49 protein-coding genes, 7 pseudogenes and 1 riboswitch (1 of these 57 running past the window's edge) are annotated in these 57,671 nt (G+C 33.1%); of the genes and pseudogenes, 46 read left to right on the plus strand and 10 right to left on the minus strand.

Annotated elements, in window-relative coordinates; all coding sequences use genetic code 11:
- The 19 genes from AC0OM3_RS21900 to AC0OM3_RS21990 all read left to right on the plus strand — a co-directional run.
- Window positions 1-1,671, plus strand: a 1,671-nt coding sequence (locus AC0OM3_RS21900) for a terminase TerL endonuclease subunit (RefSeq protein ID WP_474213050.1), incomplete at its 5' end; no start/stop codon positions are given.
- 14 nt (window positions 1,672-1,685) lie between these two features.
- Window positions 1,686-2,882: a phage portal protein gene (locus AC0OM3_RS21905; RefSeq protein WP_474213052.1), complete on the plus strand. Its 1,197-nt coding sequence runs from the start codon at window positions 1,686-1,688 to the stop codon at window positions 2,880-2,882.
- Window positions 2,863-3,579, plus strand: coding sequence for a head maturation protease, ClpP-related (locus AC0OM3_RS21910; RefSeq protein WP_046946242.1), 717 nt, complete (start codon window positions 2,863-2,865; stop codon window positions 3,577-3,579). Before AC0OM3_RS21905 ends, AC0OM3_RS21910 begins: the two co-directional genes overlap by 20 nt.
- Window positions 3,580-3,621: 42 nt before the next feature.
- Window positions 3,622-4,785 (plus strand): phage major capsid protein, encoded by a 1,164-nt coding sequence (locus tag AC0OM3_RS21915; RefSeq protein ID WP_046946241.1) that lies wholly within the window; start codon window positions 3,622-3,624, stop codon window positions 4,783-4,785.
- Between the two features lie 140 nt (window positions 4,786-4,925).
- Window positions 4,926-5,213 (plus strand): hypothetical protein, encoded by a 288-nt coding sequence (locus AC0OM3_RS21920; RefSeq protein ID WP_033693053.1) that lies wholly within the window; start codon window positions 4,926-4,928, stop codon window positions 5,211-5,213.
- Complete coding sequence (locus AC0OM3_RS21925) at window positions 5,203-5,559, plus strand: phage head closure protein (protein ID WP_033693052.1); 357 nt, start codon at window positions 5,203-5,205, stop codon at window positions 5,557-5,559. The genes AC0OM3_RS21920 and AC0OM3_RS21925 overlap by 11 nt, the downstream gene beginning before the upstream one ends.
- Window positions 5,552-5,953, plus strand: coding sequence for a hypothetical protein (locus tag AC0OM3_RS21930; protein WP_229172752.1), 402 nt, complete (start codon window positions 5,552-5,554; stop codon window positions 5,951-5,953). Before AC0OM3_RS21925 ends, AC0OM3_RS21930 begins: the two co-directional genes overlap by 8 nt.
- On the plus strand, window positions 5,940-6,368 hold the full coding sequence (locus tag AC0OM3_RS21935) for a hypothetical protein (RefSeq protein ID WP_080345789.1): 429 nt from the start codon (window positions 5,940-5,942) through the stop codon (window positions 6,366-6,368). The genes AC0OM3_RS21930 and AC0OM3_RS21935 overlap by 14 nt, the downstream gene beginning before the upstream one ends.
- Window positions 6,369-6,953 carry a hypothetical protein gene (locus AC0OM3_RS21940; protein ID WP_033693050.1) on the plus strand — a complete coding sequence of 195 codons (585 nt, stop codon included), beginning with the start codon at window positions 6,369-6,371 and terminating at the stop codon, window positions 6,951-6,953.
- A 71-nt stretch (window positions 6,954-7,024) separates the two neighbouring features.
- Window positions 7,025-7,486 (plus strand): hypothetical protein, encoded by a 462-nt coding sequence (locus tag AC0OM3_RS21945; RefSeq protein WP_000867962.1) that lies wholly within the window; start codon window positions 7,025-7,027, stop codon window positions 7,484-7,486.
- Between the two features lie 26 nt (window positions 7,487-7,512).
- Window positions 7,513-7,650: a hypothetical protein gene (locus tag AC0OM3_RS21950; RefSeq protein WP_204312318.1), complete on the plus strand. Its 138-nt coding sequence runs from the start codon at window positions 7,513-7,515 to the stop codon at window positions 7,648-7,650.
- A gap of 14 nt (window positions 7,651-7,664) precedes the next feature.
- Entirely contained in the window at window positions 7,665-9,245 is a 1,581-nt protein-coding gene (locus AC0OM3_RS21955) for a coiled-coil domain-containing protein (RefSeq protein WP_163051890.1), read from the plus strand.
- A gap of 507 nt (window positions 9,246-9,752) precedes the next feature.
- A complete protein-coding gene (locus tag AC0OM3_RS21960; protein ID WP_239460906.1) occupies window positions 9,753-12,593 on the plus strand; it encodes a phage tail family protein in 2,841 nt (946 codons plus the stop codon).
- A gap of 1 nt (window position 12,594) precedes the next feature.
- On the plus strand, window positions 12,595-13,278 hold the full coding sequence (locus tag AC0OM3_RS21965; protein ID WP_046946239.1) for a phage tail domain-containing protein: 684 nt from the start codon (window positions 12,595-12,597) through the stop codon (window positions 13,276-13,278).
- Entirely contained in the window at window positions 13,278-15,683 is a 2,406-nt protein-coding gene (locus AC0OM3_RS21970) for a phage tail spike protein (RefSeq protein WP_046946238.1), read from the plus strand. The genes AC0OM3_RS21965 and AC0OM3_RS21970 overlap by 1 nt, the downstream gene beginning before the upstream one ends.
- A gap of 14 nt (window positions 15,684-15,697) precedes the next feature.
- Window positions 15,698-16,879 (plus strand): BppU family phage baseplate upper protein, encoded by a 1,182-nt coding sequence (locus AC0OM3_RS21975; RefSeq protein WP_046946237.1) that lies wholly within the window; start codon window positions 15,698-15,700, stop codon window positions 16,877-16,879.
- Between the two features lie 80 nt (window positions 16,880-16,959).
- The gene (locus AC0OM3_RS21980; RefSeq protein ID WP_001115042.1) at window positions 16,960-17,199 is read left to right on the plus strand and encodes a hemolysin XhlA family protein; all 240 of its coding nucleotides are present in this window, start codon (window positions 16,960-16,962) and stop codon (window positions 17,197-17,199) included.
- 40 nt (window positions 17,200-17,239) lie between these two features.
- On the plus strand, window positions 17,240-17,470 hold the full coding sequence (locus tag AC0OM3_RS21985; protein ID WP_046946236.1) for a phage holin: 231 nt from the start codon (window positions 17,240-17,242) through the stop codon (window positions 17,468-17,470).
- A 16-nt stretch (window positions 17,471-17,486) separates the two neighbouring features.
- Window positions 17,487-18,305, plus strand: a complete 819-nt coding sequence (locus AC0OM3_RS21990; protein ID WP_046946235.1) for a GH25 family lysozyme — start codon at window positions 17,487-17,489, stop codon at window positions 18,303-18,305.
- Between the two features lie 122 nt (window positions 18,306-18,427).
- Here AC0OM3_RS21990 and AC0OM3_RS21995 read toward each other — a convergent pair whose 3' ends face one another.
- Complete coding sequence (locus tag AC0OM3_RS21995) at window positions 18,428-18,685, minus strand: hypothetical protein (protein WP_000560126.1); 258 nt, start codon at window positions 18,683-18,685, stop codon at window positions 18,428-18,430.
- 378 nt (window positions 18,686-19,063) lie between these two features.
- Between AC0OM3_RS21995 and AC0OM3_RS22000 the strand changes: the two genes are divergently transcribed.
- The 4 genes and pseudogenes from AC0OM3_RS22000 to AC0OM3_RS22015 all read left to right on the plus strand — a co-directional run bounded on the left by AC0OM3_RS22000 (window position 19,064) and on the right by AC0OM3_RS22015 (window position 22,600).
- Window positions 19,064-20,725 (plus strand): RNaseH domain-containing protein, encoded by a 1,662-nt coding sequence (locus tag AC0OM3_RS22000; protein ID WP_474213060.1) that lies wholly within the window; start codon window positions 19,064-19,066, stop codon window positions 20,723-20,725.
- Window positions 20,726-20,953: 228 nt separating this feature from the next.
- Entirely contained in the window at window positions 20,954-21,721 is a 768-nt protein-coding gene (locus tag AC0OM3_RS22005; RefSeq protein WP_000732212.1) for a DUF3959 family protein, read from the plus strand.
- Between the two features lie 139 nt (window positions 21,722-21,860).
- Window positions 21,861-22,277 (plus strand): annotated as a pseudogene (locus AC0OM3_RS22010) (DUF3995 domain-containing protein).
- A gap of 119 nt (window positions 22,278-22,396) precedes the next feature.
- Window positions 22,397-22,600 (plus strand): hypothetical protein, encoded by a 204-nt coding sequence (locus tag AC0OM3_RS22015; protein WP_000878369.1) that lies wholly within the window; start codon window positions 22,397-22,399, stop codon window positions 22,598-22,600.
- A 328-nt stretch (window positions 22,601-22,928) separates the two neighbouring features.
- Here AC0OM3_RS22015 and AC0OM3_RS22020 read toward each other — a convergent pair whose 3' ends face one another.
- Window positions 22,929-23,141, minus strand: coding sequence for a hypothetical protein (locus tag AC0OM3_RS22020; RefSeq protein ID WP_000362072.1), 213 nt, complete (start codon window positions 23,139-23,141; stop codon window positions 22,929-22,931).
- A 209-nt stretch (window positions 23,142-23,350) separates the two neighbouring features.
- Here AC0OM3_RS22020 and AC0OM3_RS22025 point away from each other — a divergent pair, with 209 nt between their 5' ends.
- The 6 genes and pseudogenes from AC0OM3_RS22025 to AC0OM3_RS22050 all read left to right on the plus strand — a co-directional run bounded on the left by AC0OM3_RS22025 (window position 23,351) and on the right by AC0OM3_RS22050 (window position 28,693).
- A complete protein-coding gene (locus tag AC0OM3_RS22025) occupies window positions 23,351-24,355 on the plus strand; it encodes a DUF1835 domain-containing protein (protein WP_000565702.1) in 1,005 nt (334 codons plus the stop codon).
- Window positions 24,356-24,500: 145 nt separating this feature from the next.
- Window positions 24,501-24,905, plus strand: a complete 405-nt coding sequence (locus AC0OM3_RS22030) for a hypothetical protein (RefSeq protein ID WP_000282694.1) — start codon at window positions 24,501-24,503, stop codon at window positions 24,903-24,905.
- A gap of 160 nt (window positions 24,906-25,065) precedes the next feature.
- The gene (gene cypA, locus AC0OM3_RS22035) at window positions 25,066-26,301 is read left to right on the plus strand and encodes a cytochrome P450 (RefSeq protein ID WP_000062091.1); all 1,236 of its coding nucleotides are present in this window, start codon (window positions 25,066-25,068) and stop codon (window positions 26,299-26,301) included.
- 267 nt (window positions 26,302-26,568) lie between these two features.
- Window positions 26,569-27,852, plus strand: coding sequence for an MFS transporter (locus tag AC0OM3_RS22040; RefSeq protein WP_000106397.1), 1,284 nt, complete (start codon window positions 26,569-26,571; stop codon window positions 27,850-27,852).
- Window positions 27,842-28,467 (plus strand): annotated as a pseudogene (locus AC0OM3_RS22045) (Vat family streptogramin A O-acetyltransferase). Before AC0OM3_RS22040 ends, AC0OM3_RS22045 begins: the two are co-directional and overlap by 11 nt.
- A gap of 70 nt (window positions 28,468-28,537) precedes the next feature.
- Window positions 28,538-28,693, plus strand: coding sequence for a DUF1540 domain-containing protein (locus AC0OM3_RS22050; RefSeq protein ID WP_000046095.1), 156 nt, complete (start codon window positions 28,538-28,540; stop codon window positions 28,691-28,693).
- Window positions 28,694-28,795: 102 nt separating this feature from the next.
- Here AC0OM3_RS22050 and AC0OM3_RS22055 read toward each other — a convergent pair whose 3' ends face one another.
- Entirely contained in the window at window positions 28,796-29,293 is a 498-nt protein-coding gene (locus tag AC0OM3_RS22055; protein WP_474213064.1) for a PadR family transcriptional regulator, read from the minus strand.
- 140 nt (window positions 29,294-29,433) lie between these two features.
- Between AC0OM3_RS22055 and AC0OM3_RS22060 the strand changes: the two are divergent.
- The 6 genes and pseudogenes from AC0OM3_RS22060 (at window position 29,434) to AC0OM3_RS22085 (ending at window position 38,589) form a co-directional block, all read left to right on the plus strand.
- A pseudogene (locus AC0OM3_RS22060) lies at window positions 29,434-30,651 on the plus strand (cytochrome P450).
- 109 nt (window positions 30,652-30,760) lie between these two features.
- Window positions 30,761-31,345 (plus strand): annotated as a pseudogene (locus AC0OM3_RS22065) (cysteine dioxygenase family protein).
- A 175-nt stretch (window positions 31,346-31,520) separates the two neighbouring features.
- Window positions 31,521-32,374 (plus strand): annotated as a pseudogene (locus AC0OM3_RS22070) (HAD family hydrolase).
- A gap of 433 nt (window positions 32,375-32,807) precedes the next feature.
- Window positions 32,808-34,595: an ATP-binding protein gene (locus tag AC0OM3_RS22075; RefSeq protein ID WP_474213066.1), complete on the plus strand. Its 1,788-nt coding sequence runs from the start codon at window positions 32,808-32,810 to the stop codon at window positions 34,593-34,595.
- Between the two features lie 234 nt (window positions 34,596-34,829).
- Window positions 34,830-36,956, plus strand: coding sequence for a peptidoglycan D,D-transpeptidase FtsI family protein (locus tag AC0OM3_RS22080; protein WP_000743782.1), 2,127 nt, complete (start codon window positions 34,830-34,832; stop codon window positions 36,954-36,956).
- 445 nt (window positions 36,957-37,401) lie between these two features.
- Window positions 37,402-38,589: a macrolide family glycosyltransferase gene (locus tag AC0OM3_RS22085; RefSeq protein ID WP_000932162.1), complete on the plus strand. Its 1,188-nt coding sequence runs from the start codon at window positions 37,402-37,404 to the stop codon at window positions 38,587-38,589.
- A 91-nt stretch (window positions 38,590-38,680) separates the two neighbouring features.
- Here AC0OM3_RS22085 and AC0OM3_RS22090 read toward each other — a convergent pair whose 3' ends face one another.
- Complete coding sequence (locus AC0OM3_RS22090; RefSeq protein ID WP_000864394.1) at window positions 38,681-39,361, minus strand: aspartate/glutamate racemase family protein; 681 nt, start codon at window positions 39,359-39,361, stop codon at window positions 38,681-38,683.
- A 153-nt stretch (window positions 39,362-39,514) separates the two neighbouring features.
- A riboswitch (SAM riboswitch) is annotated at window positions 39,515-39,630 on the plus strand.
- A gap of 140 nt (window positions 39,631-39,770) precedes the next feature.
- Between AC0OM3_RS22090 and AC0OM3_RS22095 the strand changes: the two genes are divergently transcribed.
- The 4 genes from AC0OM3_RS22095 (at window position 39,771) to AC0OM3_RS22110 (ending at window position 43,067) form a co-directional block, all read left to right on the plus strand.
- The gene (locus AC0OM3_RS22095; RefSeq protein ID WP_001038213.1) at window positions 39,771-40,319 is read left to right on the plus strand and encodes an ECF-type riboflavin transporter substrate-binding protein; all 549 of its coding nucleotides are present in this window, start codon (window positions 39,771-39,773) and stop codon (window positions 40,317-40,319) included.
- A gap of 10 nt (window positions 40,320-40,329) precedes the next feature.
- Complete coding sequence (locus tag AC0OM3_RS22100) at window positions 40,330-42,030, plus strand: ABC transporter ATP-binding protein (protein WP_001182529.1); 1,701 nt, start codon at window positions 40,330-40,332, stop codon at window positions 42,028-42,030.
- Window positions 42,023-42,823, plus strand: a complete 801-nt coding sequence (locus AC0OM3_RS22105) for an energy-coupling factor transporter transmembrane component T family protein (RefSeq protein WP_000556378.1) — start codon at window positions 42,023-42,025, stop codon at window positions 42,821-42,823. The genes AC0OM3_RS22100 and AC0OM3_RS22105 overlap by 8 nt, the downstream gene beginning before the upstream one ends.
- Window positions 42,824-42,959: 136 nt before the next feature.
- Window positions 42,960-43,067, plus strand: a complete 108-nt coding sequence (locus AC0OM3_RS22110; RefSeq protein ID WP_000120182.1) for a YjcZ family sporulation protein — start codon at window positions 42,960-42,962, stop codon at window positions 43,065-43,067.
- A 101-nt stretch (window positions 43,068-43,168) separates the two neighbouring features.
- Here the strand turns inward: AC0OM3_RS22110 and AC0OM3_RS22115 are convergent, their stop codons facing one another.
- The 5 genes and pseudogenes from AC0OM3_RS22115 to AC0OM3_RS22135 all read right to left on the minus strand — a co-directional run bounded on the left by AC0OM3_RS22115 (window position 43,169) and on the right by AC0OM3_RS22135 (window position 48,661).
- The gene (locus tag AC0OM3_RS22115) at window positions 43,169-44,428 is read right to left on the minus strand and encodes a LytS/YhcK type 5TM receptor domain-containing protein (RefSeq protein WP_474213068.1); all 1,260 of its coding nucleotides are present in this window, start codon (window positions 44,426-44,428) and stop codon (window positions 43,169-43,171) included.
- A 147-nt stretch (window positions 44,429-44,575) separates the two neighbouring features.
- Window positions 44,576-45,027 (minus strand): annotated as a pseudogene (locus AC0OM3_RS22120) (site-specific integrase); the annotation flags it as partial.
- 312 nt (window positions 45,028-45,339) lie between these two features.
- A pseudogene (locus AC0OM3_RS22125) lies at window positions 45,340-45,420 on the minus strand (septum formation initiator family protein); the annotation flags it as partial.
- A gap of 417 nt (window positions 45,421-45,837) precedes the next feature.
- On the minus strand, window positions 45,838-46,302 hold the full coding sequence (locus AC0OM3_RS22130) for a hypothetical protein (RefSeq protein ID WP_001109250.1): 465 nt from the start codon (window positions 46,300-46,302) through the stop codon (window positions 45,838-45,840).
- Between the two features lie 1,630 nt (window positions 46,303-47,932).
- Complete coding sequence (locus AC0OM3_RS22135; protein ID WP_000546535.1) at window positions 47,933-48,661, minus strand: hypothetical protein; 729 nt, start codon at window positions 48,659-48,661, stop codon at window positions 47,933-47,935.
- 737 nt (window positions 48,662-49,398) lie between these two features.
- Between AC0OM3_RS22135 and AC0OM3_RS22140 the strand changes: the two genes are divergently transcribed.
- The 3 genes from AC0OM3_RS22140 (at window position 49,399) to AC0OM3_RS22150 (ending at window position 52,382) form a co-directional block, all read left to right on the plus strand.
- On the plus strand, window positions 49,399-50,568 hold the full coding sequence (locus AC0OM3_RS22140) for a pectinesterase (RefSeq protein WP_000058013.1): 1,170 nt from the start codon (window positions 49,399-49,401) through the stop codon (window positions 50,566-50,568).
- A gap of 326 nt (window positions 50,569-50,894) precedes the next feature.
- On the plus strand, window positions 50,895-51,275 hold the full coding sequence (locus AC0OM3_RS22145) for a hypothetical protein (RefSeq protein ID WP_000450246.1): 381 nt from the start codon (window positions 50,895-50,897) through the stop codon (window positions 51,273-51,275).
- A gap of 810 nt (window positions 51,276-52,085) precedes the next feature.
- Window positions 52,086-52,382, plus strand: coding sequence for a hypothetical protein (locus tag AC0OM3_RS22150; RefSeq protein WP_000253419.1), 297 nt, complete (start codon window positions 52,086-52,088; stop codon window positions 52,380-52,382).
- A 33-nt stretch (window positions 52,383-52,415) separates the two neighbouring features.
- On the opposite strand, the gene AC0OM3_RS22155 is transcribed toward AC0OM3_RS22150, so the two are convergent.
- Window positions 52,416-53,300, minus strand: a complete 885-nt coding sequence (locus AC0OM3_RS22155) for a protein kinase domain-containing protein (RefSeq protein ID WP_474213069.1) — start codon at window positions 53,298-53,300, stop codon at window positions 52,416-52,418.
- 127 nt (window positions 53,301-53,427) lie between these two features.
- On the opposite strand from AC0OM3_RS22155, the gene AC0OM3_RS22160 reads away from it, so the two are divergent.
- The 4 genes from AC0OM3_RS22160 to AC0OM3_RS22175 all read left to right on the plus strand — a co-directional run.
- Window positions 53,428-53,934 (plus strand): GrpB family protein, encoded by a 507-nt coding sequence (locus AC0OM3_RS22160; protein ID WP_000372676.1) that lies wholly within the window; start codon window positions 53,428-53,430, stop codon window positions 53,932-53,934.
- 165 nt (window positions 53,935-54,099) lie between these two features.
- A complete protein-coding gene (locus AC0OM3_RS22165; RefSeq protein ID WP_046945054.1) occupies window positions 54,100-55,089 on the plus strand; it encodes a zinc-binding dehydrogenase in 990 nt (329 codons plus the stop codon).
- A 247-nt stretch (window positions 55,090-55,336) separates the two neighbouring features.
- Window positions 55,337-55,936, plus strand: coding sequence for an undecaprenyl-diphosphatase (locus AC0OM3_RS22170; RefSeq protein WP_001110134.1), 600 nt, complete (start codon window positions 55,337-55,339; stop codon window positions 55,934-55,936).
- A gap of 287 nt (window positions 55,937-56,223) precedes the next feature.
- On the plus strand, window positions 56,224-57,671 hold the 5' portion of the coding sequence (locus tag AC0OM3_RS22175) for a penicillin-binding protein (RefSeq protein WP_001170954.1). Its footprint extends 691 nt past the window's final position; only the first 1,448 of its 2,139 coding nucleotides appear in the window; the start codon lies at window positions 56,224-56,226; its stop codon lies off the right edge, out of view.

The raw sequence follows: 57,671 nt of genomic DNA on the forward strand, positions 1-57,671 counted from the left end.
ATGTCTAAGAAATCGGCAACATACCATCCATATATCGATGAATATATGAGTATGGTAGAAAGTGGTCAAATCAAATCATGTAAAGAACAAAAATTATTAATGAAATATGTTCGGAAAATGTTAAGTCGAGACGACATCTACTTCAATGCTAAAGCAGCAGAAGATTCTATTAATGTTCCTGCTAAATATTTTCCGTTTGAATTATTCCCATGGCAAAAGTTTTTAAATGCATTGATGTATGGTGTGCGCTTCAAAAAAGATGATCGTATTGTATTTGATGAAGTTTTAATATTAATGGGTCGTGGTGGCGGTAAAACAGGTTATATGGCATATGATTCTTTTTATATGATGACCGGACATCATGGTATTAATAATTACGATATTGATGTAGTTGCAACCAGTGAAGATCAAGCGAAGAGAACATTTACTGATGTATATAATGTTATAAGTACGCCATCTTTTAAAGAGAAGTTTAAAAAAATCTTTAAATGGACATTAGAAGAAATTCAACATAAAAAAACAAATTCAGTGATGAATTATAACACTTCCAACTCTCGGACAAAAGACGGTAAACGTACTGGATGTGTAATTTTTGATGAGGCACATGAATACGAAAATTACGATAATATCAATGTCTATACAAGTGGTCAAGGTAAAGTAAGAGGTTCCCGAATCATTTACACCACCACAGATGGACACGTAAGAGGTGGGCCACTTGATGATTTAAAAGAAACAGCAAAATTAATTTTATCTGGCGAGATTGAGGACATTCATTTCTTACCATTCATTTGTAAGTTAGATAGTGAAGGCGAGGTTGATGATCCAGCAAATTGGGAGAAAGCTAATCCTTCTTTACCATACAATGATGAGCTAAAGATAAAAATGAAACGGGAATACCAAAAGATGCAACGTAATTCAAAATTGCGAGTCGAATTTATGACAAAGCGTATGAATATTCCAATTTCAAATATCTTAGAAACAGTTTGTACCTGGGATGAATTAGAGCGAACAAATCAACCAATACCAGATTTGTCTGGATTTGAATGTATTGGTGCTGTGGATTTTGCACAAGTACGAGATTTTTGTGGAATGGGTCTATTGTTTAAAAAAGATAATAAACGATATTGGTTACATCATTCTTTTATTAATCAAGTTGCACTAGATATTCAAGATATAAATATGGATGTTATCCGAGAAGCGGAAGCGAAAGAATTATGTACGATTATTCGAACTGAAAAATCTATTGATCCACATCGGGTTAAAAATTGGTTCTTAGAAATGGCTAAGAAATACAGAATTAAAAAGATTTGTATGGACTCGCATCGTGCAAGTGTATTAGGTCCTGTACTTGAAGAAGCAGGTTTTGAAGTCGAGATTGTAAGAAGGGGACATATTACGCATTCGAAATTATCGCCACTTGTTGATGATTTATTTATCAATGGGAAGTTAGTATTTGGTGATGACTTATTAATGCGTTGGTATGTATGGAATACTTTCAAGGATAATAAGAACAATGGGAATATTGAATATGCAAAGATTGATCCAGAGAAGCGGAAAACAGATGGTTTTCACGCTTTTTTACATGCTCTTAATTTAGATAGTGAATTGAAAGAATCTAATGCTTTAACAAAAGAGAATGTTAGAAAGATATTTAGATCATTTAATGTGTAAAAGGTGGTGAGAATATGGGATTAAGAGAATGGATAAGCGGATTTCTAGGAAGTAATAACACGATTACTTTAAAGGAATGTCTTTATGAATTGAGTGTTGATTATTATTATAAAAAATTAGCTGTAGAAAGTTGTATTGATTTAATAGCTAATGCTCTAACTAGGAGTGAATTTCAAACGTTTGAAAAAGGGAAAGAAAAACGTGGTGAGAATCATTATTTGCTTAATGTACAACCTAATCAAAATCAAAATGCATCAGAATTTATGCATAGCTTAGTTAATCACTTAATTATGGAAAATGAATGTGTAGTAATTATGCAAAATGAATGTGTAGTAATTATGCAAAATAAGCAATTATATATTGCAGATTCGTTTGATATTACTAAGTTTGCGTTAAAAGAAAACATTTATAACGATATAACAATTGGTGACTTCACCTTTGATAAATCATTTAATGAATCTGAAGTATTTCATTTTAAATTAAATGACCGCAATATTATGCAAGTCATAGATGGAATGTATAACAGTTTTGGGAAATTGCTTGCATCGTCCATTGACTATTATAAAAGAAAAAATAATAAGCGCTTGTTAATTAAAGGTGATTTTCTAAGAGCGCAAGATCCAGAAACGCAAGCCGCGATTGATGAAATGTTTGAAGGTCAGTTAAAAAATTGGTTTAACGCAGATAAAGTAGGTTCCGCTTTTCAATTACAAAATGGATATGAAATTGAAGATATGAGTGATAGTAAAAACGGCGTAGCAAACAATAGCACAAGCCGTGATATTAGCGATTTAGTCAGTGATATATTTGGTTATGTAGCAACGGCTTTTCATGTGCCTATCGGCATTTTAAAAGGTGATGTGGCTGATATTGAAAAGCAAATGGATTCATTTTTAGCATTTTGTATTAATCCGATTGCTGAATTGATACAAGATGAATTTAATCGAAAGATGTACAAAAAAGAAGAGTATTTAAAAAGAACATATTTAAAAATTGATACAACAAAAATTAAGATGGTTGATATTACGAAATTATCAACCGCAATGGATAAATTATTTGCTATTGGTGGTCTAACAATTAATGATGTGATAATGATGCTTGGAAAAGAGCCTATTGATGAAGAATGGGCAAACAGAAGACATGTAACAAAAAACTATCAAGAAACGGATTCACTGGAAGGAGGTGAAAAGGATGAAACGTTACAAGAATGAAAAATATAACCATCTAGCTAATGTTCAACATGCCTTTAAGGCAGAAGCGAAAGCTGATTCGCTGGACATAACGATTTATGGTGATATTGGTGAATCATGGTGGAGTGATTCTACATCCGCAGTTGATGTTGAGAGAACATTAAAAGCTACTTCAGCAAATATTATTAATATCAATTTGAATAGTCCTGGTGGGGATGTATTCGATGGAATTGCAATTTATAACCAACTAAAAAATCACCCGGCAAAAATTATCATTAACGTAGATGGACTGGCCGCAAGTGCCGCATCTATTATTGCAATGGCAGCAGACGAACTAATTATGAATACAGGTTCTATGTTAATGATTCATGAAGCCTCTACATGGACTTGGGGAACAAAATTAGATATTCGCAAGACATTGAATGCTCTTGAGGGAATTGATAAATCGCTTGCGGATATTTATATGACCCGTTATCAAGGGGAACGTTCAGAAATTGAGACAATGATTGCGAATGAAACATGGTTTACTGCCAATGAGGCAGTAGAGATTGGATTGGCTCATAAAGTAAATGAACATGTAGAAGATGACGATGTGGTAGATCCAGAGGAATTTAAAAATAATGTACTTCAGAAATTCCGAAATAAAAATAACCAACAGAATGAACCAGTAGCAGCAGGTTCAACTGAAAATATACTTAACAAATTTAAGCGCGCGTAAAGCAGTGCTTTTTTTATTGTCTTAAAAACAGGAGGGAATAAGATGACTATTAAAAATTTAGATCGTCCGATAATCGAAAATAAAGATCAACAAATTAATAATGTAAAAGAGGCGCTTGAAACAGGTGATGCACAAGCGGTAGCGGCACGAATTGTCGCAAATATGGAAAACAATATGCAACATTTTCAAGATATGATGAACGATGTAATTAATGAAGCACAACAAGCAAAAAATGAAAATTGGGATGCTCAAGTGTTGGCCTCTCGCGGTGTGCGTGTTTTAACAAATGAAGAAAAGAAATTTTATAATGCATCAATTGAAGTTAAATCATTTAGCGAAACACATCAATTGATGCCGCCCACTGTTTTCGAACGAGTTTTTGAAGATTTAGAAAAGGAACATCCGTTACTTTCTCTTGTTAATTTCCAAACCGTAGGAGCAAAGACACAATGGGTTGTTAGAAAAGAGGGCACTACGACAGCGTTTTGGGGTGATGTATGTGACTCAATTAGAGAGATGATTGACGAAGGTTTTGAAACAATTGAAGAAGGAATGTACAAACTTAGCGGATTTTTAGTTGTATGTAAAGCTATGTTTGAACTAGGTCCTGAGTGGTTAGATAAGTATGTGCGTGCATTTATGAAAGAAGTTGTAGCAGAAGAATTAGAAAAAGTTATTGTTATAGGGACAGGGAAAAAACAACCAATTGGTATGATCAAAGATTTAAAAGGATCAGTAACAGATGGTATTTATCCAGATAAAAAGAAAGTCGTTTTAGAAGACTTTACTCCTGTAACAATCGGTAAAAAAATCTTAGCTCCTACTACTAAAGGAGGAACGAAACGCTATACAGGGGTAACGCTTATTGTGAATCCTTTAGATTATGCAACAAAATTTTTCCCGATTGGTGCAAAACGTAAAGATGATGGTACTTGGACATATGATAATTTTGGAGTGCCAGGTTTAACGATGGTCCAGTCGCCAGCCGTCCCATTAAATACAATGATCTCTGGTAAACCGAAAGATTACTTTATGGGAGTTGCTTCAGAACAACGTTTAGAGTCAGACGATACAATCCGTTTAATTGAAGATCAACGTTTATATCTCGTTCGTCAACTCGCAAATGGTCGTCCGTTAGATCCTGATTCGTTCACTGTATTTGACATTACAGCGCTAGAAGCGAAAGAAGGCACTACAACGCCCTAATCCATCCTCTCCTGTTGAAGAGAGGAATTATTCAGCATTAACGAAGGTAGAGATTCAGTCTTTATTAGATCAAAGTGCTATTGAATACAAGTCCAATGCAACAAAGGCTGAACTTATCACTTTATTAGAAGGGGATGCGAATGGATGAGCTTTTGAATGAACTAAAAGATGTTCTTAAAATCACCTGGAATGAAGAGGATGCTAGTTTAATAAAACTTTTGGAAAAAGGAGAGGCGTATTTGTTGGGTTTAACAAATGCGTCTTTTGATTTTTCAAAGGAGCTAACCCCGAAAGATTTGTTGTTAGAACGTTGTCGTTATGTTTATAACAATGCAGGTGATGAGTTTGAAAAAAATTATAAAAATGAATTATCCAGGCTTATTTTAGATGTGGCTTTAGGAAAAGTTGGTGTAATCAATGGTTCTTAAATCGTATAGAGAAACCTTAAATGACGGATTTCTACAATACGGATATAAAAAAACAGAGCGTTCAGAAGAGGGTAAAAGAATAGGTGAGAAGTTTCATGAAGAAGGGAAGCTTGCCTATAAAGTGATGTCTTTACGGGACAGTGATTACAAAATGGTGGGCGTTTTAACAACGGGATTAGATGTAAAAGTTAAAACACTGTATCCACCTTCCTTTAGAAAAATAAATAAAAATAAACTTAAGGTATTAATGGATGGAATCGAATATGACGTGATTAAAGCGGATTATGATTCTAACAAACAATACCTTTTCTTTTATTTGCAGCAGGCGGTGAAATCTCGTGAATGAAAAATCTAAAAAGCTTATGAAGGAGCAGAGAAGTGGCATTAAAAAAGCCCTTGAAGACGGATTTAAGCTTTTAGTTGTTGAGGATGAACTAGCAGAAGATGAAGAATCGCAGTTAACAGAAGAGGGATACCACTGTTTTATTTTAGAATATGGTGAGTTTCAACCGTCTTCTAATGAGCGTACAATTTCTCAAAGTATATATGTCAGTTATTTATCGGAAAATCAATCGAATTTAGATGAGCAGGTCATTGATATTATTTCGTGGGTTGGCAAGGTGAAAATGGTATCCTTTGTAGTTTCTAAAAGCGATCGCCTTCAAGTGAAAGATACAGATCGTTTTATTGATCGTGTTGTTTTTACGTTTAAGAGGGTGATTCCAATTGAGTGCATTTGAGCTTGATTATGAAGCGATAGAAAAGCTTGAAGAAAAAATGCGGTTATTACCAAATAAGATGGAACCTACAATCAATACCATCCTCCACACGGACGGTATACGAATTGCAATAGAAGAGATTACAAAGCTTATTCCGGTATCTCGTTCTAAATGGAGTGTTCGAAATAAAACCCATGCCAAAGATAGCAACTGGTCAAAAAGCGAAAAGATGAATTTAGGTTTTAGGATATTAGCCCGTGGTGGGTCAGCTAATAAAAAAGGATCGTTTGGTTATCTAGTATTCCCGAACGAAGGAAGGGGTTCACATAATCCCTTAGAACAACGATTTGCGGAGCGTGGGATTGTAAACGCTAGGCCAAGAATTTTAGGAGAGCTACACCAAGGTGTAGATAAAGTATTGGAGGAGGAATTTTAAATGGTTAAAGTAATTGAAGAATTTGATTCCGTGTCGATTGCGAATGCAAGTATTCAATTTAAGAAGAAAGGAACGCAAGAGCCAGGAACAAAATTTGGATGTGTAGGATCAATTGAAGGTGAACCAGAAAACAAGGAAATGAAAAAAACATGTGGTGGCGTGACTTTGAAAAAGAAATCGAAAACCACGGAACTTAAAGTTACTGTTTCAGCGCATATTCCTGTTAAAGTAGCAAGAGATTATTTTGGTTTTAATACAACTGGATTAAAGCCGGGTGTATGGGCGTTCGGTAGTGATTCAAAGGGATATGATTTTGTGTTTACGGCTGATGTAGTAGATGAGTTTCAAGATGTTGTAAAACTTATTGCGTTTCCAAATTGCTCAAACTCTACTGGCTTTAAATTTGCTATTGCGAATGGTGAGGAAGAATTGGCAATGATGGAATTAGAATTCTCGGCCTTACCAGATGATTTAAATAAATTCTATTATGAAGCGTTCGTGGATGAATTAGCAGATGCAACAGTCGCTCAAAAATGGCATACACAATTTAATTCAGCTCTAGTGAAAGGAACAACTTCAGCTTAAAGCCCTAGTTTCATATAGGGCTTTTTCTTTTGGATTTAAATGAGAAGAAAATGAAAGTGAGGAAATCGCAGATGAAAGTTCAAAAAATAACATTAAAAGAAGTGGAATTTAAAAAAGTAGATGGTGAGTATGAAAAGAGTTTTGTTAACGAACAGGACTATCCAGCATTTTTAACAAATTATGCTTTGAAAAAAGGCCAAGAAGAAGGGCTTATTACTAGTTCGATTATTGCTGATATTGTGAAATTCCAAGCATTAGATGGATTAAGAAATGAGGATAATAAAGATTTATCAGCTTTAGAACAAATCGATCAAACAAGTATCCATAAGGTAATTTATATGGCGTTTAAAGGCGCAAACCCAAAAGAGAAGTTAACATTTGATGATTTCTTACAGAAGTATCATGATTCATTAGCAGAATCTATTGAACTATATACGAAACTTGTTGTGGATGTAATCAGTCAAGATCCAAATCAATTTGCGATAGCGTTCCAAAAAAGTACAAATAGCGGCGGTAATGGTGAAAAAAAGTAAAAAATCCAGACATAAAAATCGAATGTGTGGAGGATAAATACGTCTTGTATTGTCTAGTCTCTGGAATAGATCCAGAGACTTTTTGGCATGAGCCAATTTCGTCTGTTGAGCGTATTTACGCAGGGATTACAGCGTTTGAAGCATGGCGTAACAATCCCAAGTAAAGGTAGGTGAGAAAATGGCAAGAAATAATTCGGAAGTTGAAGTTATATTTAAAGCGCAAAATAAAGATTTTAATGATGCTATGAAGGGCATGAATCAGGAAACTAAAAAACTTCGTCAAGAAATGAAATTGCAAGAAGAGCAGATGAAGTTAAATGCTACTGATTCAGAAAAACTACAAGCAAAGCTTCAAAACCTTTCCCAACAGTATGCAGTTGCACAAAGGGCTACGCAAGCAACGGCTGAACATTTACAACGTGCTAAAGAATTGTACGGAGAAAATTCTACTGTTGTAGCAAAGTTGGAATCAAAGTTACGAAGCCAACAAATAACAGAACAACAGTTAGCGAATAGTATTAAACAAACTTCTGAAAGTTTAAAACAGGCGAGAGATGCTGAACAGGAAAGAACGAGCGAAACAGCTAAGGCAGCTCAAAAACTGAAAGAGATAAAAGGACAGGAAGAGCAGTTGCAATCTTCTCTTTCTAAGTTGAATGCTCAATACGAGTTACAAAAAGCAACGCTTGGTGAAAATGCTTCAGAAATAGAAAAGTTACGTTTGAAAATAGATAATCTTGGAGAGCAACATACTGTTGCAGCTAGTAAAGTACAAAATTATCAAAAACAGTTAGATCAAGCCAAACAGCAGTATGGCGAAAATGCTAGTGAAATCCAAAGGTATGAAACGCAGCTTATACAAGCTCGGACAGCAGAACAACAGTTGCAGAATCAATTAAGTGTGACGAATAGAAGTTTGCAGGAACAAGAAAATGCAACGAAACAATTAAAGACATTCTTTGATGCGACTGAAACGAGTGTAGACCATTTTGCAAATGCATTAGGGAATAACCTTACAAACGCAATACGAAACGGTACGGCGACAGCCAGGCAGTTAGAGCAAGCGATTCAAATCATCGGTCGTGAAGCATTAGGTTCAGAAGCAGATATTGAAAAATTACAGCGATCTCTTCGTTCTATAGATGATGGGAACTCATTACAACAAGTTCGAAATGATTTGAGGGACCTTTCACGAGAAGCGGAGAGAGCATCGCACAGTTTCAAAGAATTAGATATTGGTTTAGAAAATATTCTAGGTGGATTAATGGCTGGTGGTGGTATTTCAGGAGCCATTGAGCAAGCACTTGATACCTCTAAATTAAAAACAAAAATTGATGTTTCTTTTGAAGTTCCAGCATCCTCTAAAAAATCAGTAGAAGAAGCGGTTCGCGGTTTAGAAGCTTATGGTGTTGATGTGGAAGAAGCACTTGAGGGTACACGTAGACAATGGGCATTAAATCAAACTGTCAGTGATAAAGCTAATGCTTCCATTGTAAAAGGAGCAGGAGCCATTGCAAGTGCCTATGCAGGTATAGATTTTACTGAGTTAATTCAAGAAGCGAATGAAATCGGTAATGAATTAGGAATAACTAGTGATACGGCTTTAGGTCTAACAAATCGTCTGTTAAAAATCGGTTTCCCTCCTGAGCAATTGGACATTATCGCTGAATATGGTGGGCAGCTAACACGAGCAGGTTACAATGCTGAAGAAGTACAAGCGATTATGGAGGCTGGTGTTGATACAGGTACCTGGAATTAGAGTATAGTTCCCTTGTATGGCGACATACAATGAAAAACTCCTTTAATTCAGTGGAACTCTCAAATGAGACAATACTGAGCGAAGCCTTTTAATTAAGGAACGTGCAACGACTAGTCGAGAGACGTAGGGTGTAAGCAAATGACACTCGAAACGGGGAGCAACTCAAGTAGTTGAAGATATAGTCTAATCTATACGGTGACGTATAGCAGTTCATAAGAACGGGCGTGACGTTGCGAATCACGTTGAATATAAATGATTGATAATCTCTTAGATGGACTGAAAGAAGGCCGTATTAAAGCGGCTGAATTTGGTCAAGGTGTCGACAAGTCTATGAAAGAAGCTCTTGAAGGCACTAAAATTTCGGCTGATCAGTTAGAAAAGTGGGGGCAATCTGTGGCTAAAGGCGGTAAAGAAGGTTCGGCAGCTATGACAGAGATTGCTAAAGCATTGGCTAGTATTGAAGATGAAACAAAGCGAAATGAGATTGGTGTTAAGCTTTTCGGAACGATGTATGAAGATCAAGGCCAGAATATCACCAATACACTTATTAGCGCTCAAGATAAAGTTATAGATTTAAACAAGAATCAAGAACAACTAAATGAAATGATTAAGAAAATGGATGCCAGCCCAGCTGTAAAGTTTCAAAAAGCTATGAACGACTTGAAAATGGCACTTGAACCTGTTTTGGGAGTCATTGCTGATGTAATAAGTGCTTTTGCGGGCTTCGTTTCGGAACACCCAGCGTTATCAGCAGCTATAACAACAATTGTAACAGCGCTCGGGATTCTTGTTGGAGCATGTATGGCGTTAGCCCCAGTATTTGTCACCTTATCCAGTATAGCTGGTATATTGGGTGTGAGTATTGGGGCTGTTGCTGGTCCAGTTGCATTAGTAGCAGGTGGAGTGATAGCTGCATCGGCGGTTATTGCTGGATTGATTATTTGGATGCGAAATTTATGGCAAACCAATGAAGGGTTCAAAAATAGCATTACGAATGTAATTGAAAGCGTTCAAAACTTTGGACACGCATTATCTTCACTAGGTAAATATCTATTTTATACGGCTGTTGATGGAGATTATTTAAATGATTGGATTACTCATTTACCAAAAGGTTTTCAAAATGCGGCTGAAATAATAGGGTTGGCAGTCAGCAAGATACGTGAAGCTTGTCTTCATCTTTTTGATGCAGTAAAAGCTGTTTTTTCGGGTGATTTTAGTCAGTTAGGTGAAATTTTTAAAACCATTGGTCCTACTATAGCGGGAGCAATTATTGGTGGGCTTCCCGGTGTTCTTGTATCTGTATCTCGTTATTTGCCAGCTATTGCAGAATATTTGAATGCAAACTCAGGAATTATTATTGAAACTATTACGAATATCTTTACTAATATAGCCAATTTCGTAACAACAGCATTACCGCAATTTCTTGAAGCCGGATCACAAATGATTTCAAGCCTTGTGAATGGTTTGGTTGTAGCGGCTCCAATTATGCTTGAAGCCATTGTTGGTATTATAAATACAATTTCGCAGATGATTGCTACCTATCTCCCTATGATTGTTCAAACGGGAATACAAATCATTCAAACTTTAATTTCTGGGATTGTACAAGTCTTACCTACTCTGATAGAAACAGGACTTCAATTGATTCTAACTTTAATAAACGGAATTATGCAGATGCTTCCACAGTTAATCCAAATAGCTGTAACGATTATTCAAACTATTATTAATGGAATTATGTCATTTTTACCCCAGCTAATTGAAATGGGAATAAATTTATTAGTTTCATTAATCACAGGAATCACACAAGCTTTACCTATGATTGCTTTAGCGATTATTACAGTCATTACAACTTTAATTGAAGCCATTACAGCGAATTTACCTATGATAATTGAAGCTGGTGTTAAGGTTTTAACTAGCTTGATAGACGGAATTATTAAAATGCTACCGCAACTTATTGATTTAGCGATAAATCTTATAACCAAAATAGCAGATACTTTATTAACAAACTTACCTAAAATAATTGAATCCGGTGTAAAGATTTTAATGGCCATTATTGATGGAATTGTACAGGTGTTACCACAACTTATTAATGCAGCGTTAGATTTAATTGTCAAAATAGCATCCACATTAATTGTAAACTTGCCGAAGATACTGGAAGCTGGTGTGAAAATTTTACTTATGTTGATTGCTGGGATTGTAAAGGTGATACCGGAATTAATTGCCGCAGCATTAAAGCTAATTGTTACTTTGGCAGGAGAGTTAATTAAGAATCTACCTAAAATCCTTGAAGCTGGTGTTCAACTGATCTGGGCTTTAATAAAAGGTATTGTGAGTATGGTAGGAAAATTAGGTTCTACAATCGTGACAGATATTGTACCGAAGATTGTTGATACATTAAAGAAGATTGATTTATTCAAGATAGGTAAAGATATTATAAGTGGATTGATAGACGGTCTAGGTAGTATGGCTGGTAAAGTGTTAAGTAAGGTGAAATCTATTGGTAACGATATTCTTGACGGTTTTACTTCCTTCTTCGACATCCATAGCCCTTCTCGAAAAATGCGAGATCAGGTTGGTAAACAAGTTGGTGCTGGGCTTGCTGTTGGTATGGAACAATCAATGTCAACAGTTCTTGCGGCAGCTAAAAACTTAGCAAATTCAGTGTATACGGTATTAGAAACTACGTTAAATACTTTCAATAGCTCCACTTTAAACGACATGAATAATAACAATCCTCTTCGGAGCTATTTTGAGGCAATATTGGAAGATGGTGACTATCTTAATGATTGGATTACCCATTTACCCGTAGACATGAGGGATGCACTTAAACAAGTTGGTAAAGAGCTTGAAGGTTATGATGTTAATAGTGGTATGAGCGAAAATAATCCTGTTGCTCGTTATATTCGTAGTGTATTAGAGAGTGGAGATCCTTTTCAAAAAATATTAGAAGAGGAATTTGTAGAGTCTGGAAAGTGGTTGGAGATAGGTAAGAAAGTAGCTGGTTTTAGAGAGCAAATTTTTAGAGACTTTTATAATGCTCCAAACCAAAAGACAAACAAAAGTAATGGGTTACAATCCGCACTTAATAATATTTCAAACATGGTTGATGATACTTTTAAAAAGTTGAATTTATATGGGATAAACAAACAAGATAACATCGCTTCTAATCTGTCAGCATTAGCGACAGGAGCGGTTCAACCGATTGTTCAACAAATTGATAGTGGTCCTGTAGAAATTAATTTTTATAACACAATTAATAATGAACGTGATGTTGATCGTATGTTTGAAAAAGCAAATGATTGGTTTGCTGAGCGTGGTCGTAATGTAAAAATAGGAATAGGGAGGACTTAAATTGCTAGACATAGGTATCGATAATCAGTTAGCAAGTGACTATGGAATATGTATGGTAGAACGCCCTGTTATTCCTACAGCAGAACAGGAAGTAGAACATATTGAAGTGTCGGGTAGACATGGTTCACTTACAAAAAAAGGGGCGTTTAAAGACGTCCCTTTAAAAATAAAGTTCAATATGCTTGAAGATGAGAATATTAAGCCACTAGTTCGGCGCATGAAGGCTTGGTTGATGAATGGCAAGACACTATATTTTACAGATGATGATGTGTATCGAAAAATTAAACATGTTGTAGTAGGTGATATTGCAAATGAAATTGAAGAACACGGTGAGTTTGAAGTCGACTTTACGCTTGATCCGTTTGAGTATACGGAAGATGTAAACATAATGTTGAGTACTCCTGGATCTATTTATAATCCGGGTACAATGGAATCAACTCCAATGTTGTTCGTTGCAGGGAATGGTACATTTCGGATTTTTATTAATGATGTTTCTTTTCAGATTAAAGATGTAAATGGTTCTGTTGTAATAGATTCAGAATTATTAGAGGCATACAGTGGTACGGTATCAATGAATGATAAGATGATTGGTGGTTTTCCAGAACTCCAAATAGGAGAAAATAAAATAGAGTGGTCAGGTGCTATCCAATATATTTCAATTCAACCAAGATGGAGATATAAATAATGATTACTTTATATAAACCAAATGAAACAGATTTTACGCATAACGGAATTGGTGTTTTAGATAAACATATTTATAGTGCAACTGTTGAGGAAGAACTCAACGGTTTATTTGTTTTTAATTTTAATTATCCTTTATTTGCTCCATATGGAACGAAGATTGACGGAATGAGCATCATAAAAGTTCCTACTCCTGATGGGGATCAGTTATTTCGTTTGGTGACTCCTAAAGTGAGCATGGGGGAAATCAAAGCGGTTTGTTATCACATTTTTTATGATTTAACGGAAAACTTGATTGAAGATATATTTATACAGCCCACAAATGGTAGTGGGGCTATGGCTAGGTTATCATCAGGTTGTCAATATAAGCATCCTTTTACTTTTTATTCTGACGTAATGAATATATCCACCGCACGTATTGTTCGAAAGAATCCAGTGGAAGCAATGTTGGATACGAGTCAAGATAATTCATTCGTGAATCGATGGGGCGGGGAATTAAAAAGAGACAACTTCGATGTTAAGATGCTGAAAAGCCGAGGAGCTAATCGTGGAGTAGTAATAAGACATAAAAAAGATTTGTTAGGTTATGAAGGAAGTGTGGACTGGAAAAGCCCTACTACCAGAATTATGCCGCAAGGGTTTGACGGATTGTTATTACCAGAAAAATATGTAGATAGTCCACTGATTAATAAGTATCCACATCCGAGAATACGAGTGATTGAATTTAATCATATAAAAGCAGCTATTGGTAAAAATGCAAATGATGAAGACGCAGTACCTGTAGAAGAAGCATATAAAAGGTTACGTCAAGCCGCTAAAGCTATGTTTGATATCCAGATGGTAGATCAACCGAAAGCGACATATAAGGTTGAATTTCAAGAGTTGTCTCAAACAGAGGAGTATAAAGAATATAAAATTTTGCAGCGTGTCTGGATGGGCGATATTGTTACAGTTAAACATGAGGAAGACGGTATTGATATTCAAGCAAAAGTCATTGCGTATAAATATGATCCGATTAAAAAGGAATATATCAATGTAACCATTGGTAACTTTAAAGAATCTTTTACAGACATGGCGGGTAAAGTAGATCAAATTCAACAAGATTTATCAAATATGCCAGGGTCTTTACTTGATGCAGCGAAAGAAAATGCAACAAAGCTAATCAATTCAGGATTTGGTGGAAATGTTCGTGTATATCCAGACCGAATTCTAATCATGGATACAAAAAATGAAATGACAGCTTCAAAAGTGTGGCAGTGGAACATAAACGGGTTAGGTTATTCATCAAACGGGGTAAATGGTCCGTATGAAATAGCAATGACAAAAGATGGGCGTATTGTTGCGGATTTCATTACTACTGGAGTATTGAATGGAAATTTGATTCGAGGCGGAGAAATAACAGGAACCACTCTTAGAACTTCTGACGATTCCAATTATGTTTCTATTTCCAAGCAATTCATTAGATTAATGGAATCGTATATCACTCGGATTTTCATGGGCTATTATATAAATCAAAGTAATGTCATGCAACCCACTATTGTATTAGGTGGCAACAATGATATAACAGCAACGCAGGGTGCAGTGTTAGTTTATCAACTCGAAAGTTCTCCCAAGTCAGGAGGAATCGGAATATCGAATGGATACCTAAATGGTGATCCAACAAGAGTCTATTTTTCAGCGGCTCTTGCGTTTAATCAAAATGGACATGCGGAACTAAAAGCGGATCAAAGCCTAGAACTAGAGTCAAAAGCATCCTATGCTTCTTTGAGAAGTCAAAATAATCTTTTTCTGGAAAGTAGAACAGGTGGTGCTTATTTCACTGCAAAAGAAGGGTTTAATTTCCGCCAAAATGGAGATCGAGTTGTTGATTTGAAGTTGACACCTGGTGGAGATAGTGACATCGTATTTCAGAACATCTTATTACGGAACAACAGAAATTATGAAAGTACCTATGTGCAAGTGAAAAGTGCTGGGGGAACTTATTTCAACGGTGTTTTAGCAGCAGATTTTAAAGTATCTTCTAAAAAGAAATATAAAACAAATATACGTGATATTAAATTTGATGCGTTAGAGAAGGTAATGGGCTGGGAAATTAAACAGTACAACCTTAAGACAGAAGTAGCCGAGTTGTATGATATGCGTATGAAACGTAAAGAAGGAGATCCAATCCTTACAACAAATGATATTACAACTCATTATGGAGTTGTGCTTCCAGATGAATCAAAAGAAAATGGTGTTGGCTTATATGGGATGATTGCGCAGACTGTTAGAGCATTTCAGGAGTATGTAGCCAAAACAGATGCTAGAATCGAAGAATTAGAGCCAATAAAGCCTAAAGGAAATATAAAACACAGGAACAAAGTAAAACGTCAAAGAAGACCGCCTAGACGCGTGAAAAGGAATAGTTAGAGAGAGGTGTAGTCATGCGAAATGAGGAAATTATTATAGATTTAGCAGATCCTGTGTTTACCAAAACAATTCGTTCGAGACAAAATGATAAAAACGGCTTGAAGATTACTGTATATGTAAGAGAAAAGGGGCAAATTGTTGATTTAACAGGGTATGCAGTGAAGTACGAAGCGATTAATCAAATTGGACTATTCGTTCGAGATGATGCCCAAATAGTTGATGCAAAGAATGGTGTGTTTTCATATACGTTGTCCTCGCATGCTGTTTCCACATCGGATGATTGGACAGCCTATTTTGTGATGGAAAAAAGTACAGAACGAATGAGTACACCAGACATTCGGATTACATTAAGACGGGATGTAAAAGAAGGTAATATTAAAATCGAAAACTATATTTCTGAGTTTGAGATTATTAAGAAAACGTTAGACGAGTTACAACAGAAATTAAATGCTATGGATGTTGTTAGGAAAAGCGGAGACACCATGCCTGGCAACCTCTTGTTTGACAGGGCAGGTACAACCAATACTAACAAAATAGCATTCTCTACAGCGGGAGTTGAAGAGCTCAACTTCTACCAAACAGGGGATGGTTATTATGGGATTAGGGATGTTAAAGGAAATCAAGGCGTTTGGGATTATAATCGTAACAATAAAACGTTTAATGTTTCTGCTAATACAAACCTTGTTAAGAAAGCCGGCGACATCATAAATGGATTACTTGAATTTAAGATTGATAACGCAATTGTGCTAGGAAGTCGTTCTTTTAAATCAGTTATTCATAAGGGTTCACAGGGAGAGTTGATATTTGCACCTTCCACAAAAGAACAAGGTGACTCTTGGGATTGGTCCAAACGAGTAGAATTTCGAACTGATGGGACAATCAGACAAGGGTATGATACAGGATGGATTAAGCTTCCTACAACTGGGGTAGAGAATGTTGCTAACAGAGATATGAAATATAAGAGAAGTGGTGAAAACATTAGTGTAATTGGTTCAGTTCGAAATCCTCAAAATGAGGCAGTATTCGCTACACTACCAGTTGGATTTAGACCTGTACAGCACATTGCTTTTCCAGCACTGGCATATGGATATACACCCGCAGTTTGTGAAGTTACAATAAAACCTGATGGGGGGATTTTCGTGAATGGTGTTCCGAGCGGGAGTACTGTTCATATTGCAATGAACTTTTTAATTTAGATATTACAGATTAAGCGTGCATAAGCAGGCTTTTTTATTTTGTATAAAATAGGGCTTTTATTTGGAAAGGAGTTGAACCAATGCCAGAGCAAAAACATGATGATTTTAAAGAGCTATTAGTAGGATTAACAAGGGTAGAAACAAAGTTAGACACACTTGGTAACGTTAAAGATGTTGCGATTGAAGCGCAGCAGTCAGCGAAAAGTGCTCATTTACGAATTGATCGATTAGATAAGTTAGTATTTTGGATTGGTACTACAGTAGTTGGAGCTATTATCACTGGTGGGATAATGGCTCTTTTTAAATTCGCAGGAAAGTGATCGTATATACGGTCACTTTTTTTTGAAAGGAGGTGAGAATATGAAAAATCTTGATGTAGCATCAATTAGTCGCTATGTCGTATTGGTGATTGCTGTGATTAATAGTGTCTTAAATCTTGTCGGATACCAAACGATTGATGACAAAATCACAAACGATTTAGTAGCTGTAATTACAGGTGTATTCACTTTGTATATGGCGTGGAAGAACAATTATTTGAGCAATAAGGGACTACAACAAAAAGATGTATTAGAAAAAAATAACTTACACTAAAAGGAGATGTTCAATAATGGGACACGTTGTAGATATTTCAAAATGGAATGGTAATATTAACTGGCCTGTGGCAAAACAATACATTGATTTCATCATCGCTCGTGTACAAGATGGTTCGAATTATGTAGATCCATTATATAAGGGATATGTACAAGCTATGAAGCAACATGGTATTCCTTTTGGTAACTATGCATTCTGTCGTTTCGTTTCTGAGAATGACGCACGTGTAGAAGCTCGAGACTTCTGGAATCGTGGAGATAAGAGCGCAACAGTCTGGGTGGCTGATGTAGAAGTGAAAACAATGGATGATATGCGAGCAGGTACACAGGCTTTTATCGATGAATTACGTCGATTAGGTGCTAAGAAAGTTGGTTTATATGTTGGTCATCATATGTATGCTCCATTCGGAATGGTAAATGTAAAATCTGACTTTGTATGGATTCCTCGTTATGGTGGGAATAGACCAGCTTATCCATGTGATATCTGGCAATACACTGAAACAGGAAATGTACCTGGTATTGGAAAGTGTGATTTGAATGAATTAATAGGAAGCAAGTCGTTAGATTGGTTTACAAATAAATCGTATAAAGAAGAAGGAGTGGAGATTATCGTGAACAAACATAATAAGGTGGTTTCTTATGAATTTGGTGTAAATTTAATTCCCGAAATGATTCAAATGATGGATAAGCTTGGATACACTTCAAAAATTGTTTCCCGAGGAGATCGTCAGGGGCTTGTTTATTTCGAGTCGGATTATGGTCAAGGTAGCGAGCTAGATAAAGCAACAGCATGGTTAGATGCTAAAGGATTAAATTATTACTATACAAAAGAATAATTTGGTGAGAAATAAAGTGCATAATAATAGCAAAGGTAAAGCATACTATGTAACAGCAAATGAAGCCTGTGTGTATGTAAAGTAATTAAAAAGCTGACAATAATTAGTCAGCTTTTTAATTACTATAATCTAGTATTTATCAGTCCGAAAGGCATGTTCTTTGCCTTTAAGTTGGTACTGAAAATCTTACCAATGTTTCTTTTTACAATGGCAACAAATAAAGAAACAGTTACAACGACACTTATTTCGATTGAACTTCCAATCATCATCACAATGGTGCTTGTCTTTAGATTTCCACCAATCGTCATCACAATGGCGCTTATCTTTAGATTTCCACCAATCATCACAACAATGATTTTTCTTAGAACTCCAGCAATCATTATTCCAGGACATTCTTTTATACCTCCCTTCAATTAGGGTTAGTATTATTCTATGTTTTAGTAAAAAAACTGCTTGTTTATTAACCTATTATTATACTTTTATATGATAGAGAGCTTGCTACTAGATATAGAATTCATAAAAACTATGCTAATTTTCATGGGAGAATAGAAGAAATAAAAAAGTGCTAACAAGTTTGCAAACGAACTTGCTAACACTTATACGAAATAGACATAAATTATCGCTGATATATCATCTTCAATAATAGCCATAATCAATTAATACACACTAACAAGAAATAATCATAAAAACAGTCTTAATATCAAGAATATAATCATCCAGATATTCCTTTACTTTTAAGACGGAAACGAGGCATGATATTGATTTCTATCTCAGAGTTTGCGTCAAATAATAAAAAAATCCGGTTTGTAAAGCTAAAAATACAACAAGCTACAACCGGTATGAAATGGATTAAGATATTTAGAAATTTAAAAGATGATTTTCAAATAGGGGGAGAGGTGGATTTAGACCATATTCTCCAATATCCGAAAGATTATATTGTAGGAGAAAATAAAAGGGTGTTATTTCCATACAATGAGAGAATTTATAAAGTTCAAGGTACTAAAATAGAACCGGGTATAAAGGTAAAGGAAAGAGAGTATTTATTTAAAGAATTTCAGCGTAAATTCTCTTATTTCACAATACTTCCAGAATGTAAAAAGATAGCAACAAATAACAAAAATGAATTATTTCCTTTATTTGCACCAAAAGGATTAGAGACATTAACATTAGAAGTTTGGTCTGAAAATATAGCGCTGGAAATAGAACAAGCATTACTTGAGAGTGAAATTGTTTTGACTAAAGTTGGTGAAAATTCTTATGTATTGAATACAGATTTTCCAGTGTTATTAAAGATTGTGAGATATAATATTGAAAAGGTGTTACAAAATCCATATAAAATGCAATATTGCCAAAAATATAAAACAAATCTTGTAGATGATGTTAAGAAAGCTGTCTATGCTACCGCGGGTAAGCGCAGTGATGCGACATTAGCATTAATCGCAATGAAAAATTGTGATGGACGCGAAAAAATTGATCCAAAACAAATCATTAGAGAGGGATTTGCACGAACAAACCGTATTTCAACATTTATTAATTTATTTATAGGCCAAAGTGTATCTCGTAAAACAATTGTAAATAGTATTTTTAGTCTATTAGAACAAAAAGGATTTTTGAAGCGTAGTTGGAATAAGATAAATTTACCTTGTACATATGTTAGTTTATCAATTGAACGAATATCGAAATTTGATTTCTTACCTATTTTTTCAAAAATAAAAGGAAAAGAAATTTTATATAAATTATATGGGAATACAGAGTGGCAAACGATTGATTACGTAATATTAAATATAAATAAACATAATGCATTTTTACCACAACCATCAAAGAGAAATGATATGGGGGCTCTTTTTAAACAATATGTTTTCGAAACATTAATGGAAATTGTACAATATGCAAAAGAACAAAATGAACAAGTTTACTTCATTGTAGATGCAAATTTGAGAAAATATTGGATAAAAGAGTTACAAAATAAAGAAATTAATACAGATATTTTACCTGATATTGTTCCAGAGGTGTTAAAGGTTCCAAATTTAAATATTATTAGAATAAATACAGGTTTTGATGTACCAAGTTACGGTGTAATAGTACGCGATGATGCTCTAGATAGCATTGGCTTATATGCAGATCAAAAAGGGATGTATTATAGCACTGGTGAATATTCACTTAATTGTAGTGGGACTTTTCATCGATATATACTTGAAATTCTACCATTAGGTGTAAAACCTGTAGAAAGGGATTATATCGCTAAAATGATACATTACATGTGCTGTAATTCTAGTATGATTTCGAAAAAGAATGTACACTTGACATATTCCATGCATATGGAAAAGGTAATAAAGAGTTATATTACTGACATAGACGCAAGAGAGTTCAAAGAATTTGATGATGAATTGGATGTAGATGTAGTAAAAGTAGAAAAGTAAGATTCAATTACACTACTTTAAATACTAGTAAACAAATCCTGCTCGTTATATCGATTAGGATTTGTCATTTTTTTATGTAAATAAGGATATCCTTTGTCAAGTATCTTTTCGTTTACATATTTACTTTATGTGCAGACAGGATTAATATGTTTTTTAGAAATACAAAAACTATATCATATGGAAAAACGATTTTTATTAATTGAAAAAATTTGAAAGGAATGGGGAATTGTGAAGAAATTAGATGTGCTCTTAATGCTATTGAGCGTCCTCTTTCCAATTGCAGGACTTATAAAGCAAATCCCTCTAGAACAATCTATATATATTGGAGGACTTTTATTTTTTACTAGTTTCGGTAGTTATTTTGCTAAAAAGATGTATTCACGTATATGTAGCTGGATAGCGTATGCGCCATTTATAACATTACTGTTAGTTATTTGGCATCAGGATATTTCAACAAGCTCAATCATAGCAAATGCGAAAATTGCAGCATGTGTCGCGTTAATACCATGTTTATTCCGTTTTCGTACATATGGACTTACTTTGGGCTTATTCTCATTATGGGCCGCTTTACTATGGGATATAAAAGAAGTACAGTCGTTAGTCATACTTGAACGCATAACGAGTTTAATGACAAGCCATTATGTATATATATTACTATTAATTGGAGGACTTGTAATAGGAGGATTACTTGCGATGTTCATTCACCGCAAAGAGAAAGATAATAATAAAGAAAATATAAATCTACTTGGACCAAAAAAGAAACGCAAAAGATTATCATTTAAGATTCGTCTTCCAAGATTACCGAAATTAAAGATGAAACTATTTAAGTTTGGTGGGAAAGAATCCAAAAGTAAAATGCCAGAAAAGATAAATGAGCATAAGTACGAAGGACCAGTTGCAACATATGAAATGACAGAGCAAATAGATCCATACAAAGAAAATGCAGTTCAAGGTCAAACAAGGATGGAACGCCGAAGAAATAGGTATAATGCATAATGAAGTTTAATAACCCCGTAATGACTTATCTTAATATTGATAAATCATTACGGTTTTTTTATGTAATGAAATGAAAGTTGCTATTGCGGAGAGGAATAGCATATTTTATAGATAGGAACTAAAATAAGGGGAGGATAAAATGCTTATCATTACATATATATCTGCTTGTATATTATTCTTAGTTAGCTTTTTACATGTATATTGGGCTTTCGGAGGTAATTGGGGGACAAATAGTGTTATTCCAACTAAATCAGGGGAAAAGGCGTTTACACCTCGCGCCGGAATGACAATGTTCATTGCATTATTATTAAGTATGATAGCAATAATTTTGTTGCAACAAGCAAAAATTGTTCATTTTGCAGTTCCTAATTTTATTATTCAAGTCGGTTCCTAGATTTGTATGATCATCTTTTCTATTAGAGTAATTGGTGAGTTTAATTATTTTGGTATCTTTAAACGACAAAAAAATACGCACTTTGCTAGAATGGATACCTGTTTATATATTCCACTTTGTGCATTGTTATCTTTATCTTTCTTATTAGCAATAACTTTGTGAGTAAATAATAGTAGTTTCTTTTCTCAAAATACATGTAAACGTGAGAAATCTAAGAGTAAATAAAAGGATGTAAGCGCCTTCTTGTCGAAATGTAAATTATTATGAAAGGCGGTGACACTATGAAGTATGTAAAAGTTAGTATGAATGGTGGAAGTGAACACAAATTCTCAATGACTTTAGATCGGTTTGAAGAACTTATTACTACAGAGAATGGGATATTAGAAAATAAATTAGTATGTATTGAAAATGTAATGATTAATCCTACTAATATATCTTCTGTAGTTGAAAAAATTGGTGTACCGGCTAAGTTTATGGAAGCTTAAAATCGTTAGATAAAAAACATCCATTGAGGATGTTTTTTAATTTATAAATATGAAATTGTACAGTGAATATTTGAGTAGATTTTTTAGTAATGACTATGCATATATTAAGTACCTGAACATGGTGCTTAATACATGCACGAAATAATAAGTATAAGCATATATTATGTAGTAGGACAAGATCTTTGTGTCCTACTTAATACTCAGAAAAAACCTCTAATCACATAAGAGCATCCAATTGCAGGGTGCTCTTATTTTTTATAAAAATCTACTACGAGCCTTATTTTATAGTAGGATGCAATAATAAAAGGCTATTTTGAAATATTGTTCTTTAGCCTTTAATTTTAAATTTATCTTTAACGTTAATAAATATTAAAAATAATATGATAGCAGAAATTAAGTTAGATAAGTAGAAATTTTGATGAAACAATAGTTCAAAGATGACATCGAAAGTAACGAATAAAGCAATAGTAGGTAGTATGCAAATAAATATAAATCTCCAATTTTTTAAGTAATGTTTATAATTTGTAAGTACTTTATCCATAAATATAGCTCCTATATTTTTGTTTTTATATAATTATACATTTAGATACAAGGATTTTCAAAGTAAAAATATTTAGCAATTCAAAAATATAAGGAGAGCTTTTGTTGAAAATCCAGATTGCTGTAGCAATGTGAATTTGACTTTAAAGAACTATACTAAAATGATACACTATAATCTACGTTATTTTTGAAATGAATAGAGGGATTTGTGTGATAGATAAAATTAAAAATGCTGTAGGGGATATGTACGAAGATGAGGCTAAAGATTTACTTCAAAGTATTCTCATACAGTTAAACTTATTAGAAGAAAACTATAGTGAAGATACAATTAAAAATTTGATGGATATTCCGAAACAATTAACGAGTAATCCTACTTATAAAAGGAATGTAATAGAAAGTACGCACGTACATATTGCTTTTGATGATTCAACGGCTGGTTGCTTAAAATATATGTTAAGCCAAGAAGAGTTATATGAAGAGAGTGTTGTTGCTTTTTCTGAATTCTTTTCAATTGGACCGATATATAAGTTGCATACGAATGAGGGGCAACTAGCAAGACAGAAGTGGTTAATAAATAATTTAACTGCTTATGATAGTTATTTTGAAGAAGAATATTTATCAAGATTTATAGCAACTATAGAAGAACTACATACTATTCCTGTTGAAACGCCTATTACAATTTGGAAGGCTGATAATGCACATGAACATGTAGGCCTAAGTTTTGTAATAGCACAATTAAAGAATAAGAAAAACATTCGAGTTGTTAATACGTCTGAAGCAAGTAGAGAAATATTAAAACAAGAGTATGATATTCGTGGAACGGGAGAATTACCACCTGAAAGTTTAGCTTTATTCCAAAAAAGTTTTATAAAGTTACCTTATTTAACTGAAGAGAAGCGAATGAAGTTTGAACATGAGTGGGATAGATTATCGGAAAGCATAGAATGTTTAAGAGTGTGGAAAGAAAATGAAGTGCATTCTGTACAAGAAGATTATTTTGATCAATTTATAATTGAATGCGCGAAAAGTGTGGGTGCTGATCGAGAGTTCCTCAAAGCTCCTAGAGTAATTGGTGAAGCACTTGGTCTTGTTGAACAATTGGTTGGAGATACTTTCTTAGAATATCGCTTGAAACAATTAATTAAACAAGAAGTATTTGAATTTGAAGGTACGTTAGATGAAATGCGTTTTTATAGTGTGAAGTTAAGGAAATAATAAACACATTCTATTTTTGAAAGGCTCGTATTTTTAATAATACGAGCTTTTTAAGTTGAATTTGGGCTATACATAAGCTTCCCAGCGAGGGCATATCACATATGAATGGTAAAGGTAATGAATGAAAAGAAGGTGATTTGTTAATATGTATAATCAACAAAATTATCCATATGATCAAGCGATGTATTACAATACACAAAACTACGGGTATGAACCTACAAATGAAGTGAGAGATATTGAACAAGAAGATTACAGACCAGATGATGCGGAAGATGCTCCAACGTCACCACCACCGTCACAAGCGCCGTCGTTACCGTCTACATTTGCTTCTCCAGCACAACCAGGTAATATGAAATCATGGATGTGTAACTGTCTAGGAAGATGGGGCTATTTACGCTTACATCGTCCTGGTCCTTTCGGAAGGGATTTATGGTTCTTCCCGACTGAAGTGAGAAGAAATGGAGTGTCAGGTTACACGTGGCAAGGTGGTCGTCGTCGTAAAGTAAGTTATCGCTATCAACAAATTAGTAATTTTATGTGCTTCGCATAAAGAGAAGTGAGAGAGTGAAACGATTTTACTCTCTCACTTTTTTATTTTTCAATATACGAAGTAAGATTTTGATTAAAAATTTACAATTTTCACGTTTTTATTAGAGTATAATGCATATGTTGGGTTGGTTTTCAAAAACAAATGAGAGTGAGGGAATACAATGTCAATGAAAAACAAAGTTGGACTAAAAATAGAGGATGGCATTAATTTAGCTTCAGCTCAATTTAAAGAAGATGCGTATGAAATTTATAAAGAATCTAGAAAAATGCAACCTATCTTATTTGTGAATAAAACTGAACTAGGAGCGGAATGGCTTGTCACAAGATATGAAGATGCCTTGCCGCTTTTAAAAGACAGTCGCTTAAAAAAAGATCCAGCCAATATATTTCCTCAAGATGCATTGAATGTGTTTCTTACGGTTGACAATAGTGATTATTTAACTACTCATATGTTAAATTCAGATCCACCTAACCATAATCGTCTACGATCACTCGTACAAAAAGCTTTTACACCGAAGATGATCACGCAATTGGAAGGAAGAATACAGGATATTGCAGATGGTTTGTTAAATGAAGTCGAGCGAAAGGGTTCATTAAATCTTGTTGATGATTATTCGTTCCCTTTACCTATCATTGTAATAAGTGAAATGCTCGGTATTCCAAAAGAAGATCAAGCGAAATTTAGAATTTGGTCTCATGCTGTCATTGCTTACCCAGAAACACCAGAAGAAATAAGAGAAACTGAAAAGCAACTATCTGAGTTTATTACATATCTTCATTATTTAGTTGATATTAAAAGAAAAGAGCCAAAAGAAGACTTGGTGAGTGCTTTAATACTTGCAGAGAGTGAAGGGCATAAACTTAGCGCTCGGGAACTATATTCAATGATAATGCTATTAATTGTAGCAGGACACGAGACGACAGTGAATTTAATTACAAATACGGTATTAGCACTTCTTGAAAATCCAAATCAATTACAGTTATTAAAAGAAAACCCAAAATTAATTGATGCTGCTATTGAGGAAGGATTACGATATTATTCTCCAGTTGAGGTTACAACTTCAAGATGGGCAGCGGAGCCATTTCAAATTCACGACCGAACAATCGAAAAAGGAGATATGGTTGTCATTGCCTTAGCTTCTGCAAACCGTGATGAAACTGTATTTGAAAACCCAGAAGTATTCGAGATTACTCGGGAAAATAATCGTCATATTGCCTTTGGTCATGGTAGTCATTTCTGCTTAGGCGCCCCACTTGCTAGGTTGGAAGCAAAGATTGCTATTACTACTTTGTTTAATCGAATGCCTGAACTACAAATAAAAGGGAATCGTGAAGAAATTAAATGGCAAGGTAACTATTTAATGCGTTCTTTAGAGGAATTACCTTTAACTTTCTAGAATAGTTAAAAGGAGACATGCATACATCGAAAATGATTTACATAGAGTATGTATGTATTATTTAAATTCGAAACGGAAGGGTGAAGACATCCCGATGATCAACTAATTCTATTTATAAGAGATCTTCGTTAAAAAACGAAATATTCTTCTGAATAGGGTTAGTCTGTACATTTATAGAAAAGGGATGTATTTCGCTCTGCGAATATATAGTCTTTTTATATGATTTGTGCTGCCTCCTGTTCAGAACATGAAATAGGAGGCTTTTTTATGTCGACAAATGTAGTAACGAAACAAAACAATGGGGTATCACAAGTATTAAAAAATCGGTTTGTTCAAGGGATTTTAGCATCAGCATTATTTTTACAAATAGGAATATGGGTTCGAAACTTTGCGGTATTACTATATGTAATGGAAATGACAAAAGGTGATGCTTTTGCTATTTCGATGATTTCAGTTGCTGAATTCGCTCCAATTTTTATTTTTTCATTTATTGGCGGTACTTTTGCTGATAGGTGGAAGCCAAAGAAGACGATGATATGGTGTGAAACGTTAAGTTCCATTTCAGTATTCGCTGTATTAATTACGCTTATGTTTGGAACGTGGAAAATTGTGTTTTTTGTGACACTCATCTCTGCAATCCTTTCACAGTTTTCACAACCATCTGGAATGAAGTTGTTTAAACAACATTTATCAACGGAACAAATTCAATTAGCAATGTCTATATATCAAACGATATTTGCAATATTTATGGTATTAGGACCAATCCTAGGGACATTTATCTTTCATAGTTTTGGAATTTATATTTCAATCATCATAACAGGTATCTCGTTTTTACTTGCGGCAGTTGTATTGTTATTTCTTCCAAAAGATCTTGAAAACGACGTAGAAAAGAAAGATATCACTCTGTTGCAGGAGATGAAGGATGGTATTAAGTATGTCAAAAAGAAAAAAGCATTAACTTTGCTAGGGCTTTGTTTTATGGCTGCAGGACTAGGTATAGGATTAATTCAGCCATTAGGTATATTTATTGTGACTGAGCAGTTAGGGTTATCAAAAGAGAGTTTACAGTGGCTATTAACAGTAAATGGTGCAGGGATGATTGTTGGCGGAGCATTAGCGATGGTATTTGCGAAAAACGTTGCTCCGCAAAAGATGTTAATTATCGGTATGCTTGGTCAAGCAATTGGTATTGGCATTATAGGATATTCTACAAATTTATGGGTGACACTTACAGCGCAGCTTTTTAGTGGTTTAGCTCTTCCTTGTATCCAAATTGGTATTAATACGCTTATTATTCAAAATAGCGATACTGATTTTATAGGTCGTGTAAATGGTATTTTAAGTCCGCTTTTTACTGGTTCAATGGTGGTAACGATGAGTATTGCCGGTTCTTTAAAAGAGATGTTTTCATTAAGTATGATGTATGAAGGGACGGCTTTACTTTTTATAATTGGATTATTGTTTATTTTACCTATATACAATTTAAAGCCAGTAATAGTGGTGGAAAGTGAAATAAGTGGTAAAGGAAGTGCTGTACAAAATGAATCCTAATCCAAATGTTAAATACCCTATTGAAGGGAATCAAAACGTTCAATTTATAAAAAATACAATAACAAAACCTAATATACTTGTTGGTGACTATTCTTATTATGATACGAAAGATGGAGAAACATTTGAAGATCGAGTATTACATCATTATGAATTTCTAGGGGATTGCCTTACAATTGGAAAATTTTGTAGTGTTGCATCTGGAATTAACTTTATTATGAACGGAGCGAATCATCGAATGGATGGATTCAGCATATCCATTTAATATATTTGGAAATGGGTGGGAGAAGTATACACCTAGTTTGTCTGATTTACCTTATAAAGGTGATACAGTTATAGGAAATGACGTTTGGATTGGTATGGATACAACAATTATGCCCGGAATAAAAATAGGGGATGGTGCAATCATTGCAGCTAAATCTGTTGTGACTAGAGACGTTGCACCATATACAATTGTTGGTGGAAACCCTGCAAATAAAAGAGAGATTTTCAAATGAAATAATCCAAGAATTATTGCAAATTCAATGGTGGCATTTTGACATTGAAAAAATAACTGAAAATATTGATGCTATTGTCCGAGGAGATATTGAACCATTAAGAAAGCTAAAAAGGGAATAAAAAATGAATGACAAATAGTATCATACCTCCGAATTTTGTTAATGATAATAGAACAAGGAGGTGTGATACTATGGCACAAGACGTTTTATGTGAAGTAAACAACTGTAAATTTTGGGCAAACGGTAATAAATGTAGTGCAGAGGCAATTTACGTAGTAAGTCATAAAGGTAAACATGCATCTACAACGGAAGAAACAGATTGCAAAACATTTGATCCAGAAGTGTAATTTCTTTAAGGGTAGCCAAATCGTGGTTGCCCTTTTATTAATCATAGTATTGATAATAAATATCATTTTCATTCATTGTTTTTAACTTTTCTTGTTATTTTTTCATATTTTTTTCATAAGTGATGTAATCCAACTCAATTCATGTTCAATTCGTGATTTACTAAATTCAATGACTTCAGTAATAAAAGATGAGGTGACATCTAGAGTCTGAATAGCAGTAAGCTGATTATGTAGTACGTTTTGACGTACAGTCAAAATCTCTTTTCTATCCTCATAGTCAAGTTTTTCAAATAGCGCAATACGAACTAGAAATTCTGTATTGTTTGTCGCAAGTTTTTCAGGAAACTCTCGTAACATTTCAGAAAAAATTTCTTCTCCTGTTTCTGTTATATCGTACATATTTCGGTTTGGTTTTCCGGCTTGTTTATGTATTTTTTTCGTTATAGCACCCATATTTTCAAAGCGCCGAAGGGCAGGGTAAAGCATGTTGTGATTTAATTCAAAATTCTCACCTAAACGATTTTGAACATTTTTTTTGATTTCATATCCATGTTTTGGTCCTGTCGTTAATTCAGCTAGCAGTAAAATGTCAACGTACATAAAACTCCCCCTTATATATTTCTCAAGTTTTCTAATGAAAACTCTCCTTTTGTATATGTTAAAATAACATATGATAGTTTATACAACTTTGAACTGCCGACCTATCACTTTTATTGTAAAAGAAAAGGGAGGAAAGAACTATGGCTTCACCTGAAAATGTTATTTTAGTTCATGAAATTTCAAAGCTGAAAACAAAAGAAGAGTTATGGAATCCATATGAATGGTATCGTTTGATGAGGGATAATCACCCAGTTCATTATGATGAAGAGCAGGATGTATGGAATGTTTTTTTATACGATGATGTAAATCGTGTTTTATCAGATTATCGCTTATTTTCAAGTAGAAGGGAGCGCAGACAATTCTCAATTCCTCCTTTAGAAACTAGAATAAATATAAACTCTACAGATCCACCAGAACATCGCAATGTACGTTCCATTGTTTCTAAGGCATTTACTCCAAGAAGTCTAGGACAGTGGAAACCTCGAATACCGGCTATCGCAGATGAACTTGTACAACATATCGAAAAATGTAGTGAAGTTAATATCGTTGAACAGTTTGCTGCACCTTTACCTGTTACCGTTATTTCTGATTTATTAGGAGTCCCAACAACAGATCGTAAAAAAATTAAAGAATGGTCTGATATTTTATTTATGCCGTATAGTAAAGAAAAGTTTAATGATATGGATGCCGAGAAAGGGATAGCATTAAATGAATTCAAAGCATACCTTCTACCGATTGTTCAGGAAAAGAGATATCATTTAACCGATGATATCATATCTGATTTAATTCGAGCTGAATATGAAGGCGAAAGATTAACCGATGAGGAAATTGTAACCTTTTCATTAGGTTTACTAGCGGCTGGGAATGAAACCACTACAAATTTAATTATTAATAGCTTTTATTGCTTTTTAGTCAGACTTCACCTGGAATTTATGAAAAGTTAAGAAAAGAACCTAACTAATTTCAAAAGCGATTGAGGAAGTATTTACGCTCTCGCTTTCCTGTTCTCATTGGCCCGGAGGATTACAGAGGATACAAATATATTTGGTCCTTTAATGAAAAAGGATCAGATGATTATTGCGTGGGTTAGTGCAGCGAATTTAGATGAGAAAAAATTTTCACAAGCCTCTCAATTTAATGTACATCGAACAGGAAATGAAAAACATTTAACCTTTGGGAAAGGTCCTCACTTTTGCTTAGGAGCACCACTTGCACGTTTAGAAGCTGAGATTGCATTAACTACCTTTATAAATGCTTTTGAAAAAATAGAGCTATCTCCATCTTTCTGTTTAGAAACATGTATATTAGAAAATGAACAAACATTAAAATACTTACCTATTCGATTGAAAGCCAAATAAAAATCATAACAAGGTGCATACATTTGCATCTTGTTTTTTTGTTTCTCAATTGTGAGTTTTCGGAAATTACCTTAATATGGAATTATATAAAGCGTAGAGGAGGATTCTTATGTTGACTTGTAATGGAAGTAAATCATTTCAAAAGTTTATTAAAGGTGTTACAGATCTTATGGAAAACAGTTTATTTGAAGAAGAAATAGTGTGTGGCATTGAAAAATTATTAGAAGAACTTTTAGAAGAAAACATAGGGCTTCCGTTCGAATAAACAGAAGGCCAATTTGACTCAATATGCACGACATTTATTGTATGAAGATCCGCTCAAACGTTTTGAAGTACTAGCTCTCGTATGGAAAGATGGACAATCTACACCTTTACATGATCATGACGGCACATGGGGAGTAGAAGGCGTATTTTCAGAAAGGATAATGGTTGAAGAACTTTTATACAAACGAAACAACTTGGAAATTCACTTGTTTATTTAACACATACAGGAAATCTTTATTTGGGAGAAGGAGAAGCTCATAAAGTAATTCCACCAGCGGATTGTTCCATATTCTTGAAATCAGCAAAAAATGAAAGCGTTATTACGATTCATGTCTATGGAAAACGGTTACAAAAGTTTAAAGTATATATCCCAACTGAAGAAAAAAATGTGTACATGTGTGAGACAAAATACATTAGTTATAATTCATAGTTTAAAATCCGAAGCTTTTTTAAAAAGAAAAGCTTTGGATTTTTTTTTTTATTATTTCTTGACCTGAAACGCTTTTCATAAATTATAAATAAGAAGTACCTCACGAGGGTTGTATGAAAACGATACCTAATAATTAATTAAAACTCGTGTATTTATAGAAAGTGGTGAAGAAATAATGAAATTAATCGCAATTGATTTAGATGGAACTCTATCTTTCGGGGAATAAAATGATAAGATAAAGAAAATGCAGAAGCAATTCGAACATGTCAAGAAGCTGGTCATGTTGTAGCAATTTGTACAGGACGTTCTATTGTTGACATTGAGCGATTATTGTTAGAAGTTGATTTAGAGTGTCCAATCATTGCGGAAAATGGCGCCCTTATATATAAAGATAAAAAAATGATGAAGAGATATCCAATTCAAAATATGCAGGCACTTGAAATTGTAGAATATCTTGAAGAGAATGGTTTATATTATCAGCTTTATACTGATAAAGGTGTGTATGTGCCGGATTATGGAGTAGAGAGTGTACGTAATGAAATTGAGTATGTGAAGAATTCAAAAGAAAATTTCGACTTGAAAGAGTTAGAAACAATCGCAGCATTATATCTTGAGCATACAGCGTTTCATAGTGCGGAAAGTTGTAAACCAATTGTAGAAACAGATATATATGTGCATAAACTATTACCATTTTCTTATGATATTGAGAAATTAAAAAAACTAAAAGAAACATTTCTTCATAATACAGATTTAGCAATTACATCTTCATATTGGCACAATTTAGAGATTAATCATCGAGATGCTCAAAAAGGGAATGGATTATATACTTTAGCAGAACATCTTAATATTTCGGTTGAAAACACTGTAGCGATAGGTGATGGGCTAAACGATGTTTCTATGATGGAAAAAGCAAACATATCAATTGCAATGGGGAATGCAGTTGAAGAAATAAAAGCAATGTGCAAATACGAAACGTTATCAAATGAAGAACATGGTGTGGCACATGCTTTATATAAATATGTAATGTAATTAAAAAAGAAAAAAGAATCCAAATGGATTCTTTTTTCTTTTTATTAGGGGTAAGGTATTCTATGAGATTCATAGAAGCCTTATTACATTTTATTATATAGAATATATTGGAATAAATGTTTATATTTTTCATAAAAATTGTGAATATTTTATGAACTTTATATTTATTGCATGTTTATACCGCTATTAGTGACACGTATGACTCTCAAGTGAAAATTCAGTGAATGTAAGGAGGAATTCAAGTTACCTAGACAATAAGTGAGGAATCAACGAAATATATACTAATTAAAGGTATATTCAGTATATATATTCTTTTCTTATTTTAATTGAAAAATAAAATTTGTTCGAATAATTATTCTACAGCTATATACCTACACTAGCTTTCTTCGTATAATGGAGAAGTATGAATTTTACATATTGAGGTGAAAAAGGAATGAATTCGCGGCTAATGGAACTTATTGATGTGAGTACAATAGAAACCATGGCAGAACAATTTTATAAATTAACTAACATATCACATCAACTTCTTGATGCTGAAAAAGAGTGTGTTTTTTCATTCGGAATGAATGAGATAAAAAAGAGTAAACTTCCAAAGATTGAAATCCCCATTTTCTTATACAATCAACATTTAGGATCTTTTGTTGTATGGTCCAAAAAAAGTGAAATTTTCAGTTGTCAAAAATACTTTGAAATGCTCTCGAATTTAATTTTAGATGGTGCAATAAAAATATTTCAAAGTAAAAATACAACGTTGCTTTCTCGGAAAGAGGAGGAACTACATACGATTTTACAAAACATGCCTGTTATGGTCGATGCGCTTGATTATAATGGAGATTTTGTTTTGTGGAATCGAGAATGTGAAATTGTAACCGGTTATACCGCTGAAGAAATAATTGGAAATCCCAATGCACTGCAATTATTGTATCCTAATCATAATTATCGCCATCAAATACAAAAGAAATTTTTAACTTGTGGAAAAAATTTCAGAGATTGGGAAATGCACTTAACATGTAAAAATGGTGAAATCAAAACAATAATGTGGTCGAATATATCAGAACAGTTTCCTGTAACAGGATATAGTTATTGGGCTGTTGGTGTAAATATTACCCATTTAAAAGCGATAGAAGAGCAGTTAAAACAACAAACATCTGAACTGGAATTAATTTTTAAAGCTTTACCGGATTTATGTTTCTTAACAGAAGATGATGGTACAATCATAGATTACAAGGCAGGATCTCCTACAAAGTTTTACGTACCCGCAGAAGCTTTTATGGGAAAAAAGTTTTACGAAGTATTACCATCTTCAGTAGCACAGCAGTTTCAGGAAGCCATTAATCAAGTGAAGGAAAAAGGAACGAATGTAATTGTAGAATATCCACTCACACTTAATGGAAGTATTGATTTCTTTGAAGCGAGGTGCTTACCATTATTACATGATAAAATTATGATTATTGTACGCGACATTACAGAGCGAAAAAAGACAGAAGAATTGTTAAACAAATCAGATACACTTGCAGCAATTGGTCAATTAGCAGCTGGCGTGGCTCATGAAGTAAGAAATCCTTTAACTGTAATCAAAGGTTTTATACAGTTATTCCAAATTAATAAAGAAGATCAAGAAAGATATTTTGATCTTATGCTTTCTGAAATTGAAAGGATAGAAGCAATCCTACAAGAATTTCTATCAATTGCTAAAACAGATGAGATAAATACAGAAAAGAAAAATATTTATCAAATTTTTAAAAATGTCGTATCGTTAATGAATACAAAAGCAATTATGACAAATATTCAAGTTGAACTATTTACGGATGACAAAGATATAATTATTGAATGCTCAGAAAATCAATTGAAACAAGTATTTATTAATATTTTGCAAAATTCAATCGAAGCTATGCCAAATGGTGGGGAAATTTCAATTCACATAAAAGAAATAAATGATGATGGTGTCATCATTCATGTAATAGATGAAGGAATAGGAATACCTGAAGAAAGAATTAAGAGATTAGGTGAACCTTTTTATAGTACGAAAGAAAAAGGGACTGGTATTGGATTAATGTTAAGTTATAAAATTATTGAAAGTCATCAAGGGACAATTAGTATCATGAGCGAGGTTGGTGTCGGGACAACAGTAACTATTCACTTACCGAAAGTACTAAGTAAACAATCTCTTTCTAATTGTGACGACAAATGTATAACGATACCCACTAGTAGTAATTCTTAAATGAATTAATACCCAATAACAAAGCGATTAGTGAAAACTAAGCTTTTTGTTATTGGGTATTTTTTATATTTAATTTAGTAAACTTTACCTTTTCTTTACCTTTGTTTTAATTTCTATTAAGTTTTAAACATTATATTAATATTTGTACAAAGCAATGTATAGAAATTGTACATTACTTTTAATATAGAAATGTGATTATTATTTGGAATATTGTAAGGAGGAGATTATGACAAGGTGAAAAAGCAAGAGAAGAAAAGTGGGAGAGTAGTACCTCTCCGGTTAAATATTTTATTCCTTTGTGTATTTTTATTATTTTCTGGCATTATTATTCAGTTAGGGAAAGTACAAATTTTTGATGGAGAAACATATAAAAATGAAGTAGAGAAGAGAGAAAATACAACCGTGGGTCTTTCTGTACCACGTGGGAAAATATTTGATCGTGAAGGAAATCCAGTAGTTGATAATAAGTCTTTACGTACAATTACATATACAAAGGTGAAAGGTGTAAAACAAGAAGAAATATTAAAATCAGCAAGACAACTTGCAGATATTATTGAAATGCCACAAGAAGATATAGATAAGTTAACGGAGACTGATAAGAAAGACTTTTGGATGCAATTAAATCCAGAACTTACTCAAGACTTAGTATCAAAAAAAGAAATAGATAAGTTCCGAGATAAGGATATTACCGGAAAAGAGCTAGACAAAAAAATAGAAGATTTAAAAAGGAAGCGCGTTACAGATAAAAATCTTCAAGAATTAACGGCTAAAGATATAGAAGTGTTAGCTATTAAAAGCAAAATGAACTCAGGTTTTCAAATGGCACCTCAAATTATTAAAAAGAACGTTAGTGAACAGGAATATGCGGTGATTAGTGAAAATTTAGCGAACCTTCCAGGGGTAGATGCATCAGTTGATTGGGAGAGAATCTATGTAAATGATGGGTTATTCCGTTCTGTCCTTGGTAACGTTTCAAATGCTGATGAAGGATTGCCACGTGAAAGATTAGATTATTATTTAGTGCGTGATTATAGCCGAAATGATAGGGTCGGCAAAAGTTATATAGAACAGCAATACGAAGATGTACTTCATGGTACAAAAAAAGAAGTAAGAAGCATTGCTGATAAACAAGGAAATACTATTAGAACGGAAACTGTTACTGAAGGGAAAAGCGGTAAAAATTTAACTTTAACAATAGATATGGAATTGCAAAAAAAAGTAGAGGAGAGTATAGAAAAAATATTAAAACAATATAAAGGATCAGAATCAATGTTAGACCGTGCTTTCGTAGTGATGATGAATCCAAAAAATGGCCAAGTATTATCAATGGCTGGGAAAAAGCTTGTAGAAAAAGACGGGAAAATGGAAGTAGAAGATTATGCTTTAGGCACGCTGACTAGTTCTTATGAGCTTGGATCAACGGTTAAAGGTGCGACAGTGTTAACAGGGTTTGAAACAAATGCAATAACTCCTGGAACACATTTTTATGATGCACCTATGAAGTTTAAAGGAACTAAGGAGAAGAAGTCTTGGAAAAATTTTGGTGATATAGACGATCTAAGAGCGTTACAAGTTTCTTCAAACGTTTATATGTTTAATATAGCATTAAAAATTGCTGGCGTGGATTATGTGAAAAATAGTTCACTAGATATTAAACAAGAATATTTTGATAAAATGAGGTATTATTTCAGGCAATTTGGACTAGGCGTACAAACTGGTATTGATTTACCAAATGAAACTGCAGGACAAATTGGAAGAAAAGATAATCAGCCTGGTTTCTTATTAGATTATTCTATTGGACAATATGATACGTATACACCACTTCAGCTTGCACAATATATTTCCACTATCGCAAATGGAGGGTATCGAATGAAACCACAAATTGTTCAAGAGATTAGAGAACAAACCGTTCAAAAAGATGAGGTTGGTAAAGTAGTACAATCAATAGAACCCGTTGTTTTAAATAGAATTGATATGAAACAAGAATATATTAATCAAGTAAAAGAAGGATTTAGAAAAGTATTTCAAGAAGGAGATGGAACGGGAGTAAGAGCGTTCCAAAAAGCACCATATAAACCAGCTGGTAAAACAGGGACCGCACAAACTGTATATGGTGGAGAAAATGATATTGGGCGAAATGAGAAAGGCGACCGTAGAGAATGTTATAATTTAACATTAGCTGGATATGCGCCATATGATGATCCAGAAGTAGCATTTTCTGTTGTAGTACCGTGGGTTAAAAATGATAAATCAGGCATTAACTCCGATATTGGAAAAGAAGTTTTAGATGCTTATTTTGATTTGAAAAATAAGCGATTAACTGGTGAAGCGCCAAAAACAGATGACTCTAAAGAGAATTAAAATGGACGAAACGTCTCTAGCATTCATGTGAACTAGAGGCGTTTTTATCTGGGAATAGATTAGAAATGAGGTATATATGAAGCTGTTTATTCTAAAATATTGGAGGAACATAGGTAGCTACATCATAATAATAATTGAGATTATATTTATTAATAACTCTTTTTTTATTTTAATGAGCTAAAATAATTCTATTAACGATTCACGTTTTGTAAAATAAATCATATATTGATAGCATAGGACAAGCAGAAAAGCTTGTTCTAACCTCACAGAACACTCCTTATCACGGTTAGGCATCTACATAGGTAGATGCCTTTTTTTATGTTGATGACTGAAAATTATTTATCAACATAATGTTGCAAGCACATTAGGACTATTAGGGGACGATTACATGTACAAATAACAGTATGCTTAATTAAAATAGTGAAATGTAAGGAGTGAGGAATAAGTGCTAAATATTTTAGTAGTTAATTTTCCAGCAGAGGGACATGTAAACCCTACATTAAATTTAGTAAAAGCCTTTACTGAACGAGGGGATAATGTACATTATATTACAACGGCAAACTTTAAGGGTAGAATTGAAGATTTAGGAGCTACTGTACATACTCATCCGGATCTATTAAAGGGGATTTCTATTGATGCTGAAACCTCATCTGGGTTAAATGCTTTCTTTCATGTGCATGTTCAAACTTCTTTATATATATTAGAAATTACGAAACAATTAAGTGAAAGCATAAATTTTGATTTCGTAATTTATGATATATTTGGTGCGGGAGAGTTAGTAAAGGAGTATTTAAAAGTTCCAGGTGTAGTGTCCTCACCTATATTTTTAATTCCTTCAGAGTTTTTGAAGACATTACCTTTTCATCCAAATGCAGATATACCATTCCAACCAGAGAAGATCTCTGAAAAATTATTAAACCAGATGGAACATGAATTTGGAGTAAAACCAAACAATAATCTTCAATTTATGAATAATAAGGGTGATGTTTGTCTCGTATACACAAGTCGTTATTTCCAACCTAATAGCGAATCATTCGAAGAAAATAACATTTTTATTGGACCGAGTATTTCAAAGCGTAAAACAAATATAAAGTTTCCATTGGAATCACTTAAAGAAAAGAAAGTTATTTATATTTCAATGGGAACACTGCTTGAAGGACTCGAACCATTCTTTAATACTTGTATTGATACTTTTTCAGATTTTGATGGGATAGTTGTAATGGCAATTGGTGATAGAAATGATATTTCTAAAATTAAGAAAGCACCAGATAATTTTATAATTGCTCCATACGTACCTCAATCAGAAATATTAAATGAAGCAGATGTTTTTATTACACATGGTGGTATGAATAGCGTACACGATGCCATTCATTATAATGTCCCATTTGTAATAATACCGCATGATAAAGACCAGCCAATGATAGCGCAAAGATTAACTGAGCTTGAAGCGGCACATAGACTATTGAAAGAACATGTTAATGTGCACACTTTAAAAGAGGCCGTAACAGATGTTCTTTCAAATGAAAAGTATAAACATGGTATAAGAAAACTTAATGATAGCTTTTTAGAATGTGGTGGTTCAAAAGAAGCAATTGCAGTTATTGAATCTCTTTTAAATAAAGTAAAACTTTAATCGATAGGGATTTTACTACCCATAAATAGCGGGATAAATAGTCGTAACTGTATACAAGCATAGAGGTTCTCACCTTTATGCTTGTATATTCTTATCCAGCAAATTGTACAGCAGTATTTGCATGTAAAAAAGCAGTATCAAAAACGGGAACAGTGAGATCATTTTGGGAGATGAGTAAAGGTATTTCAGTACAGCCTAATAATATACCTTCAGCGCCGTTTTGAATTAATGATTTTGTAATTTGTAATAGCTTTTCTTTAGATGTTTCTGAAATGATCCCTCTACTTAATTCATCTAATATGACATGGTGGATAAAAGTTCTTTCCTCGTCATTTGGGATAATTGTCTCAATGTTATATTTCGCTAATCGTGATTTATAGAAATCTTGCTCCATCGTTTGTTTTGTTCCTAATAGTCCGATACGTTTTATATTCTGTTCTACCATTTCTTTAGCACTTACATCACCAATGTGAAGAAGCGGGATAGATATTGCTTGTTCTACTTCCTCGGCAAATAGATGTACGGTATTTGAACACATTAATAAACATTCAGCCCCAGATTTTTCAACTTTCTTTGCAACTGTAACTAGTTCATTTTTCACTTCTTCATATTGATGGTTTTGTAATAAAGTAGTTACTTCACCAAAGTCCATACTATATAAAACTAACTTTGCATTTTGATCGTATTGAGAGAGTGTAAGTGTATTAATATGTTTATAGTATAAAGATGTAGATTCCCAACTTAATCCTCCAATCAAACCAATAACTTTCATAATGCATTCCTCCCGAAACGATTTTGAATTTATTATTTCATAATTCCGATAAGAATACAATGATTTAAATGATCTATTTAACAAAAAATAAAAATAGTAAGAAAAGTGTTGAAATTTACATTCTTTAGTGCCATAATACGAATTACAAATTAATACTTATCCAGAGAGGTGGAGGGAACGGCCCTAAGAAACCTCAGCAACCCCTATGCAATTTTATAGGAAGGTGCTAATTCCGCAGAGGACACGATGTGTTTTTTGAAAGATAAGAGGATTCTTGAACGTGACAGAAAATGACCTCTTATGTAAGAGGTCATTTTTTTGTTGTATAGAAAGAGAGTGTCGATGCATAATTCATTTTTAAATTAAATATAGAGTAATAAAAGTTGACTAATATGAGAGGGGAATTGTCATGAACAAATTATCAACAAAGTTAGTAGTAGCAATCGGTATTGGAGCAGCATTATACGGGATATTAGGGCTTTGGGGATTTTCTATTGCACCGAATACATTTATTAAACCAGCATTAGCTATATTAACTGTTTTTGGAGCATTATTTGGTCCAGTGGCAGGACTGTTAATCGGACTTATCGGTCATACCGTAACAGATACGATTGCTGGATGGGGGATTTGGTGGGGCTGGGTTATTAGTTCAGGAATTATTGGTTTTTCAATGGGGCTTATTCAAAGAAGAGTTGGTTTTAGTGTGAAAAACGGGTCGTTTAACAAGGGGGATATTTCTTATTTAGCAATTACTGGGCTAGTTGGTATTGTCATTGCTATTATATTTGCTGGGGCATTCGATATTATTGTGATGGGAGAACCATTTGACAAAATTGTTATACAAGTATTAGGCGCAACAATTTCCGATGTCATCGTTTTCTTAGTACTTGGATTGCCACTTACAATTGGTTTGGCGAAATCCAATAAGAAACATACACATTTAAAAATTGAAAAGTAGGGATGTTAACATGCAACCAATTATTTCGTTTGAACAATTCACCTTTCAATATTGGCATGCTGCGCAGCCTACTTTAAGTGATATTACCTTTCATATATACCCTGGGGAAAAAGTGCTAATTGCTGGACGAAGTGGTTCAGGCAAGTCGACATTAGCTCATTGTATAAATGGGCTAATCCCATTTTCTTACGAAGGGACTAGTACAGGTAACGTTTTAATTGCCGGTAAAGACCCGAGGGAAGGAAGTATTTTTGAACAAAGTAAACAGGTAGGAACAATTTTGCAAGATCAAGATGCTCAATTTATTGGTCTGACAGTAGAAGAAGATGTAGCTTTTTATTTAGAAAATGAATGTGTAAAGCAAGATGATATGAAAAAGATTGTTTCGGACTCATTAAGAAAGGTGAAGATGCATACGTTTCATAAACAAAGTCCACATGAATTATCAGGAGGTCAAAAGCAAACAGTTTCCCTTGCTGGTTTATTAACAACAAATGCGGATATATTATTGTTCGATGAACCGTTAGCAAACTTAGATCCACTAAGCGCCATACATACGATAGAACTTATGAAAGATATACATGAACAATATAATAAAACGATTGTTATTATCGAACATAGGATAGAAGAAATTTTAAAACTGGATTTAGACAAAGTTATATTAATTGATGAAGGTAAAGTCATTGCGATAGGAACACCAAAAGAAATCTTAGCGTCAAATATATTACCACGTATCGGCTTAAGAGAGCCTATTTACATCGAAGCATTAAAGAGATTACATTTTGATAGTAATAATGACGTAATATATCCAATGGAAAACCTTCAAAAAGAAAAGGTAAGCAACGTTATAAAAGAGTGGATGGAGAAACAAGTCATATTAAAAGGGAATACTAAAAACAAGGAATTACTTAAAGTGGAGAATTTATCATTTTCATACTCTAATAAACAAAAAGTATTAGAAAATGTAAACCTTTCAATATATGAAGGAGAAATTGTGGCACTGTTAGGACATAATGGAGCAGGGAAATCAACATTAGCTCATAGTCTTATAGGCATAAACAAAATGAAAAATGGGAAAATCTTGTTAAAAGGTGAAGATATTAGTTCTTGGTCTATTCGTAAACGTGGGGAAATCATATCTTACGTGATGCAAAATCCAAATCATATGATTACACAGCCTACTGTTTTTGAAGAAGTTTCATTTACATTAACATTACATAATTTTTCTAAGGAAGAAATTAAGAATAGAGTAGAAGGAACTTTAAAAATTTGTGGTTTATATCCATTTCGTAATTGGCCAATTCAAGCACTAAGCTATGGGCAAAAAAAGAGATTAACAATCGCATCTGTATTAACAACAAATCCTAAACTTATCATATTAGATGAACCGACAGCGGGACAAGATTATTATCACTATAAACAATTTATGTCTTTTATTAAAAACCTAGCTAAAAAGGGTATTTCATTTGTTTTTATCACTCATGATATGAATCTCGTACTAGAATATGCAGACCGTGCAGTAGTTCTACATGAAGGGAAAATTATTGCGGATAATACAGTGTTTGATGTATTAGGCGATCAAGAAACGTTACAAAGAGCCAACTTAAGAGAGAGTTCTTTAACCAAGCTTGTTAAATTTAGTGGGATTGCATGTCCAGAAAAATTTATGGAGCTTTATTTAGACAGTAATAGGAGGGAGGAAGGTGCATAGTACATATTTTCATCGTATGGATGGGGTAGTGAAATTGTTTTTATTTATTTTTTGTATGACGCTTACTTTTTTGTTTTTTGATTTTCGGGTGTTACTAATATTATTTATTATTGGGTGTATCGGGCTCAGCATTGCTAAAATTCCATTTCGTAAAATTTTAATTGTTTTTAGTGTCATATTTACATTTAGTTTATTAAACTCTGTCATGATTTTATTGATTACACCAACTCATGGATCTGAATTAACTGAATCATATACCGTGTTTTTACATGTTGGATATGCAACGATTACATATGAAACATTATTTTATGCAGCTACACTTTCATTAAAGTATTTTACGTTATTACCATTTACACTTCTTTTTATTTACACGACAGATCCAAGTGAATTTGTAAGTAACTTAAGTAAACTGGGTATTCATTATAAGATTACTTATGCAATAAATATTGCACTACGTTATATTCCTGACATCCAGTCTGAGTATAAAATTATTAAACACGCGCAAGAAGCGAGAGGAGTGGCTTTTGAAAAAGGAGAAGCAAGTTTATGGGTTCGTATGAAGAACCGTGTTTTAATTTTCTGGCCACTAATCATTCATTCTCTAGAAAGAATAGATACGGTTTCAAATGCAATGGATTTAAGAGGATTTGGAAAGAAGGATAAACGTACATGGTTTTATACAAGTAAGGCGAAACGTGAAGATTTCATCGCTTTATTTGCCGGTATTTTCATATTTATTGTTGCGGTATATTTAAAATTAAACGTATTTCAAAACTTTTGGTATCCATTTTAAAGCACTCTTTAAACGAGTGCTTTTACTTATTTTTATGTAGACATGCTCAAAAAAGGGATATACACATAATGTATAATACGAACCAGTTAAAATGATCAACTACCTATTAGTTTTCAAACCAAAAGGAGGAGAAAATATGAGTTACGGTGGTTCTTGTGGTTTTGGTGGAGGTTTCGCTTTATTAGTTGTGTTATTCATTCTATTAATAATTGTAGGATGCAGCTGCTGGGGCGGAGGATACTAATTTTTAATTAGTCTTCACAAATGTAAACTAAAAAAACATTGAAGATACTTATGTATCGAAACAAATAAAAAAGGAGCGACTATGCTCCTTTTTTATTTGTTTTAATGTGTATTCTTACTATATTTCGGGAACGTAATCGTTAAAGTCGTTCCTTTACTAACGATACTTCTGATTTTTAAACTTCCATGCATCGTCTCAATAATCTTAACAGCAACCATTGTACCTAAACCAGTTCCTTTTGTTTTTGTACTAAAATACGGTTCACCGAATCGATGTATTTGCTCCTGTGACATTCCAACTCCGCTATCTTCAATTCGTATTTCAACTTTACTATTATTGATGGATGAGGAAATATTTAAGGTACCACCATTAGGCATTGCTTCAATACTATTTTTTATTAAGTTTAAAAAACATTGTTGAAAGTGCTGTTTATTACCAACAATGGTTGCCTCAGAAAAATCCTGTGTAATATGTATCGTATTCATATTACACAATGGCAATATCATATTAATAACTCGATTTAACTCTTGTTTTACTGAAATTTGATCTAATTTTTCTGGAGCAGGTTTGGCAAACGTTAAGTAATCATCGATAATTTCTTGGGCACGATTTAACTCTTCAAGTATATGTTTAATATATTCGTCTCTTGATTCGGGAGTTAAATTTGGTGTTTTTAAAAGCTGTGTAAATCCTTTTACAACCGTTAAGGGATTCCTTACTTCGTGCGATATACTTGCAGCGAGTTGGCTAACAATCTCCATTTTTTCCATTTTAATTAATTTTGAGCGCATTAATACAGCATCTTTAATAACTTCATTTATATAAACAATAAATAACATTAAAGTAGTCGGTAATACCATGAAATAAATAATATACAAATTATTCACTTCAAAACCTGATAAGGTTATTACAATTAAAGTTGTAAATATTGCTAGGAAAAAGGTTAAAAGCATGGAAAAAACTACTTTAAGTTTTCTATTATATGTATTAAATTTTGAAGATGCGAGTGCTGTAACGATGAACATTATTCCGTAAACAACAACTGTCAACATGTTAAAGCCATAAAATAAAAATCTCGTAATTAATAAAATTGCAAACAATATGATACCGACAGGGAATCCACCATAAAGCGTACCTATTATGACCGGAATTTGTCTTAAATCATGAATACAACTTTCATCCATATAGATAGGGTATCGCATACATAAAATAAGCGGGATACTAGAACAAAGGGTGATCAGTAGTATTTTATATTTCTTTAAATAGTGCCGGCTATCATATATGAAATAAAAAACAAATATACTACATAAAATGTATAGAAGATTATTTAACACGTTTTGATTAATATAAACAAAGTCCATAATATTTGCCTCGTTATTCTGAATTTCCTTTTCATATGTATTATACATGATAACATGTGTTAAGGTGAATAAACCTTGTTAATAGAAGATTTATTTGGATTTTGGTTATAAAATGCAAACATTAGCTAGCCAAAGCTACTTTTACCAAAAATTTTTTACTGGTTCTTCCTCCGTCCAAGTCTGGATGGAGCTTTTTTCTTTTTTGGTAACTCAACAAAATTAGCAGGATTTCTAGAAATAATATTTTGTTTAACTGCTAGATTTAAAGCTGTTTTTAGTATTCGATGCAATTATTTGAAATACCATTATCTAGTGTTAATTTATAGCATTTTTGAATGTGCATAACATTTAATTTATGAAGTGCAATTATTCCTATACTAGGTATAACATGGTGGTTTATATTGCTATTATAAGAAACTTTTCTATACTCACCCTTTTAATTTCTAACCACTGAACCATATAGTCTTTTAAACTAAGCTTAGTCGGCTCCACAAAAGCCCCTTCATTTAACTCCTTAATCTTTTTCGGCTTCTTTTTCCTATCTCTGGATCACGACCAATATTAATAAAGATACGGTACTTATTTCCTCTTTTTCGAATATGTCCTTCCGCTTAAAACACTCCTTCATTTTATTTTGAGCCATGGTGTATAAGTCTTGTTTTAATTTTACTGCTATGAAAATTACATAGTTGGACATATGAGAGATGGATATATTTTACCATATTTAGATTATTATTAAGGAATAAAAAAAGAGCCATAAGGCCTCTTTTTTGCTGTGTTCATGGAAAAAATTGAAAACGTTTGATAAATAGCTGCAAAAGTACAACATGTGGTTGCTAAAACACTAGCTAACCATCTTGAAGCATGAGTTTTTAACAGTAAGATATAAACTAATCCAAAAGTAACCAAGCGGAGGTTTGTTGATTCTTATTAGGATTAATTTGTTTTTTTGAGATTGATTGTTGTGGTGTTAAATTTGGGACACTCCCCATTTTAAAACCTCCATTACTTATGTATAGAATTTAAATTGTTTAAAAGTATTATATATGCTAAATAGATAATTTTAAACCTATCTGGATAAAGAGAGGTTTTATAAAATTTAAATAAAATTCTTATTTGAACAGAAAAAAAGCGTCCGGGAAAGCGCTCTTTGACTAAGACTCAGATCAAGTGAAAATGTAGCAGTAATTTATTTTATATATGTTTCTAGGATATGCGCAAATTTCAAATGATATAGTTATTTTACTATAGAAAAATAAGTGACTCAGTAATTGTGTCAGCCGAGTCACCCAGTACTATCGATCCAGATAATATTCTTTTTTATATGTAGTTATAGCGAGTTCTTAGAGGCTAACTCAAAACCGCAGTTAAAGAACAAAGAAATTTATTTTAGAGAGTTTTAGAATTTGTTATGTTAATGCTACAACAGCAAGAGTTAAGCCCAACGTATTTAATGTATTAGAATATGGTCCTACATTAACAGTAAGAGTACTTGTTATACCTAAAGGTGTAGTGAAAATAGCGGGTGCTGATACAGAAGTGAATCCTGCAGTATATCCCAGAGAAGTACCAGAGCCAATAATTGGGTTATTATTAAGATACATAGTGATACCTGCCGAATTACCTCCTGGTTGAATGATAACTTGCACTTCATAGATTGCCAAATAGGTTCTTCCACCTTCAAGTAAAACAGTTGTTGGTGGTGTGAATGAGATTGCCGTACCATTAGAATTTACCACGGTATCTAATGGAATCGCAGAATTTACAGAGACTATTGATGGGGTAGTCTGAACAACATTTAAACTGTTAGCCGTGGGGGATGGACAAGTGCAAGATTTGTGAATGTTTGAGTTATTATCATTTTGGTAATTCACAAATAATCAAGCTCCTTTGCGTAAGATAATTTTTTATCCTATATAAAACGTAGCTTTTTTGTATCTAAGTTATTTTTAATAAGTCTTTAAAGATAAGTCAAATATTGGTGGTCAGTCAACTCTTAAAAGTATTTGATATTCTGGGATTTCAAAGTGTATCTGATAAATATATATGAAATTTTTTTAAGGACATTACCTTAAGTTCGGAAACATAATAAAATAGTTATTTTGTTAAATAAAAAAACATGCACAAAAATTGTGCATGTTTAAAAAAAGTTATGTCTTGTCTATGTAAATATATGCTTAACTAATATATACCGTATGTATGTTTGAGCAAAATGGTTATTTATTAACAAATATAAAGAGCGCTTTTTAAGGTGCTCCATGAACAAGCCTAATATTGAAAAAGAATCTCACATGATATTTTATGTATGTTCTTAATACATGTGCAGATTTTTCTTTTGTGCAACGAAGCAGCCAGTTAATAAAACTAACTGCTTGTTGTACAAAAGAAACGTTGCGCTTACAGAAATAGTTTGTAACATTAAGTTACAAAAATAGTATGAACAGAGTTAAAAATGTTATTCAGAAGTGAAAGAAAAAAATAAAAAAGAGCACCATGCATTGAAGTGCTCTATAAGATAGGCGGTAACACTTTGAGCTGGATGTTTAGGTTAAAATTATATGTCGTAGAAATAAGACCTAAAATTTATTTTCAACTCAATAGAAAAGAGCAGCTAGCAAAGGCTAACTGCATTGAGAACATTATAACCATTAATTTAAGGAGTACATATAGTGTGGACAAAAACATCAAGTTTATGTAACAAAAATTAAAATCGAACAGTTAATGCAAATAACTGTTTGATTTGATACAACCTGGGTAAGAAGCAGATTGTATTTTGATTAGTATTAGGGAAAGTATTAAATTTTATTTAGTTCGTTAACAAAATCCTTATTTAAAAATTAAAGAGCGCCTTGGGAGAAAGGCGCTCCATGACCAAGATGTTTAAATGATTAATAATAAGATGATCATGATTATTGTATGTACATTTCTAATGAATGTGAAGTCTTTAAATGCATTCAAAAAGAGCACGTATATACATGCTCTTTGACAAGAAAGGTAGATTTTTTATGAGTGGATTCCCCCATCCAATAACATATGCTTGTCCAGTTAAAAGATGAAAGGGTTTAATGAAATCTTTAATTGGTAGAAAGGGATTAGTTTAGTTTTGATTCTGCTAATCCCCAACTAATTATAAAAAGTAAGCCGAATATGAGAGCGTAAATAATACAGGAAATTATTAAACTAGCTATAGCGACTTTTTTGTGATGAGCCTTTTGGAGCAAAAACAGCTAAAACAATTGAGACAGGTATTAAAAAGAGTATATAAATGTTTGAAAGCATTGATAATAAACCAAAAAATACGATTAAAGTTAATAAAAATGAAGTGATTCCAAAGTATTTCCTCATTACTTTAGCCTTTCTTGGAAAAAATAAATAATACAGATTATACCATAAATGAATAAGATTGAAGTGAAATTTTAACAAAAACGCTATTTTAATATGAGTTGGTTCTCACTCAAAAGCAAGGGTTGCATAGGGAGTTCCAAAATGTTCTTTTTAGATGTATTAATGGTTAGGGAAACATAAATCTGGGAATAAAACTTGATATTCTGGGATTAATCGAAGGTCAACAGTTGTACTTGCAAAGAATTTATATTTTGTTTCTAATTCAGCTAGTGTAACTAGGTGATGCGTACCTAAGCCCTTCTGTATGCTATGTTTAGAAAGGGTTGGGCCAATTTGTAATTTTCGATTTTTCATAGCTGTGTTCCATGGACTGTAAAAGAATTTTAAAACGAAAGCAGGGTACATGTAAACGATAAATGAATGATTTGACCAATGCCTTCCGGCTATATAGTTACCATGCGAATAATTGTGGATTAGTCTACCTCCGTAGTAAGGGGCAGGTGGAGTAGGATCGAGTATTCTCCCATGATAACGCTGTTTGACAAGGGGAATTCCGTATCTCGGATTGGAATAACCATGAGTAGGGTCATCTACCATCAGAATAGTCCTAATAGCATACATGTTTTTCCTTAAAGTGACGAGAGATGAGAAAAAGGCTTCCTTATCAAAACAGCAAAGAAATTCAGTAGTATTTAAAACCATTTTCCACCCCTTAATTTCTTTTTCTATTTCCATTATCTCTTTATCAACTAATATAGCATCAAACTCTAATACTTTTGAATCTCGGATTTCCCAATGAGGCGCAAATAATTTACATATTTCTACTGAACGATCAGTAGAGCCTCGATTAATAAGAATACCGTGATCAAATAGTTTTGTGTGGTGCATTAGCCACCATGGGAGTAGATACTCTTCATTGTAAAAATGGGAAATTAAAGTTGTCTTAATAAAAACCCCTCCTTATAAACATGGATAAAATAATTCTTGCTCTAGTATAATGCTTATCCTAGTAAATACATATGTCTTGAGTATATTTGAGCAAAATGTTTATTTACAAATAAAAAGAGCGCTTTGGGAGGAAGGTGCTTTATAACCAAGTCTTTTTTTTGAAAAAAGGTTCACATCATATTGTATGTATGTTTCTTAGATAGGTGTAGTTTTATACAAAAATCTTTATTTTATAACAAGAAAAAAGAGTACATGTTTATATGTGCTCTAAGATAATCTTTTTAATATCTGTACAAGTGTTTCATTAGCGCAACAATATTAGTAAAGCTACGGTCAAAAAAGATGGATTTAAATGAAAACGTTATTTTGGGGAAGTTGAGCAATGGAGTTAAAGGAGTATGCCATTTATAAGGGAAATCTAAATGGCTAATATGTACTAAAACAATACAGGAGTGCGCTCAACATTTGAGCGTACTTCCTAAGAAAATCCTCTTTTATAAAATAACGGATAATAGAAAGAAAGTGACTAGTAGAAAGCAAGCTCATAATTATTTAACTGTTATGCTGTTAGGCGAGGTCTAATATGAAAATTTTATTTGCATCTAATTTGTTTCCCGGCTCATAAGATATTAATGGGCAAAAAACGAAATAAAGGATGAAAGGGGAAATAACAGTAAATGAGTTTACAAGAGCTGCTAATATCAAGAACAAATACAGCGGTGGTCATGAAATCAGGAAATGATTCAACAGCATTTATTGGAGGGAACCCTTTTAAAACAATTAATGGTGCGATTACAGCGATTAATACTACAGGAGCTACAGGGATTACAATTTTTGTGTTTCCTGGAATTTATGACGAAAAGGTAGTTATCCCTAATGGAAATTCATTACGAGGAATTAGTCTATGGACAGTAATAATTCGTCAACAGAATGCAACATCAAATACTACTGTACTCACAATGGGAGAAAATACAAGAGTAGAAGATATTACGGTATTAGGAACCTCTTCTATCCATGTGGATTTAACAGGGATTGCTTTTCCTGGAACAACATCACAAACTTCTAGATTAAGAACAGCAGTTATAACTGTGGATAATTCTACAGCATCAACAAGTGGGACTTCAAATGTTTATGGAATTCATTCTTTTGGAACAGGAATTCCAGATGAAAGTATAAGTACTGTAAGAGCAACAACGATAACAGTAAAATCAGCCGGTTTAGGGAATAAAAGAGCCATATTGGTTAATACAAATTCACATAATTTTCATTGCCGTGATGTTAATTTAACCACTACTAGTTCAGTTGGAGCAGGATCTTATATTGGGGCAGAAGTAAATCGAATAGGAGCACAATTAAGTTTGCGTTTAGCGTCGATTCAAGGCACTACAGCGGATATATCACAATCAGCTGGAACATTGATTTTAAGTTCAGCGAATCTTATAAATTCTAACGCTAATAATTTGGGCTTTTCTACAGTTTTACAGCCTACTACAATTATTTGGGCAGATCCGTCGGGTCTACCAACTGGAGGGACTCGTTTTTATAGACCAGGAACAGCGGCTGTTTCAAATACAGAAGTATTTATCCGATTAAGTCAAAAATCTGTTATAAAATCACTATCGGTACGTGCTCGAGTTGGCCCTGGAGGGACAAATATTGATACTTGGACTATTCGAAAAAATGGTGTGGATACACCTCTTGTAGTTTCATTAACTGGTGCCCAGACTTCTAATATAACTAATAATATTTCAACAACATTCCAAGCGGGGGATAGTATCTCGTTAAAAGTAACAGTTTCTACGCTAAGCGCGATAGCAGATACTGTAATACAAGTTGATATTTTCTGAAAGTTAACAAATGAATTGTTGTGTTAATGCAAGGGTAAGTAATGAAACTTATTTCTTTTAAAAATATATCTAAATAAGTGAAGCGTTTAAGAGGAATTCTATAAGTTGATAATCTTTGTATCACAATGTAAAAGAAATTTATTTAAACATGAAAAATTAATAAAAATTTCATTTTGTAGAGAAATGGGGTGATTAAGGATGGGCATTGAATACGGAATGTTTGTATTAAAAAAGAGTAGACTTTAACCTACATATAAAAGTACTGGAATTTTTCTAAAGGAAGGAATATCTGAAATATAAATATAATTGAGGGGAGTGAAATAATAATGGAAACTAGTACTTTTTTAGGGCTGTTCTGGGGATGGATGACGGTTATCGTATCAGGAATACTTTTCGTCCGTCCATCGGTGCTACGTGATTTGAAAAAATTAGTGGTTGAAGACAGAGGGTTTGGTATTATGTATGGTTTTCTATCAATTTTCCTAGGATTAGGTACTGTAATTCTACATAATGTATGGGTATTCAACTGGAAGGGATTCCTAACGGTTATTGCATGGCTTGCATTATTAAAGGGAATTTATATAATTGCATATCCTGAACCTTCCAAGAAAACAGACTTTGAAGTAAGGATACTTTCAACACGTATAGTACTCGCTATCATTGGTGCTTTGGCTTTATGGATGCTTATAGTAATCTATATAAAATAATCTTTTTTTAATAAATAAAAGAGCCTGATGTGAGAGAAAAGGCCTTTTCAAAAAATGTATATGAGGAAAATCAATGTCAATAGTTTAACACCAATAAATTAGAATTAATTCCAGGTATTAAGTATTGAGAAATAAAATTGAACGCAACAAATTGGTTAACTTTATGAGCTAACCAATTGTTACACAAAAGAAAATTAGGCCCTATAAGTAATAGATGTGTAACTTAAAGTTACAGTTATAGTGTAAGCGAGATTGAAAATGTTATACGAAAGTAATTCTGTTTAAAAGTTTTATTTTGTCATAAATAAAAGAGCAGTTAGCCCAGCCTAACTGCTCGATACAGAGGTAATAGTCTAGCTACATAGATATTATATGCTGAGTTATTGATTTTATTTGTGTAAAACACAAAAAAGAGCAGCTAGCAAAACCTAGCCGCTCTAAACAGTGATGTGTCTCTAGATGTAGTTGTAGTATAAACAGAACGTTGAGTTTTATTCATGGGGAGATAGAAATTGGCTTGAAAATAGAATATAGTCCGGCTAGGAAACTAGAGGACACAAATAAAAACCTTTAACTTCCGCTAAAGATAATTATGTTAATGATCTAGTGATTGCGGTTCTGGTAAGGGCAAGAAGAGGACCGTGTAAAAATAGAGTTGTAGAAATAGAAAGAGTGGATTCCTTGTGAGAGAGTAAGGATCCACTTTTTTCTTGCAACTGATAAAGAGACACTATATCTGACTTATATAAATATCCTATTTGTTCAAATTTGTACTTGCTAATGGTACAATTATATTCATGGAGGGATATTATGGTAAGTTTTTATGTAACACTGTTTCTTATATTTGGTACTGCGATATTTTTATTTTTCTTGTCTGGTTCATCAAAAATTAAGGCTAAAAATCTATCATTGATAATGATCTGTTTAAGGATAAATCTACTCACAAGTCCAATGGCTTTATTTATAGGTGTGATGGCAACAGACTCTCCATATAGCACTACGCTTGATTTTTTTGGAGGATGTCTCTTTATTCAGGGAATACCGCTCCTCCTCCTACTTGCAGCTTTTTTGAAGTTTGCAATAGCAAAGAAAACAAAACAAGTATAGTATAAACTCTATATTTCTTTTAATAATTTAAGGTTATATATTTTCTGTATTAGCCGCTTTTAACCACGCTTCGTAGAATTCTATAACTGATGCATACCGTTCTGCCCGATTGTCACTTACAGCACGATACGCTACCTCATATAATTCCTTACTTGCTTCCCATTTTATAAAGGAACGATCTTTTTCACCGCCTAAAAGTGAGAAAGCCATTGCTCCCATATTAAATACATTTGTTCTTTCATCAATTATAGCGTTTAGTTCAAATTCCTCTGGTGACATAAAACGGGAGGAACCCCATAGCCGGCCCATTTTATTTATGTAAGGTTTCTTACTGTATAAATCTATATCACAAATTTTTGTCTCGTTTGTATTAAAATTATATAGAATACTACCGTCATAAAAATCTATTGCTACATAGTTTTTCTTTTCTACATAAGTATGGAAAGAAAAAATGGAATGTAAGGAATGAATTCGTTCTATAGCAGATAAATGTCTAAATTTATAAAATGGAGAGTTTGGATTTTTATATTTCTCAGGAGGTGGGAAACTCCAATGCGAATGAAGACATTCACCATCAAACCAATCGAAAATTAATAGATATCCAGATTGAACTGGAAAATGATCAATTAGTCTTATGAGCGATTCATGCTTTAAATCTTCATAGATAGTAACTGAATTTTTTAGCCTTTTTTTAATAGCGTGACCCGTTGTTCCTTCAAATGCAATTGTTTGTGCTCCTGCGTATTTAATAAATTTCTTATGCCCATCTTTTTCTACACCAAAACTTATATTACCTGAGTCTTGCTGGTCAAAAACTGCAAATACGGTCCCTAATTTAATAAGCCAATCAAAATTATGATATTCTTTTAATTGGAATGTTACGTTATTTAACTGAATTTCCACGGAATTTTCTTTCATATATTACCTCACATTTAATATAATTAAGTTGTACATTCCACTATTCGACATATTTTATGGAAATCCTATGCTAATAATATAAAATTTTATAAATATAATGATAAACACTTATAAAGAGGTGAATACAATGGATCAACAAATTGTTATTAAAGCATATCAAAAAGACTGGGTTGAAGAGTATATAAAAGAAAAAGAGAAATTCTGTTCCTTGTTAGGACAAGAAATAATTGCCGTTGAACATATAGGAAGCTCAGCAGTAGAAGGATTAGGAGCTAAACCTCTTATTGATATGATGATTGGCGTAACAGACTTACAAATTACTGAAAACTGGATTGAAGTTCTATCGGAAATTGGATATGAGTATGTTCCAAAAGATGCAACGAATTGGCGTTTTTTTAGAAAGGGAAAATGGAGAGCGGGTACTCATCATTTGCATATTTATATTTATAATAGTGATGAGTGGAGAAACAATATTTTATTTCGTGACTTTCTAATAAGCCATGAATGGGCACGTAAAGAATATAGAGAATTAAAAGAGAGGCTTGCTATTACATATGCTTTTGATCGTGTTTCATATACAAAGGCAAAAGCGCCGTTTATTCGAAAAATATTAGAATTGGCTAGAACTCAATGAATTTATAGATTCCTATCTAACTAGTTTTGAAACCCCTTCCTATACTTTTTATAGGGAGGGGGATTTTTTCATGTCAAAATATATAATTTCTAATTATTGGAGGCAAACTATTTTATTTATTTTGATATTTCTAGTACATTGGAAATATTAAGGGGGAATTAAGCAATGAAAGCTATTGTACATCAATATGAAAAAGGATTAGAGGGATTAGAATATAAATTTCTACCTGAGATAAGTCCTAATGCAGGTGAAGTAAAAGTCAAGTTAAAAGCTGCAGGATTAAATCATAGGGATTTATTTATTATAAATAATAGAAAAGAAATGGATCTACCATTAGTAATAGGGTCAGATGGATCAGGAATTGTTACAGAAATAGGAGAAGGAGTTTCAAATATTACACTACATACAGAAGTTATTATTAATCCTAGTATTGGATGGGAACATGCTACTAAAGTACCAGAGTTACCGGAAGTGCTAGGTGGACCGAAAGGTGGAACGTTTGCTGAATATGTAATTGTACCGGTTGAAAATGTAGTAGAAAAGCCGGCATATCTTACTTGGGAAGAATCAGGTGTTTTATCTTTATCCGCACTAACTGCATATAGAGCACTTTTTACAAAGGGTAGATTGAAGTGCGGTGAACATGTTTTAATTCCGGGAATAGGCGGTGGTGTTGCTACATTTGCCATGTTATTCGCGAAAGCAATTGGTGCTAAAGTGAGTGTTACCTCAAGGGTAGAGAATAAAAGGGAACATGCTGAAAAATATGGTGCAGATATTTCTTTTAATAGTACCGGAAATTGGGAAGAGAGCTTACAAGGTGAAAAAGTAGATTTAATAATAGATAGTATAGGCCCGGCAACTTTCTTGAAATATTTTGATGTATTAAAACCAAATGGAAGAATCGTGAATTTTGGTGCAAGCTCAGGAGATACAATTGAATTACCATTACGCGCATTATTTTATAATCAAATTGATATTATGGGAACATCCATGGGTAGCCGTGAGGAATTTAATGAGATGATAAAGTTTATTGAAAAATATCAAATTAAACCAATTATTGATAAGGTTTACTCGTTAGAAGAAGCAATTCGAGCACTAAGCCGTATGGAACATGGGGAACAATTCGGAAATATTGTACTTCAAATGAATTAAAAAATATGATTTTACAATTAGTATATTTAAATGAATATGTTATGTATTTCAAACATGAAAAAAATACGAACCGCCTTATTATAAAGGCTTACCGGTTTTATACATAAATAGCGTATAAAATTTGTTTTATAATTGTCATATGAGTAATAGTAAAATGAGAATTAGATGAAAAAAGTTTAAGTCCATTTTCATAATGGTATTGTATACTGTGTAAATCAAGAACACTTGTATGTAAGGAGAGAGTTTAATGAATTACACAGTATTTCAGTGGTTTAATAATTTTGCTGATTCATCCAAACTATTAGATACGTTAATGGTTTCTATTACAAATAGCGCTGCATACGTAGCCGTTCTATTTATGTTTATCTTATGGTTTAATAATGGAAAGAAAGAGAAGGCAATTAGAAAACAATATACAGTTTTATATACGACGCTTTCGGTTATTATTGCATTAGTAGTAAATGTTCTTATACACGCGGTATATTACCATCCGCGCCCGTTCGTATCACATGATGTACACCAATTAGTACCACACGCAGCAGATTCATCATTCGTTAGTGATCATTCTGTACTTGTATTTTCAATCGCCTTCGTATTTATTCTTAGAGGAGAAAAACTGAAATATATCGCGCTATTATGGGCAGTACTAGTCGGTATATCACGTATGTACGTAGGTGTTCATTATCCTTTAGATATACTTGGTGCAGCATTCTTAACACTTATTACGAGCGCTTTAGTAATGCAAAGTACACGTATGTTTGAACCAATAGCGAAACTTGTATTCAAAATGTATGCATTAGTAGCGAGACGAATTCCTTTCTTAGCGAAATATAACCATATCGCATAATTTTCCTATAAAAAGTTCCCCTTTGGACATCCAGAGGGGTACTTTTTATAGGAAATACGAAAAGAGTTTAGAGTGCTCTGTAATCAAGTTGTACTAATTAATATTCTGAAATTTCACGCACCATATTTACAATATATAAAATAATGACGCAAAATAACAACAGTTAGTTTTGCATTGTTTTAAAGGAATTAAAAAGAAAACTTCGAAACATATAGTATCGCAAACAAAAACTACAAATTTTAAAACGGATCTTCGTACGAATCCATTCCAAAAGAGAGGAGATAAGTATGCAAAAACTCCAAACGAATAAAGGCGCTCGATATATGATGATTGCTTTTATTGTTTTGTTTCTTATTATGATTTTGCGTATATTCTATATTCAGGCAGTAGGAGTCGTGCATAATGTGAATGTAAAGGATCTCGCGAATGAACAACATAATAAAAAAGGTGTTTTAGAAGCGAATCGTGGCACTATCTATGATCAAACCGGAAAGGTGTTAGTACAAGATTCTACAACGTATCGAGTTGTTGTGAATTTAAAAGGAAAAGATAAAGTGAAAAATAAAGATGAAACCGCACAACAATTAGCCAATGCGCTTGAAATTGATAAAGAAGAAGTATTAAAAAACTTTCATGAAGGGCGTACGCAAGTTGAAATTGGGAAAATTGGTCGGAACTTATCTAGGGAAAAGAAGGAAAAAATTAATGATTTAAAAATACCAGGTGTATCTTTTATGTCGGAAAAAGCAAGAGTGTATCCGAATGAAGACTTTGCATCCTATATACTTGGTTTTGCTAGACCAGATGATAAAGGGAATACGGAAGGGAAGTTTGGGCTTGAAAAGAGTTTGGATAAATATTTGCGCTCTACAAACGGGAATATAGAATATGTGGGTACACGAAGGGGAATTCCGCTTACAAATGATATAGGTAAAGTAGAACCAGCTAAAAATGGGAATAACGTATATTTAACGCTTGATAAACAAATTAATAGTTTTTTAGAAGAAGCGATGAACAAAGCGCAAGAACATTATGATCCTTCTATGTTAATTGGCATTATTGCTGATCCAAAAACAGGAAAGGTTTTAGCGATGTCTAGTAAACCTAGTTACAATCCTAATGTAGGTGATATCGAATACTTTTTAAATGACCCGATTGCAAATGCATATGAACCAGGTTCAACAATGAAAGTTTTTACGTTAGCAGCTGCCATTAATGAAGGTGTATATAACGGAAAAGAATATTTTCAATCTGGAAAATATTCCGTTGGTTCCTCTGATATAAAAGACCATAATGGTGGATTTGGATGGGGATCAATTACATTTGATGAAGGTTTTGAAAGGTCATCAAACGTAGCTTTTTCTATTTTAGAAGATCAGTTACTGAAACCAAATAAATTTAAGCAATATATGAATAAATTTGGTTTCAATCAAAAAACAGGGATAGATTTACCTGGAGAAAGTAAAAATACTTTATTATTAAATACACAAATTCAACAGGTTACAACTTCTTTCGGTCAAGGTTCTACAGTAACTCCGATTCAATTAATCCAAGCGGCTACTGCTATAGCAAATGACGGGAAAATAATGCAACCATATATCGTTGATAAAGTTGTAAATCCAACAAACAAAGAAGTTATTATGGAAAATCAACCGAAAGAAATTGGGAATCCGATAAAAAAAGAAACAGCGGACAAGGTTAGAAGCTTAATGGAGCGTGTTATAACATCTTCAAA

This window comes from Bacillus sp. FAU20, assembly GCF_056033865.1.

Excerpts from the sequence above, each read along its gene's own strand:
- AC0OM3_RS21905 (WP_474213052.1), top strand. The coding sequence starts at position 1,686 with ATGGGATTAAGAGAATGGATAAGCGGATTTCTAGGAAGTAATAACACG.
- AC0OM3_RS21910 (WP_046946242.1), top strand. The coding sequence starts at position 2,863 with ATGAAACGTTACAAGAATGAAAAATATAACCATCTAGCTAATGTTCAA.
- AC0OM3_RS21915 (WP_046946241.1), top strand. The coding sequence starts at position 3,622 with ATGACTATTAAAAATTTAGATCGTCCGATAATCGAAAATAAAGATCAA.
- AC0OM3_RS21920 (WP_033693053.1), top strand. The coding sequence starts at position 4,926 with ATGGATGAGCTTTTGAATGAACTAAAAGATGTTCTTAAAATCACCTGG.
- AC0OM3_RS21925 (WP_033693052.1), top strand. The coding sequence starts at position 5,203 with ATGGTTCTTAAATCGTATAGAGAAACCTTAAATGACGGATTTCTACAA.
- AC0OM3_RS21940 (WP_033693050.1), top strand. The coding sequence starts at position 6,369 with ATGGTTAAAGTAATTGAAGAATTTGATTCCGTGTCGATTGCGAATGCA.
- AC0OM3_RS21945 (WP_000867962.1), top strand. The coding sequence starts at position 7,025 with ATGAAAGTTCAAAAAATAACATTAAAAGAAGTGGAATTTAAAAAAGTA.
- AC0OM3_RS21955 (WP_163051890.1), top strand. The coding sequence starts at position 7,665 with ATGGCAAGAAATAATTCGGAAGTTGAAGTTATATTTAAAGCGCAAAAT.
- AC0OM3_RS21960 (WP_239460906.1), top strand. The coding sequence starts at position 9,753 with ATGTATGAAGATCAAGGCCAGAATATCACCAATACACTTATTAGCGCT.
- AC0OM3_RS21970 (WP_046946238.1), top strand. The coding sequence starts at position 13,278 with ATGATTACTTTATATAAACCAAATGAAACAGATTTTACGCATAACGGA.
- AC0OM3_RS21975 (WP_046946237.1), top strand. The coding sequence starts at position 15,698 with ATGCGAAATGAGGAAATTATTATAGATTTAGCAGATCCTGTGTTTACC.
- AC0OM3_RS21980 (WP_001115042.1), top strand. The coding sequence starts at position 16,960 with ATGCCAGAGCAAAAACATGATGATTTTAAAGAGCTATTAGTAGGATTA.
- AC0OM3_RS21985 (WP_046946236.1), top strand. The coding sequence starts at position 17,240 with ATGAAAAATCTTGATGTAGCATCAATTAGTCGCTATGTCGTATTGGTG.
- AC0OM3_RS21990 (WP_046946235.1), top strand. The coding sequence starts at position 17,487 with ATGGGACACGTTGTAGATATTTCAAAATGGAATGGTAATATTAACTGG.
- AC0OM3_RS21995 (WP_000560126.1), bottom strand. The coding sequence starts at position 18,685 with ATGATTGCTGGAGTTCTAAGAAAAATCATTGTTGTGATGATTGGTGGA.
- AC0OM3_RS22015 (WP_000878369.1), top strand. The coding sequence starts at position 22,397 with ATGAAGTATGTAAAAGTTAGTATGAATGGTGGAAGTGAACACAAATTC.
- AC0OM3_RS22020 (WP_000362072.1), bottom strand. The coding sequence starts at position 23,141 with ATGGATAAAGTACTTACAAATTATAAACATTACTTAAAAAATTGGAGA.
- AC0OM3_RS22030 (WP_000282694.1), top strand. The coding sequence starts at position 24,501 with ATGTATAATCAACAAAATTATCCATATGATCAAGCGATGTATTACAAT.
- cypA (WP_000062091.1), top strand. The coding sequence starts at position 25,066 with ATGTCAATGAAAAACAAAGTTGGACTAAAAATAGAGGATGGCATTAAT.
- AC0OM3_RS22040 (WP_000106397.1), top strand. The coding sequence starts at position 26,569 with ATGTCGACAAATGTAGTAACGAAACAAAACAATGGGGTATCACAAGTA.
- AC0OM3_RS22050 (WP_000046095.1), top strand. The coding sequence starts at position 28,538 with ATGGCACAAGACGTTTTATGTGAAGTAAACAACTGTAAATTTTGGGCA.
- AC0OM3_RS22055 (WP_474213064.1), bottom strand. The coding sequence starts at position 29,293 with ATGTACGTTGACATTTTACTGCTAGCTGAATTAACGACAGGACCAAAA.
- AC0OM3_RS22075 (WP_474213066.1), top strand. The coding sequence starts at position 32,808 with ATGAATTCGCGGCTAATGGAACTTATTGATGTGAGTACAATAGAAACC.
- AC0OM3_RS22090 (WP_000864394.1), bottom strand. The coding sequence starts at position 39,361 with ATGAAAGTTATTGGTTTGATTGGAGGATTAAGTTGGGAATCTACATCT.
- AC0OM3_RS22095 (WP_001038213.1), top strand. The coding sequence starts at position 39,771 with ATGAACAAATTATCAACAAAGTTAGTAGTAGCAATCGGTATTGGAGCA.
- AC0OM3_RS22100 (WP_001182529.1), top strand. The coding sequence starts at position 40,330 with ATGCAACCAATTATTTCGTTTGAACAATTCACCTTTCAATATTGGCAT.
- AC0OM3_RS22110 (WP_000120182.1), top strand. The coding sequence starts at position 42,960 with ATGAGTTACGGTGGTTCTTGTGGTTTTGGTGGAGGTTTCGCTTTATTA.
- AC0OM3_RS22115 (WP_474213068.1), bottom strand. The coding sequence starts at position 44,428 with ATGGACTTTGTTTATATTAATCAAAACGTGTTAAATAATCTTCTATAC.
- AC0OM3_RS22135 (WP_000546535.1), bottom strand. The coding sequence starts at position 48,661 with ATGCACCACACAAAACTATTTGATCACGGTATTCTTATTAATCGAGGC.
- AC0OM3_RS22140 (WP_000058013.1), top strand. The coding sequence starts at position 49,399 with ATGAGTTTACAAGAGCTGCTAATATCAAGAACAAATACAGCGGTGGTC.
- AC0OM3_RS22145 (WP_000450246.1), top strand. The coding sequence starts at position 50,895 with ATGGAAACTAGTACTTTTTTAGGGCTGTTCTGGGGATGGATGACGGTT.
- AC0OM3_RS22150 (WP_000253419.1), top strand. The coding sequence starts at position 52,086 with ATGGTAAGTTTTTATGTAACACTGTTTCTTATATTTGGTACTGCGATA.
- AC0OM3_RS22155 (WP_474213069.1), bottom strand. The coding sequence starts at position 53,300 with ATGAAAGAAAATTCCGTGGAAATTCAGTTAAATAACGTAACATTCCAA.
- AC0OM3_RS22160 (WP_000372676.1), top strand. The coding sequence starts at position 53,428 with ATGGATCAACAAATTGTTATTAAAGCATATCAAAAAGACTGGGTTGAA.
- AC0OM3_RS22165 (WP_046945054.1), top strand. The coding sequence starts at position 54,100 with ATGAAAGCTATTGTACATCAATATGAAAAAGGATTAGAGGGATTAGAA.
- AC0OM3_RS22170 (WP_001110134.1), top strand. The coding sequence starts at position 55,337 with ATGAATTACACAGTATTTCAGTGGTTTAATAATTTTGCTGATTCATCC.